The 44,292-nt window shown below is 23.4% G+C and carries 36 protein-coding genes and 1 other RNA gene; 11 read left to right on the forward strand and 26 right to left on the reverse strand.

What is annotated here, in order from left to right; translation table 4 throughout:
* The first annotated feature begins 132 nt into the window (after positions 1-132).
* The 4 genes from ACXX85_RS00960 (at position 133) to ACXX85_RS00975 (ending at position 5,342) form a co-directional block, all read left to right on the forward strand.
* A complete protein-coding gene (locus ACXX85_RS00960) occupies positions 133-396 on the forward strand; it encodes an HPr family phosphocarrier protein (RefSeq protein ID WP_436359152.1) in 264 nt (87 codons plus the stop codon).
* A 118-nt stretch (positions 397-514) separates the two neighbouring features.
* On the forward strand, positions 515-2,245 hold the full coding sequence (ptsP, locus tag ACXX85_RS00965) for a phosphoenolpyruvate--protein phosphotransferase (protein ID WP_458557714.1): 1,731 nt from the start codon (positions 515-517) through the stop codon (positions 2,243-2,245).
* Positions 2,232-4,052, forward strand: a complete 1,821-nt coding sequence (gene pepF / locus ACXX85_RS00970) for an oligoendopeptidase F (protein ID WP_458560393.1) — start codon at positions 2,232-2,234, stop codon at positions 4,050-4,052. The genes ptsP and pepF overlap by 14 nt, the downstream gene beginning before the upstream one ends.
* Before the next feature lie 90 nt (positions 4,053-4,142).
* A complete protein-coding gene (locus ACXX85_RS00975; protein WP_458560394.1) occupies positions 4,143-5,342 on the forward strand; it encodes a hypothetical protein in 1,200 nt (399 codons plus the stop codon).
* 31 nt (positions 5,343-5,373) lie between these two features.
* Here ACXX85_RS00975 and ACXX85_RS00980 read toward each other — a convergent pair whose 3' ends face one another.
* Positions 5,374-7,503, reverse strand: a complete 2,130-nt coding sequence (locus tag ACXX85_RS00980; protein ID WP_458560395.1) for a Tex-like N-terminal domain-containing protein — start codon at positions 7,501-7,503, stop codon at positions 5,374-5,376.
* 7 nt (positions 7,504-7,510) lie between these two features.
* Complete coding sequence (tyrS, locus tag ACXX85_RS00985) at positions 7,511-8,749, reverse strand: tyrosine--tRNA ligase (RefSeq protein WP_458560396.1); 1,239 nt, start codon at positions 8,747-8,749, stop codon at positions 7,511-7,513.
* Positions 8,750-8,819: 70 nt separating this feature from the next.
* Between tyrS and ACXX85_RS00990 the strand changes: the two genes are divergently transcribed.
* Positions 8,820-9,689 carry a DegV family protein gene (locus ACXX85_RS00990; RefSeq protein WP_458557667.1) on the forward strand — a complete coding sequence of 290 codons (870 nt, stop codon included), beginning with the start codon at positions 8,820-8,822 and terminating at the stop codon, positions 9,687-9,689.
* Between the two features lie 47 nt (positions 9,690-9,736).
* Here the strand turns inward: ACXX85_RS00990 and ACXX85_RS00995 are convergent, their stop codons facing one another.
* From ACXX85_RS00995 to ACXX85_RS01005, 3 genes are all read right to left on the reverse strand, one after another.
* A complete protein-coding gene (locus ACXX85_RS00995; protein ID WP_458557668.1) occupies positions 9,737-11,185 on the reverse strand; it encodes a DEAD/DEAH box helicase in 1,449 nt (482 codons plus the stop codon).
* Between the two features lie 11 nt (positions 11,186-11,196).
* Positions 11,197-11,901: a pseudouridine synthase gene (locus ACXX85_RS01000; RefSeq protein WP_436359142.1), complete on the reverse strand. Its 705-nt coding sequence runs from the start codon at positions 11,899-11,901 to the stop codon at positions 11,197-11,199.
* Between the two features lie 68 nt (positions 11,902-11,969).
* Positions 11,970-16,154: a hypothetical protein gene (locus tag ACXX85_RS01005; RefSeq protein WP_458560397.1), complete on the reverse strand. Its 4,185-nt coding sequence runs from the start codon at positions 16,152-16,154 to the stop codon at positions 11,970-11,972.
* A gap of 144 nt (positions 16,155-16,298) precedes the next feature.
* Between ACXX85_RS01005 and ACXX85_RS01010 the strand changes: the two genes are divergently transcribed.
* The 3 genes from ACXX85_RS01010 to ACXX85_RS01020 are packed head-to-tail and all read left to right on the forward strand — an operon-like array spanning position 16,299 to position 17,821.
* Positions 16,299-16,826 carry a tRNA (cytidine(34)-2'-O)-methyltransferase gene (locus tag ACXX85_RS01010; RefSeq protein WP_436359140.1) on the forward strand — a complete coding sequence of 176 codons (528 nt, stop codon included), beginning with the start codon at positions 16,299-16,301 and terminating at the stop codon, positions 16,824-16,826.
* Positions 16,816-17,562, forward strand: coding sequence for a TrmH family RNA methyltransferase (locus ACXX85_RS01015; RefSeq protein WP_436359139.1), 747 nt, complete (start codon positions 16,816-16,818; stop codon positions 17,560-17,562). Before ACXX85_RS01010 ends, ACXX85_RS01015 begins: the two co-directional genes overlap by 11 nt.
* Positions 17,555-17,821 (forward strand): DivIVA domain-containing protein, encoded by a 267-nt coding sequence (locus tag ACXX85_RS01020; RefSeq protein ID WP_436359137.1) that lies wholly within the window; start codon positions 17,555-17,557, stop codon positions 17,819-17,821. Before ACXX85_RS01015 ends, ACXX85_RS01020 begins: the two co-directional genes overlap by 8 nt.
* Before the next feature lie 30 nt (positions 17,822-17,851).
* Here ACXX85_RS01020 and ACXX85_RS01025 read toward each other — a convergent pair whose 3' ends face one another.
* From ACXX85_RS01025 to ACXX85_RS01060, 8 genes are all read right to left on the reverse strand, one after another.
* A complete protein-coding gene (locus ACXX85_RS01025; RefSeq protein WP_436359133.1) occupies positions 17,852-19,048 on the reverse strand; it encodes a phosphopentomutase in 1,197 nt (398 codons plus the stop codon).
* A gap of 97 nt (positions 19,049-19,145) precedes the next feature.
* Positions 19,146-20,072, reverse strand: a complete 927-nt coding sequence (locus ACXX85_RS01030; protein WP_436359132.1) for a PfkB family carbohydrate kinase — start codon at positions 20,070-20,072, stop codon at positions 19,146-19,148.
* A gap of 1 nt (position 20,073) precedes the next feature.
* The gene (locus ACXX85_RS01035; RefSeq protein WP_436359130.1) at positions 20,074-22,137 is read right to left on the reverse strand and encodes a PTS fructose transporter subunit IIABC; all 2,064 of its coding nucleotides are present in this window, start codon (positions 22,135-22,137) and stop codon (positions 20,074-20,076) included.
* Between the two features lie 86 nt (positions 22,138-22,223).
* The gene (locus ACXX85_RS01040) at positions 22,224-26,198 is read right to left on the reverse strand and encodes an Mbov_0399 family ICE element protein (protein ID WP_458560398.1); all 3,975 of its coding nucleotides are present in this window, start codon (positions 26,196-26,198) and stop codon (positions 22,224-22,226) included.
* Positions 26,188-28,815 carry an Mbov_0397 family ICE element conjugal transfer ATPase gene (locus tag ACXX85_RS01045; RefSeq protein WP_436359127.1) on the reverse strand — a complete coding sequence of 876 codons (2,628 nt, stop codon included), beginning with the start codon at positions 28,813-28,815 and terminating at the stop codon, positions 26,188-26,190. The genes ACXX85_RS01040 and ACXX85_RS01045 overlap by 11 nt, the downstream gene beginning before the upstream one ends.
* Entirely contained in the window at positions 28,802-29,998 is a 1,197-nt protein-coding gene (locus ACXX85_RS01050) for an Mbov_0396 family ICE element transmembrane protein (RefSeq protein ID WP_436359126.1), read from the reverse strand. The genes ACXX85_RS01045 and ACXX85_RS01050 overlap by 14 nt, the downstream gene beginning before the upstream one ends.
* A complete protein-coding gene (locus ACXX85_RS01055) occupies positions 29,998-30,297 on the reverse strand; it encodes an Mbov_0395 family pilin-like conjugal transfer protein (RefSeq protein ID WP_436359125.1) in 300 nt (99 codons plus the stop codon). The genes ACXX85_RS01050 and ACXX85_RS01055 overlap by 1 nt, the downstream gene beginning before the upstream one ends.
* Positions 30,291-31,052, reverse strand: a complete 762-nt coding sequence (locus ACXX85_RS01060; RefSeq protein WP_436359124.1) for a DNA-processing protein DprA — start codon at positions 31,050-31,052, stop codon at positions 30,291-30,293. Before ACXX85_RS01060 ends, ACXX85_RS01055 begins: the two co-directional genes overlap by 7 nt.
* 113 nt (positions 31,053-31,165) lie before the next feature.
* Here ACXX85_RS01060 and ACXX85_RS01065 point away from each other — a divergent pair, with 113 nt between their 5' ends.
* Positions 31,166-32,179 (forward strand): YhjD/YihY/BrkB family envelope integrity protein, encoded by a 1,014-nt coding sequence (locus tag ACXX85_RS01065; RefSeq protein WP_458560399.1) that lies wholly within the window; start codon positions 31,166-31,168, stop codon positions 32,177-32,179.
* Positions 32,180-32,205: 26 nt separating this feature from the next.
* On the opposite strand, the gene topA is transcribed toward ACXX85_RS01065, so the two are convergent.
* From topA to ACXX85_RS01115, 10 genes are all read right to left on the reverse strand, one after another.
* A complete protein-coding gene (gene topA / locus ACXX85_RS01070; RefSeq protein ID WP_436359122.1) occupies positions 32,206-34,038 on the reverse strand; it encodes a type I DNA topoisomerase in 1,833 nt (610 codons plus the stop codon).
* 23 nt (positions 34,039-34,061) lie between these two features.
* Complete coding sequence (hpt, locus tag ACXX85_RS01075; RefSeq protein WP_436359121.1) at positions 34,062-34,613, reverse strand: hypoxanthine phosphoribosyltransferase; 552 nt, start codon at positions 34,611-34,613, stop codon at positions 34,062-34,064.
* A gap of 75 nt (positions 34,614-34,688) precedes the next feature.
* Positions 34,689-35,597, reverse strand: a complete 909-nt coding sequence (tsf, locus tag ACXX85_RS01080; protein ID WP_458557557.1) for a translation elongation factor Ts — start codon at positions 35,595-35,597, stop codon at positions 34,689-34,691.
* A 3-nt stretch (positions 35,598-35,600) separates the two neighbouring features.
* On the reverse strand, positions 35,601-36,473 hold the full coding sequence (gene rpsB, locus ACXX85_RS01085; protein WP_436359119.1) for a 30S ribosomal protein S2: 873 nt from the start codon (positions 36,471-36,473) through the stop codon (positions 35,601-35,603).
* 177 nt (positions 36,474-36,650) lie between these two features.
* The gene (locus tag ACXX85_RS01090; RefSeq protein ID WP_436359118.1) at positions 36,651-37,088 is read right to left on the reverse strand and encodes an iron-sulfur cluster assembly scaffold protein; all 438 of its coding nucleotides are present in this window, start codon (positions 37,086-37,088) and stop codon (positions 36,651-36,653) included.
* 1 nt (position 37,089) lies between these two features.
* Positions 37,090-38,241, reverse strand: a complete 1,152-nt coding sequence (locus tag ACXX85_RS01095) for an aminotransferase class V-fold PLP-dependent enzyme (protein ID WP_436359117.1) — start codon at positions 38,239-38,241, stop codon at positions 37,090-37,092.
* Complete coding sequence (locus tag ACXX85_RS01100) at positions 38,234-38,968, reverse strand: TlyA family RNA methyltransferase (RefSeq protein WP_458560400.1); 735 nt, start codon at positions 38,966-38,968, stop codon at positions 38,234-38,236. Before ACXX85_RS01100 ends, ACXX85_RS01095 begins: the two co-directional genes overlap by 8 nt.
* Before the next feature lie 2 nt (positions 38,969-38,970).
* The gene (locus ACXX85_RS01105) at positions 38,971-39,411 is read right to left on the reverse strand and encodes a hypothetical protein (protein ID WP_458560401.1); all 441 of its coding nucleotides are present in this window, start codon (positions 39,409-39,411) and stop codon (positions 38,971-38,973) included.
* Entirely contained in the window at positions 39,380-39,808 is a 429-nt protein-coding gene (locus ACXX85_RS01110) for a transcription antitermination factor NusB (RefSeq protein WP_436359113.1), read from the reverse strand. The genes ACXX85_RS01105 and ACXX85_RS01110 overlap by 32 nt, the downstream gene beginning before the upstream one ends.
* Positions 39,809-39,811: 3 nt before the next feature.
* A complete protein-coding gene (locus tag ACXX85_RS01115) occupies positions 39,812-40,558 on the reverse strand; it encodes a YebC/PmpR family DNA-binding transcriptional regulator (RefSeq protein ID WP_436359111.1) in 747 nt (248 codons plus the stop codon).
* Between the two features lie 209 nt (positions 40,559-40,767).
* Here ACXX85_RS01115 and ACXX85_RS01120 point away from each other — a divergent pair, with 209 nt between their 5' ends.
* Together ACXX85_RS01120 and ACXX85_RS01125 are read left to right on the forward strand one after the other, a co-directional pair.
* Positions 40,768-40,983 carry an MAG6790 family protein gene (locus ACXX85_RS01120; protein WP_436359110.1) on the forward strand — a complete coding sequence of 72 codons (216 nt, stop codon included), beginning with the start codon at positions 40,768-40,770 and terminating at the stop codon, positions 40,981-40,983.
* A gap of 134 nt (positions 40,984-41,117) precedes the next feature.
* Positions 41,118-41,357, forward strand: a complete 240-nt coding sequence (locus ACXX85_RS01125; RefSeq protein WP_436359107.1) for a hypothetical protein — start codon at positions 41,118-41,120, stop codon at positions 41,355-41,357.
* A 4-nt stretch (positions 41,358-41,361) separates the two neighbouring features.
* Here ACXX85_RS01125 and ssrA read toward each other — a convergent pair.
* The 3 genes from ssrA to ACXX85_RS01140 all read right to left on the reverse strand — a co-directional run bounded on the left by ssrA (position 41,362) and on the right by ACXX85_RS01140 (position 44,151).
* Positions 41,362-41,743: a transfer-messenger RNA gene (gene ssrA, locus ACXX85_RS01130) on the reverse strand.
* A 60-nt stretch (positions 41,744-41,803) separates the two neighbouring features.
* Entirely contained in the window at positions 41,804-42,580 is a 777-nt protein-coding gene (locus tag ACXX85_RS01135; protein ID WP_458560402.1) for a hypothetical protein, read from the reverse strand.
* 332 nt (positions 42,581-42,912) lie between these two features.
* The gene (locus ACXX85_RS01140; protein WP_458560403.1) at positions 42,913-44,151 is read right to left on the reverse strand and encodes a hypothetical protein; all 1,239 of its coding nucleotides are present in this window, start codon (positions 44,149-44,151) and stop codon (positions 42,913-42,915) included.
* Positions 44,152-44,292: the final 141 nt, after the last annotated feature.

The following is a 44,292-nucleotide window of genomic DNA, read 5'->3' on the forward strand; positions in this document are numbered from 1 at the left end:
AAAGAGGACATTTTGATTAGTAAATACCCCGGGACATTTTGATTAATAATTTGCAAATTTTTAAATAATTTCATTTTGTTGTGTTAAAATTTAAATATAGACAAAAAATAAATAATATTTTAGAAAGGTATTATGGAAAAAATAACTGTTGTTATATCTGATCCAATTGGATTACACGCAAGACCAGCTTCAAAAATTGTTTCTGTTTCTTCAAAATTCAAATCAGATATTAAAATCATTACATCTGCAGCTTCTGCAAACGCTAAATCAATTATGAATATTATGTCTTTAGCTATTAAACAAGGACAAGAAATTTCAATTGAAGCAGAAGGTGAAGATGAAAAAGAAGCTATGGAAGCTTTAAAAACTACAATGGTCGAAAATAATTTAATCTAAAAATTGTTTTTGTAATTATAATTAACAAATTAGTTAAAAATAGACTAATTTGTTTTTTATTTTCATAAAAAAATTATATAATTTTATTACTACAAAAGATTAAAAACAAGGGGGAAATATGTCTAAAAAAATTACAGGGATAGGAGCTTCAAATGGTATTTCAATTGCAAAAATATTCAAAATTGAAGAGCAAAAAATTGAATTAACAAATTCAAAAATTGAAAATGTTGAAGCAGAATTAAATCTTTTTAATATAGCAATAAATAAAACTATAAAACAAATAGAATCAATTAAAGAAAAAGCATCTAAAACACTAAACGAAGAAGAAGTTGCTGTTTTTGATGCTCATATACAAGTAGCAAATGATCCAGCAATTATGGATGAAGTGCAAAACTTAATTAAAAATGAAAAATTGAATGCAGCTTTTGCGACAGAAAATGTAACTAAAAAATTTATTGAAATGTTTTCAAATTTCGATGATCCATATATGAAAGAAAGAGCAGCAGACATTAAAGATGTTGCTACAAGAATTATTAAAAATATTTTAGGTATTGAAATTGTTGATTTATCAGCAATCAACGAAGAAACTATTATTGTAGCAGAAGATTTAACACCATCAGATACTGCACAATTAAATAAGAAATTTGTAAAAGGATTTTTAACTAATATTGGTGGTAGAACCTCTCACTCTGCAATTATGGCTAGAAGTCTAGAAATTCCGGCAATTTTAGGTTTAGGAAATATTACAGAAATAGTAAAAAATAAAGATGTTGTAGCAATGAATGGTGAAAAAGGTGTTGTTATTATAAACCCATCATTAGAAGAAATAAAAGAATTCGAATTAGAATTTAAAAAATTTATGGAAAATAAAAAGGAATTAGAAAACTTTTTAACTAAAAAATCTTTATCAAAAGATGGTAGAGAAGTTACTCTAGCAACTAATATCGGTTCAGTTCAAGATACAGAAGGAGCATTGAAATATAACTCCGATGCTATTGGATTATTTAGGAGTGAATTTCTATATATGGATGCAGAAAATTGACCTTCTGAAGAAGAACAATTTAACTCTTACAAAGCAGTTTTAGAAAAAATGCAAGGAAAACAAGTGGTTGTAAGAACTCTTGATATTGGTGGGGATAAAACTTTAAAATACTTTAAATTCCCTGAAGAAATGAATCCATTTTTAGGTTACAGAGCGATTAGACTTTCTCTTGATAAACAAGAAACTTTTATAACACAATTAAGAGCTTTAATTAGAGCTTCTTATTACGGAAATTTAGCAATTATGTTCCCTATGATTGCAACAGTTGATGAATTTAAACAAGCAAAAGAAATCTACTTAAAAGTGTTGGAACAAGTTAAAGCAGAAGGTCATAAAGTATCTGACAAAATAGAAGTAGGAATGATGGTAGAAATACCAGCAGCAGCAGTTTTAAGTGAACAATTTTGTAAATATGCAGATTTTGTTTCAATAGGAACAAATGATTTAATGCAATACACCATGGCTGCTGATAGAATGAATGAAAAAGTTTCTTACTTATACCAACCATTAAATCCTTCAATTTTAAAATTAATTAAAATGACAATTGATGGAGCACACAAAGCCGGTAAATGAGCAGGAATGTGTGGAGAAATGGCTGGAGATTTAAATGCAATTCCTTTATTATTAGGAATGGGTCTTGATGAATTTTCAATGTCAGCAACAAGTTTATTAGAAGCAAAAAAATTAATTTCTAAAATAGATTATAAAAAAGCTCATGCTTTATCACATCAAGCAATTAAATGTGATACAGAAGAAGAAGTAAGATTATTACTTGAAACATTTAAAAAAGAAAATGAAATCATATAAAAAATATTCTGATATTCCAGAAAAATATCGTTTCGATTTAGAAAGTCTTCTTGAAAATAAAAAAATTGAAGTTATTATTCAAGAATATTGAATAAGTAAAAATGAAGAATTAAAATATAAAGATTCAAAATATGAAAATATTGAATCTTTTATTTATTTTAAAGAACTAGAAAATAAAAATGAGCTAAAATTAAACAAAATAATTAACTATTTATCTAATAAACTATCTATAAACTCTGTTGATCCAATCATAAGTAAAATTCAAGTAAAATTTGAAAATGATCTAGATGAATTTAATAAACAAAATGGTTCTGAAATAAACCGTTTATACAAAAATATTGACAAAATCAAAGAATGAATAAAGGATGAAAGACTAAAATCATTTAAATATGAGTTAACACAAATTTTAGATTTCCAAAAACACAAATTAAGCGATGAAATCGAAAATTTTCTTTTAGACATCAATAAAGCAAATCCTGATTTTTCTGAAATTTTTCAAGTTTTAAGTGATGTTGAAACTGATTTAGGTTATGGAACAACTTCTAAAAACAAAAAAATTAAAATTACTCACAGTAATTATTCTTTATTAATGAAAAACAAAGACAGAAATTTAAGAAAAACTGCTTTTAATAGTTATCTTAATTCTTATTTTAAAAATAAAAACACTTATGCAAAACTTTTAATCCAGCATTTTTCAAGAATTTCTACTTTTGCTCTTAAAAGAAAATACAATTCTTCCGTAGAATCCTTTATAAGTGAAGATTATATTGAAGAAAATATGCTCCAAACTCTCTTTAATAATGTTAAAAAATTAAAACCATTATTAAAGAAATTTCAAAAATATGATTCTTTATTTTTTAAAGCTAAATTCAACCAAAAGAAAGAATATTACGACTCATTTGTTGATTTAGTTGATAAAAAAGAAATATATTCAGTAGAAGAAGCACAAGAAATTTATAAAAAATCTTTAAGCATAATGGGACAAGAATATAACGATGTTTCTCAAAAAGCTTTTAATGAAAGATGAATTGATTATATGAATTGTAATGGAAAAACTTCTGGTGCATATTCAATTAGTAATGCTTATGGTTTAGATAAGATATTTATCTCAATGAATTGAGATTACACTTTAGAGTCTGTTTTAACTCTTGCTCATGAAATGGGACATTCAATGCACACATATTACTCCAATAAAAATCAAGATCAAAACAATGCAGAATATCCTATTTTATTAGCTGAAATTGCATCAATATTTAATGAATTAGTAGTTGGTGACTATTTAAAAGAAAATGCTAAAAATGATTTAGCCAAGTTACAAATATTAAGAAAAAATATTCAAGATTTTATTTCCACTGTTGTTAAACAAACCTTTTGATCAAATTATGAGTATCACGTTTATAATGCAATAGACAAAAATCAAGAAATTTCTACATTTGATGATTTAGCAAAAATTTATTCTAACACATATAAAGAATATTTTGCTTCTGGTTTTAAAAATGAAAAAAGTTTAATTTTTGCAACAATTGTTCCTCATTTTTATTTAGATTTCTATGTTTATAAATATGCAATTGGTTTTTTAGTTGCAAATTATTTCTTTAATGATTACAAAATTAATGGACCAAAATCATTAGAAAATTATATTCATAATTTCTTATCAGCAGGTGGAAAAGATAAACCATCTATAATTCTACAAGAAGCTGGAATCAATCTAAAAAATGATGATTTATACATTAATAGTTTTCAAATTTTAAGCAAAAATATTGAAGAATACATAAAATTAGGTAAAAAAATCTTTAAAGTATCATAAAAATTAAGGTTTTTTTGCATTTTTATTATATAATTAAACATATATTAATTTAACAAAAATTTAGTAATTATAAAGATTGTAAAGGATAAAATGAAAAAACATAAATTATTAAAGCCTATTTTAGCACTAAGCACAGTTTCTGCTTCAGTTATTACTTTGATTTCTTGTTCAGACAAAAAAGAAGAAAAAAACTTTTTATATGTAAGTCAAACTAATTTATTTTCTACTTCAGCAGAATTTAACTTTGAATCAAAAAATACAGATTTAAATTTTGATGATTCTAAATATAAGTATAAATTTGAATACAAAAAAGAAGCAGATGCAGAGTTCAGTACTTTAGCTAACGAAGATTTTAGAGTAGTAGAAGGTTATAAAAACAAAGCAATAGTTACATTAAAAAATTTAGAACCAGAAACCAATTATTTATTTAAATTTTCAAGAGCTACTAAAACTGGAGAAAATTCATATAGTGAATTTCAACAAGTAGAATTAAGCACAGAAAATGAAAATAAACTCTATGCATTTACAACAACCAAAACTCCAGATATTTCAAGTGGTGACTTTATTTTAACCCCAAATAAAACAGCTACATCTACACAAGTATCATTAACTTTCAGCAAACCTGAACAAATAAAAGATAAAAAAGTTTGAGTTGTATTAAGTGAAATTTCATTAGGTTCTACAGGTTATAAACAAACAAAAGAAATAGAAACTAAATCACAAGTTTATTTAGATACTTCAAAACCTTTAACTTTTGAATTTGATAAATTACAAGGTCAAAAAACTTATTTAATTTCAGATTTATTAGTTAGTGAACAAAACGAAAGTGATAAATCAAAAGCAACTAAATTATCTTTTGAATCAGAAAGTTTAATTAAGCAATTAACCACCACATCACGTTTAATTAGTGCACAAAGAGTTGCTTCAAGTGAAGTTGCAGAAAGTGATCAAGCTAAAAAACCATTTACAATCGCTTCTAATGTTACATCTATTGAAAATGGTTCAACTTATAAATTAACCATTAGAGAATATGATAGAACATCAGGTAAATTTAAATTAGTTAAAAAAGAAGGTAGTGAACAAGAAAATTATGTTGAATACACTTCAAGCGTTACAGCAAGTGAAAACAATTTAAATCGTTTCTTATTTGTATTTAACGATATCCCAGAAAAAGGAAAATCCTATATAATTGTTAAATTTGTTAAAGTAACAACAGATAATAAAGAAGAACCTTTAACAATTTTCAGAAATGCTAATAACACTATTATTGAAGACGTATTTATCAACTAAAATAAAAAATTCAAGTTTAATTACTTGAATTTTAATTTACTAAATTTACAGCAACATTGCCATTTTCCTGATTAATATCACTAATTTCCACTTCTACAACTTGATTGATATTAATTTTATTTTCTTGATATTTAGAAGAATGTAAGAAAACATCGTCTTTTAATCCTATCTCAATAAAAGCACCAAATTCAGTAATGTTTCTAATTATTCCTTTAAAAATCATACCTTTTTCTAATTCATCTTTATTAACTATATTATTTCTTAAAATAGGATCATCTAAGTCATCTCTAAAATCACGAAGTGGGTTAGAAAGATTTTCTAAAATTAATTTTATTTCAAAATATTCTAAATTTAATTTAATTTTAATATTATTAATTTCTTGTTCATTATTTAGATCTTTGAATTTATCATAATCAAAAATAGATAAACCATATAATTCCATAATTTTATATGCTTTTTTATACATATCAGGGTGAATTGAAGTTTTATCTAAAAATTCACTTGATTCATTAACTCTTAAAAAACCAGCAGCTTGTTCAAAAATCTTCTCATTAATTCCAGAAATTTTTAAAATTTCTTGTCTAGAGTTAATTTTTTTATTTTTTTCAATATAAGAAACAATATTTTTAGCTGTTTTGAGGTTTAATCCAGAAATATGCACAAGTAAATCAACAGAAGCAGTATTTATATCCACGCCAACACTATTAACGCATTGAGAAATTGCAAAATCAACTTTCTCATTTAAAAGTTTAACTGGTATATCGTGTTGATACTGTCCAACACCAATACTTTTTGCTTCAATTTTTATCAATTCAGATAAAGGATCGATATTTCTTCTTGCAATGCTTATTGCTGATCTTTGCTCTACAGATAAATCTGGAAATTCTTTTATTCCAGCTTTAGATGCAGAATAAACAGATGCCCCAGCTTCAGAAGTTATAATAAATTTTATTTCTAGAGAATGTTTTGTTATTAACTTTGAAATAAAGTTAATACTTTCTCAACTTGCAGTTCCATTTCCAACTGCTATCAAATCTACCTTAAAATCCTTTATTAATTGCAATATTTTATTTTCTGCTTCAACTAAATCTTGATTATTTTTTGGTTTAGTTGGATAAATAACATCAATTGATAAAACTTTGTTATTAGCATCTACTACAGCTAATTTGCAACCGCTTACAAAACCTGGGTCTCAACCTAAAATAATTTTATTTTTAATAGGTTTTTGTAATAAAAGTTTTGTTAAATTTTTAGCAAAAATATTTGCACTTGTTTCTTGTGATTTTAATAATAATTCGGAATACACTTGATTTTCAACACTCGGAATTAAAAGTCTTTTAAGTCCGCTTTTAACAGCTTCTTCAATATATTGTTTTCCTTCTCATTCCACTTTTTTAGTGTATTTATTAATTATGAATTCAGTTATAAAATCATTTTTGTATTCAAAAGAATTAGTAATAACTTTCTTTTCTGTAGCTCTATATATTGCCATTATTTGGTAACTTAAAAGATATTTAATTGGTTTATTAAAACTGTAATAAATTTGATATTTATTTTCTATATCATTTTCTCTATTTTTAAGTTTAGTTACTATTTTGGAATATTTATAAATTAAATCTACTCATTTTTGTCTTATTTCAACATCATTATTTACAATATCAGCAATTATGTCTTTAGCACCTTCAATTACATCTGTAACATTATTAACTTCTTTTTGTGGGTTTATATATTTTTCTGCTTCTTTAGTAAAATTAACTTTTCTATTTAAAGATAATAAAAAGGTTGCAAATCCCTTTAATCCTTTGCTTATAGCAATATTTGCTTTTGTTTTTTTACCTGTTGAGTATGGTTTATAAAGATTTTCTAACTCCACCATTTTTTCGCATTTTAATATACTTTCTTTTAATTGGTCGGTTAAAATTTCTTTTTCAGTTAAGGTTTTTATAATACTTTCTTTTCTTGCTTCAAGTTTTAAATTGTAGTTATATAAATCGTATATTTCTTTTATTTCAACTTCATCTAAACCGTTTGTATAATCTTTACGATATCTAGAAATAAAAGCAATGGTATTTTCCTGTTCAAGAAGTTCAAGAACTCTTTTTATATATTTAGAGTCAATATTTAGTTTTTTTTCTAATTGATTAATAATTTTTTCGTTCATTTTTTCCTTAGTTAAACTCAATTACAAAGTAATGTTTTTTTCCTTTTTTTATTAAAATAAATTTTCCATCAAAAAGGGAAAAATCTATATTTTCGTCTTCGCTCATAATCTTTTTATCATTAAATATTAAAGCTCCCTGTGCAATAAATTCTCTCATTTCCCTTTTAGAATTAAAAATTTTAGTCTCAATCAATAAATCAGAAATAGTCTTATCTTTAGTTTGTAAGAAAAAAGGAATTGAATTTCTTAATTGATTTATATGTTCAATTGTCAATTCTTTAAAATCACCTTTATTAAAGAGAATATTAGTTATTTTAACAGCATTATTTGCTTCAGTTTCGCTATGAATATTTTTTACAACTTCAAAAGCTAAAGTTTTTTGAGCTAATTTGAATGATTTATTTTCATTGTGCTTTTGAATTACTTCTTCAAGTTGTTCCAAACTTAAAAAAGTTAATCATTTTAAAAATTTTTCGACTTCTAAATCATCAGAAGCAAGTAAAAATTGATATAAACTATAAGCAGAAGTTAATTCAGGTTTTAACCATAATGATCCACCACCAGTAGATTTTCCAAATTTTTTATTGTTTTTATCAGTAAGTAAATTTGTAGTTATTCCAAAGGCATTGTTGTTATCTCCAAAAGCTTTTCTAATAACTTCTATCCCTGTTGTGATGTTTCCTCATTGATCAGATCCACCTAATTGTCCTTTAACATTGTAATTTTCATATAAATATTTAAAGTCTCATCCTTGAATTAATTGGTATGAAAATTCTGTAAAACTCAAACCGTTTTCTAATCTATCAGCAACTGAATCTTTTGAAATCATATAATTTATATTTAAATATTTACCAACTGTACTTAAAAAAGTTAGAATATTCATGTTTTGGTAAATTTCTAAATTATCAAAAACTTCTAAATTGAATTTTTTTAACTGATTAATTATTGATTCTTTATTTTTTTTAACTTCATCATCAGATAAAAGAACTCTATCTGATGATCTAAAGGAAGGATCTCCAATCATTCCTGTAGCTCCTCCTACCACCGCTAAGACTTTAACTCCTGCTTTTTGAAATCTTAAAAGGGTACAAATTTGAATATAGTTACCTAAATGTAAGGAAATTGCTGTTGGATCAAAACCAGCATAAATAAATTCATCGTCTTTCATATTAATGAATTTTTCTTCATTAGTAATATCTTTCAAAATACCACGTTTTTTCAAATCATCTACCAATTTTTTTTTCATTTTTCTCCTTTATTAATATTTTACAAAATAAAATAAACTAATATTTTAAAAATATTATATAATATTTTGTATGAAAATCGCAATTATAATAGATTCCGCTACAGGATTAAGTCAGAAAAAAGCAGAAGCAATGGATTTATATTTTTTACCGCTTTACATTCAAGTGGATGAAAAAGAATTCGCTGATGGAATAGATTTAGAATCTGGTGAAATTTTAAAATATGTAAATCTTAAATCAAAAGTTTCTACTTCAGCAACTCCATTAGGTCTTGCACATGAACTTGTAGACAAAATTAAAGATAAATACGATAAAATCATTATTTATCCAATTAGTAAAGGTTTATCATCTCAATACTCTAATTTTAAAACTTCATTTAAAAATGAAGAAAAAGTTTATGTTGTTGAATCCAATAAAGTAACTCTGCTATCTATAATTGATATCATTAATTTTAAAAACAATATAAAAAATGGTGTTGATTTCAACTTAGCTGTTGCTAAATTAGAAGAGGATTTTGTTGGAAAATTTTTATTAATTCCTAAATACAATGATGCCTTAGTTAGAGGTGGAAGATTATCTCCTTCTGCTGCTTCAATTGCTAAATTATTAAAAATAGTTCCTGTAATAAAATTAGAAAATGGGATGTTGCAAAAAGAAGGTAAAGGAAGAATTTTTAGAAAAACTTTATTCAATTATTATAAAGAAAATTGAGATAATTTACCTAAAACTAAAGATACTAAAACTGTTATTATTCATTCTGGAAATAGTGAAATAGAAGAAATTAAACAAGAATTTGAAAATTATTCAAATTCTAAAATTGAACTTTTTGATATTCCTAATGTTATCGCTATCCACACTGGTTTAGAAGCTGTTGCTTTTGGAATCATTAATATTAGCGATGAATCATTGGATTTAATTAAAAATATTTTTGCTAAAAAGTAATAAAAAATGAAGTTCGTTGCTTCATTTTTCTTTATTTTTCCTTTATTTTAATGTCTTCTTCTTTTTCTTTTTTCTCTGCTGTGAGAAATATTATTAATTTTTTTATCTAAGAATTTTTCTTTTCTTTTTCCATTTTTAGATTCTTTTCTATACTTTTCTTTAATAATAACACTTGGTTCAGGATTTAGTTTAATTTCTCTTTTGTTGTTTTTAGTGTTTGCAATAAATTCAGCTAAAATTATAGCTAATTCTTCTGTATTAAAAGTTTCTAATAATTTATCTTTGATGTTTGTGTATTTTGCATATTTATTTTTTTCTAATATTAGTTCACATTCTTCAAATATTCTTTTTTCTCAAACAGATTTTAATTTTTCATCACTCGGAACAAGGATTTCTTCAATTTCAGAGTTAGTTTCATTTGCAATTCTTTCAATGTGTAAAATCTCATTATGTTTTACAAAAGATAAAGAATATCCGGTTCTACCAGCTCTTCCGGTTCTACCAATTCTATGTGTATAATATTCAATTTCCTGAGGTAAATCAAAATTAACAACTCACTCAACGTGATCTACATCAATCCCTCTTGCCATAACATCTGTTGCAACTAAAATTGAAATATCTTGTTTTCTGAATTTATCCATTACAAAATTTCTTTCTCTTTGTTGCATATCACCTTGAATACCAGATGCTTTAAAACCATATTCTCTTAATGCATCACTAAGTTCATCAACTCTTTTTTTAGTTCTTCCAAATATAACAACTGATTTAGGTTTATATAATTCAAGAAATTTTATTAAGTTATTTAATTTACTTGATTCTTTCATTAAAACATATTCTTGCTTTATTGTAGAACTTGTAGTTAAACCTTGTGAAATAGAAATTACTTTTGCATCAGTTGTAATCATTTCACTTAAATTCTTAGTTTTTTTATCAAATGTTGCTGTAAAAAAGAAATTTTGTCTTTGCTTTGGAATAAAGTTTAAAATTTCTTTAATTTCTTCGTAAAATCCTACTTTTAATAATTCATCAGCCTCATCTAAAGTAAAGGATTTTAAGGCAGAAAAATCTATATTTAACTTAAATTTTTCTCCTTTTAACAAATCAATTAATCTTCCTGGAGTTGAAATAATGATTTGTGGTTTTTCTTTTATTGCTTGTTTTTGTTTATCATATGAAATCCCACCTAAAATTAATGCATTTTTGATTGCAAAATTTTTAGTAAGACTTTCAAATGTTGTATAAATTTGTGTAGCTAATTCTCTTGTTGGAGCTAAAATTAAATGTTGTATACTTTTATTTTTTTCGTCTGTATTTTGAATTATTGGTATAGCAAAAGCTGCAGTTTTACCTGTTCCTGTTTGTGCCTGACCAATAATATCATTTCCCATTAATGCTAATTCTATAACAGCATCCTGTATTGGTGTTGGTTGATCATAACCCATTTCTTCTATTGCTGTTTCTAATTTATTTATTAAATTAAATTTTTTAAATCCCATTTTTTCCCTTTTTATATTATTTTTACAAGTGATTTTAATCACCTAATTTCCTTTATATTTAGTTTTCTATATTCGCCTTTTTTTAATCCAATATGACTGAGTCCAGCAAATTCAATTCTATTTAATGATTGAACTTTTAAATTGAAAATTTCAAATAATTTTTTAACATGGTGATAAGTCCCCACACTTAAAGTTACTAAATAAGATTTAGTATCTACTTGTTTTACTTCTTGTTTTGAATTTATCCCATCAATAAAGACATTATTTCCATTTAAAAAATCTAATTGCTGTTTTGTTAACGGTTCATTCAATCTAACTCTATAAATTCTTAATATATTATATTTTGGATGTAATAATCTTTGAGTTAATTCACCATCATTAGTTAAAAGAATTGTTCCGGTGGTATTATAATCTAATCTTCCAACAGGGAAAATAAACTTATTTTCCTGTATTAAATCAGTAATAACGGTTCTTTTTTGTGGATCATTTAATGAACAAATTACTTTTTCTGGTTTATTCATTATATAATAAACATTTTCTTGTTTAAAAAGCGGTATGCCATCTACCAAAATTTTATCTTTAAAACTTGCTTTATCACCTAAATTTGCAATTTTTCCGTTAATTGTAACTTTTTGTGCTTGAATTAATTCTTCTGCTTTTCGACGTGAAGCAATCCCTGCTTGTGATATGAGTTTTTGAACTCTTTCTATTTTCATAAACAAAATTATATATTATTTTCGTTTTTTATTAAATAAAAAATCAATCCTTGCAAAGGACTGATAATTTATTTTGAAAATATATCTTTGAATTTGTCTGGATATAAATAAGACATTTTTTTAATAATTTCATCAAAAGCAATTGGATTATAAGATAATTCTCTATTTTTTAAAAATGAATATTTTTGTGTATCAAAAATTAAAAAGTTGCTTGCACTTCAATTACCACCTTGTGCATCTAAACCAACTACTTTTGCATCACTATCATAGACTCCACTACCTGAAGAACCACTATATCAGTCATAATCTTGAACTTCACCTCATATAGCTGGTCTTATTGCATTAACACCACCTTGTGATGAATTTGAAAATTTTATAGGATTATTTCCTATTAAATATTCTCTATATCTTAATCCCGGATAACTATCACTATTTCCTAAAGCTTGAACTTTTGGTAATGTAGCCATATAAAAATTCAAATTGTTAAAGGAACTTAAATATAAAGATAAATCTGAAATTTCTAAAGGTTTTAGGTTTTTAAAATTTAAAAAGTGACGTATAGCATTTTTTTCTTTTTCATTTAGCAAGCGATTTTTATATTGATAATGATCTAAATCTTGATTTTCAAAAGTAGTAAATATTGGTTTAAAATCAACAATTGCTATAATAGCATCTAAATTATCATAAGTATTTCTATGGACTACTTCTCCATTATTGTTTTTAAAATCACCGTAATAATTTGCTACAGAATTACTAAAATCTAAAAATAAATCAAAAGTTATTCCTTGTTGATCTTGAGGGATTTCAAAATCGAATATATTTCCATCTGGTTGTAATTCAGGATGCTCTTTATTTATGTAAATAGGGAAATATTTATTTGTTTCTGGATTAGTAGATGGTCTTGCAATATTTGTAGAAGCTATTAATTGCGGGTGTTGAACAGTTATTCTTTCATATCCTTGTAAATTTTTATCGAGTGTTCCTATTCCGGATTTTCTGTTTGTATTTCAAACGTGGAAATTAACAAAAGCATAAAATCTATAATCGTTAGAATTGTCATTTACTTTTGCAAAAATATTTCACGTTCCATCAGCATCGGAATTTAAACTAAACACACGATTTCTTCCTTCTTCAATAGGTTTTACTGTATTTTCGCTGTATAAACGGCGAGAACGGTCGTTAGCATTAGGTGCATCTATTAATATATTTTTTCTAGACTCAGCATTAATTACCTTGTCTTCAGTTTTTAAATCATAAGTATTTTTATATCCTGTTGATGTGCTTAAAATAGAATTATTATCTATTTTTTGTTGTTGATGAAAAGATATTTTCTCATCTTTTTCACTTTCATTTTGTATTCAATTAACAAAAAACTCACTTCGATTTATAAAGGCAGAGCGATTATTTGAGTGATTATGAACTGATAAAATATTATTAAATTTAATTTGATTATTTTTAGTGTCTAAACTTAATTTTAATTTATTATTTTCTAAAGATAGACTAAACTTAATATTACTTTTAATTTTAGAAAAGATCTCTTGTTGAAATTCAGGATTTTCAGATACATAATCAAAAAGAAAATCAACATTTTCTAAAGTTTTATTTTCTTTAATATTTTTTAAAGATACAGGCACTCTAACTCTTGAATGAATATCATTAAACTCATTTGAATCTTTAAATTCTCTTGGATTTAAATCTAGTTCAAAAACAAATCAAAAAAGGACATTTTCTGCAGGAAAATCATTTGGAATAATAATTGAATTTAAATCTTCAATAATATAGGCATTATTTTTATTTTCATTAATTTTAAAAATAGAATCTTTTAAATATTCCCTTGTTTTAAATCAATGTATTTTTTGATTTATATTATTTTTTTGTAACTTAAAATCTGTATTTTTATTTTTTATTTTTCTATTTGGATATCTTTTTTCTAAATTATAAAAATCAAAATTATAATCTAATAAAGTATTAAAGTTTTCTACTGAAAAATTAATATTGGTTTTCTTATCAGTATTTTTTTGACTTTCTAAAAGCAAATCATGCTTTGCAATTTTTAAACCGTTGTTTATTTGTGAATTATTCTCTACTAGGTTTTCATTGTTGATAAATAATTGATTTTTTAATTTTTCTGAATTATTTCAATTAAAATTATAAGAAAAACTAATGTTTTTATTAGATACATCTTTTCTTGGTAGAAAATTTATAAAACTATGATTATTGACAATATCAATATATTTAAGTTTATATTTTATTTTTTCTTGAAAACCTGCGATTGAAAACTTACTTAATTCACTAAAAGGAATGTAGATTTTTTTAATAGAAGGAACAGAATTAGAAGCATCAAAATTTTCATCTTCATTTATTACAATTTCTGGATCAAAAGGAAAAGTTGGTTTCTTTTTCTTTTCTTTATAAACTTTTTTCTCAACTTCAAAATAAAAAACAAATATTTTGTCGCTTAAAACTGCTAATTGATTTTGACTTCAATTAAAAGAAGATGTTGCATATATTTCTTTAGAATTTTCATTTTTATAAATATCAAAATTTTCTATAGTTAAATCATTAAATAAAGTATTTTCCTTTATAAATTTATATTTAGATTGTAAATTGAAAGAAGATTTTTTATTGTTATTTATGATTAATTCAGTTACTATGAACTCATTTTGATAGTTACTTAATAGATTAGGATTAAAGCTCAATTTATTTCCGTTTATGTTTAAATCAATATATTTACTTCATTGATTATATTGATCAAAACTTTTTACTAAAACTTTAGCACTAGAAATGTTTTCAGAAGTGTTATTGATAATATTTAAATTTATTAAATTAGAAGAAACTTCAATTGAAGAAATGTCTATATTGGAAACTTCATTAGTTGTAATTGAAGTTTCTTTCTGTATTGGTTTAGTTACTGTGTTATTTAAATAAGAAAAGTATGAAGTGTAATAACTATTTTTGTTTAATAAACTATCTTTACTTATTTCTGAAAAATTAGTTGAATTATGCACATTAATTTCTGTATTTTGAATTAAATTAGCATTTTGAAGTGTAAAAATATTACCATAATTTTCTATTGATTTATTAACATATTCTACATCAATTCCTTGTTCTGGTTCCTTTGGATTATTATTTGAAGTTTCTGTATCATTATTTTTTAATTTGACAACAAATTCCTTTGAAAAATTTGAATTATTATTAAATTTAATTCATTGATTATTAACTTCAACTTCAAAAAAATTAAATTCATAGGTTCCAGCTTCTATATTATTAATTATAAAATAATAATGATTATTTGATGAATTTAAACTAATTTCAGAAGAATAAATTTTATTATTATTTTCTTTATTTATAAAGGAAATTCTTGAATTTTTGTTTACAAAAGAATCTTTAACTTGATTTAATGTTATCTCAAAATTATTTGAAGTATTTTCTGTATTATTTTCTAAAATAATTTCTTTTTTAGCTATAGTTAACTCATTTACTTGATCAATTAAAAAGAATGTTTTAAAAGAAAAATTATTGCTGTTATCATTATTGGTAAATATAACATTGTCTTTATCATCTGTATTAAAAGTAATCTTTTTTATTCAATAATTTGTATTTTCTAATAAGTTATTTGCATTTACTTTTATTTTAATTTTGTTATTTTCTAAAAATTCATAACTTGCTTTATATGTTTGATTATTATTTAAAGTTACTTTAAAATTTTCATCTGTTTTAATACTATTTAAATTTTTACTATCGAAAATTAAACTGAATTCAGCAAAATTATAGTCCCTTCTTACAATTGAAAAAATTGAATTTTTAAAATCAAATTCAGGTTTTTCTTTAATTTTAATTTCATCTGATGGTTTTGTTTGGTGTAAGGTTTTAAAAGAAATTGTTTTATTCTTTAAAATATTTAAGTCATTTAAAAAAATTTCTGAAATTTGATATTCAGTATTGCTTTCTAATTTATTGAAAATAAAAGAAAATTGAAGTTTACTAGAATTTATTGGAAATTGTTTTAAATATCCGTTTTTAAATTTAAAACTTAAATTGTAGTTTTTATTTTGATCTAAATTTTCTATTTTTAAAGTCAAATTAATGCTATTTTCCTTTATATTTGAAATTTTATAATCTTTTAGTTCTTCTTTATTAATAGGTTTGTTTATTGTATCTGTATTACTTTCATTAGTTTGATTACATGAAACTATTAATATAGAAGTACTTGATAAAATGATTGGACTTATTGCTCAAATTTTCTTTTTCATAATTCTCCTCAAATATTTATATATTTTAATTATACATTTTCTTAATTAAAATGATTTAAAAATTAAAATAGTTATAAAAATTTTTTTATAAAATACAATTTAGTATAATTAATAATAAATAAATTATTAATTAAAGAGGTAAAAATGCTCAATATTATCCTATACCAACCTGAAATAAGTCCAAACACAGGAAATATAATAAGAACTTGTTTTGCTCTTGGAGCAAAATTACATATAATCAGACCCATAGCTTTTATTTTAGAACCAAAATGATTAAAAAGACCAGCAGCAGGTAAAAGACTAAGTGATATTAGACATGAAATTCATAATAATTATGAAGAATTTAATCAAAAATATAAAAATCAAAAAATTTATTACATAACAAGATATGGACAAAAAACATATAGTGATGTCAATTTTAAAGAAATTGATCAAAATGGTCAAGATATTTTTTTAATGTTCGGAACTGAATCTACAGGAATTCCTAAAAAAATATTACAAAAAGATTTACAATCTTGTTTAAGAATACCTATGGTTGCTGAAAACAGATCAATAAATCTAGCTAATTCTGTAATTCTTGTTGCATATGAAGTGATGAGACAATTAGACTTTAAAAACCTTTCTTTATTTGAAGTTCAAAAGGGAAAAGATTTTATTTCTAATGATAATTAATTCGCTAAAAAATCAAAAAATTATTGATTTAAACAAATTAAAAATAAAGAAATATAGAGATAAAAGTAACTTATATTTAATAGAAAATCCTAAAATAATAGAAGAAGCACTAAAACAAAATCTCATTGAAGAAATAGTAACTTCACAACAAGAAGTATATGAAAAATTTTCTACAAAATTAAAAATAAAATCTTTTTTAGTTACAGAAGAAATAATAAAAAAACTTTCTTTTACCGATACACCACAAAACATTATTGCTGTTTGCAAAAAAAATACTAATAATTATGATTTTTCTTCTAAAATTGTTATTTTAGATAATATACAAGATCCAGGTAATTTAGGGACCATTTTAAGAAATTGTCAAGCTTTTGGTTTTAAAGATATTATAGTAAAAGGTGTAGATATTTATAATGAAAAGGTTGTAAGATCATCCCAAGGAGCATTTTTCTATTTAAACATTATTCAAACAAATGATTTAGTTTTTTATTTAAATCAACTCAAAAATAAGTATTGAATTTATGGAACGGTGTTAAAAAAAGAAAGTGTAGAATTATCTAATATAAAGAAAAATAAAGAAAAAATAGCAATAATTTTTGGAAACGAAGGAAATGGAATAAGTTCTGAAATTCAAAATTTTATAAATGAAAATATTTATATAAAAATTGATTTTGAATCATTAAATGTAGCAATAGCAAATGGTATAATTTTAAATCACTTTAAGGAAAACAATGATTAAAAGAATTAAAGAAAAAATTTTAAATCAACAATTTGACATAGTTTTAAATGGATACAATCCAGAACAAGTTGATTGATTTTTAGATCAAATTAACGAAGAATTTGATAGTTTCATCGAAAATCAAAACAATCTTGAAACAGAAATTAATAATTTAAAAAATGAAAAAAATGAACTTCAAGAACAAATTGAAATACTTCAATTAGAAATTAATAATTTAAAAAATATTTCTGGAATTAGCGATAAAAAACCAAAAGAATAAAAGGAACTGCAATAGTTCCTTTTATTTTATTTATATAAGTTTGTCAAAAATATCTTCACCAGTTTCAACTAATTCTAAATCAAAATTTCTAGCTATAATATTTCCAGAAGTTCCCAAACCACTTAAAATTCCAAGATTTCTTTCTGAACCTTTAAATGATTTAGAAAAGATTGTTAGTGGTAATGCTTCTCTTGTGTGATTACTTCCTGGGAATGAAGGGTCATTACCGTGATCTGATGTAATTATTAATAAATCATCTTCATTCATTGCATTAATTAATTTTGTTAATTTTATATCAAATGAATTAATATTATGAGCATATCCTTCAAGATTTCTTCTGTGTCCATAGTGTGAATCAAATTCAACTAAATTAACAAAGATAAACTCATTTTCAGTATTTTTAGAAGCAATTTCAATTGCTACATCCATATTTTCGTTATCACTTGCTGGTGGAAATACTTCATCAATTCCTTGACCAACAAAAATATCATTAATTTTACCAACAGCAATTGTTTTTATACCTTTAGCTTGCAATTGATTTAAAATTGTTTGTTTTGGTGGCTTATTAGCATAATCATGACGATTAAAAGTTCTTGTAAATTCTCCATTTTCTCCAACATATGGTCTTGCTATTACTCTAGCAACATTTCATTCAGGATTAGAAGAACAGATTTCTCTTGCTGCTTTTGCATATCTATATAAATTTTCAAGTCCTGTATATTTTTCATGACCACAAATTTGTAATGTTGAATCAGGAGAAGTATAAACAATGATGTGACCTTTTTCAATTTCTTCATTTCCTAATTCAGCTAAAATTACTGTTCCACTAGCTTCCCTGTTTCCGATGATTTTTCTACCATCAAAAGCTTTTTCTAATTTGCTAATTAGTTCTTGTGGAAATCCTTTTTCCACAAATTGTGGATTAGGAACTTTAGTTTCAATTCCCATCATTTCTCAATGACCAGCCAAAGTGTCTTTAGCATTAGATTTTTCTACTATTCTTGCCATATATGCTAAATGATTTTTATTTTTTTTGCCATAATTATGAAGTTTAGTAATTTCTCCAATACCTAATTTTTTTCAAGTAGGAATTTCTAATAAATTACTTTCACTTACATGGAATAGAGTATCAGCACCTTGATCACCAAACTCTTTTTGTCTTCCATCATCACCAATTCCCAATGAATCAGTGACGATCATAAAAATTCTTTTAAATTTTTTTTGCATTTTTTTCCTTTTATAAAAATTTTAAATTAACTTTACCTTTAAATTATATTACTATTTTGTTTTTTAAAATGAAAAAACACCATAATTTAAATGGTGTTTAATAAGATAATTTCTCAATTTTTACGTTATTTAAAAATTTTTCTGTTAATTTTTTATTTCCTAATCATTGAGAAGCAACAGTCCCCATTGCTGCTGCATTAGCTATACGAAAAGAATTTTCAGCATTCTCTAAGTTTAAAAAATAGTTTGAAACAAACATAGAAATAACTGTGTCTCCCGCTCCTGTGGCGGAAACAACATTTATTTTCTCAATTACTGATGCTTTATAAATTTCTTTTTCTTTAGTTAATAAATATGAACCATTTTTATCCAATGAAACCATAACATTTTGACATCCATTGTTTTGAATTTTTTTCATTATTTCTATTAATTCTTTTTCTGAAGAAATTTTTGTATTGAAATTTCTTTCTAACTCGTCCTTATTAGGTTTAATTAAAAAAGGATTGTATTTAATATATGTTTGCATTTTTTCTGTATCAATGTCTAAAACAAAATTAATTCCTTTTTGATAAATAATTTCAATAATTTCTTCTGTTATAAATTCATTGCTATGTCCCATGATTAAAAGAAGATCATTTTTGGTTATTTTATTTAATTCTTTTTTGAGTTTTCCAACTAAATCATAAGACAAATTAGTTTTAGGTCCATTTAGTTCAAAATCTGTATTTTTTCCGTAAAATTTTATATTTAGTCTTGTTTTTTTAGGGTGATCTATATTTATTAATTTAATATTTTCAGTATTAAAAATTTCTTTAAATTCTTTATAAGTATCTGCATCAAAAAAACTTATTGCTGTATTATCGATATCGTGTCTTTTCAAAATAATTGAAGCATTTATTCCTTTTCCGCCTGGGAAAATGTGTGAATCAATATATCTATTTACTTCTTTTAAATTAAAAGTTGCGTTTTCAATAACCAAATCTTTTGATGGAGAAAGTGTTAAAGTATAAATATTTTTACTCATATTATTTAGCTTGTTTTTTATTTGCAAATTTGTGCATTAAAATTATTGTTAATGCTGATGCAAAAGATCCAAGTAAAATAGCTAAAATTCAAAATACAATACCTAAACCAATTTGCAATCCAAAACTATTAAATAGATGTGTTCTTGCTAAAAAGACAACAAACATTCCACCATGTGGTGCAACAATATTAACACCAAGAAGTGCAGAAACTATACCAGCAACTGCTCCACCCACAATGTTAGCAGGTACTAATATTTTTGGTCTTTGTGAAGTATAAGGAATTGCTCCTTCTGAAATGAATGATAAACCAAAAATTATGTTAGAAATTCTTCCAGCTTCAATTTCTTCTTTAGTTCATAATTTTTTACTAATAAACATTGATAATGAAATTCCTAAAGGAGGAACCATACCAGCCGCCATTACTGCAGCCATAGAAACTGAAGATTGACCATTTACAATTGTTAATGTACCAAAAATGTATGCAGCTTTATTAATTGGTCCACCTAAGTCAATTGCCATCATTGAACCAAGAATTAGTCCTAGTAATCATGCTAAATAAGGTTTATTTTGCATTAATTGTAAAAATAATACTAAACCTAAATTTACATAAATTAATACTATGTTAACAACTCAAAATGCTAAAGCTATAACAATTGTTCCAAATAAAGGAATAAATAAAATATTTTTAATTCCTTGTAAATGTTTTGGAAGTTTTCCAAAAACATATTTAGAAAATACAATTATCATTGCACCTACAAAAAATGCTCCAAGTATTCCACCAACAAAACCTGACCCAGTTCCTAAAAATTTATCAGCATTATTTACTCCTGAGTTAGTAATTGATGGTAACAAGAATGAATATGTATCTGATAATCCTCCACTTGCTATTGTCCCGATCACAAAACCAGGTAATAACCCTTGTCTTCCTACTAAAGCAAAAGAAATATAAGCTGTAAGCACAGGAACCGCTAATCCAAGTGATACTTTACCTATTTTGAAAAATAGATTAGCAACACCGTTATTAAATCCAAATGATGCTAAAAATCCGTTAGATTGAATATCAACACCTAATGCTTTACCTACTATTAAATCGATAATGAATCCAATAGCTAAAATAATTCCACCAAAAACTATAAAAGGTAACATATATGAAATACCAGTTAATAGGGAACGATGCATTTTTTTAGCAAAACCACTAAAACTTAATTCCCCTTCTACGTTTTCAGTTTTATTTCCAGAAGAAACAGATTTAATTTTGGTTCCTTTATTATCTAAAATTTTTTGAATTTGTTCTTCTGGTTTATGTATTGCCTTTTGAGTTGAAATTTCAATAACATTAGAACAGTTGGCAAATTTTTCTTTTTCTATTTCTCTATCAACAGCTAAAATTACACCTTTTGCTTTTTCGATTTCAGCACTTGATAAAGGATTTTTTATTCCATCTGCACCTTGTGTTTCTACCTTTATTGAAAGATTCATTTTTTTAGCCTGTTCAATTAATTTTTGCTCGGCTAAATAAGTATGAGCAATTCCTGTTGGACAAGCGGTTACAGCAACTATATCATATGTTTGATTTAAATTGTTATTATTTGTATTTTTATCATTTTCTTGCTCATATTTTTCAATTAATAACATAAAATCATCTACTGTTTGAATTCTTTCTAAAGATTCAATAAAATCAGGTTTGGTTAAAAATTTTGCTAATTTTGACATTATATCTAAATGAGAATTTTCTCTTTGTTGATTAGAAAAAGCCATAGCAAAAATGTATTTAACAGGTTTTCCATCTATGGAATTTCAATCTAAATTATTAACTCTTGCAAATAATAAAGTTGATTCCTTAATACAATCATCACTCATATGTGGAACTGCAATATAGTCACCTATACCAGTTGAATCTTGTTCTTCTCTTTTTAAAAATAAATTAAAAACAGTTTCTTGATTATCACTGTATTTTTTAGAATAAAGTTCTTTAGAAAAGAAATTTAAAACTTCTTTTTTAGAACTAAATTCTTTATTTAAATAAATAGTATCTTTATTTTTAAATAAATCTTTTATTTTCATAATTTTCCTTTCTTTGTATAATTTGAATTTAATTATACCAAATAAAGAAACATATTATGATATAAAAAAATAATGGTTATATCAAATTATTTTCTATATTTAAAGAATTTTTTATAAAATTTAATACCTATTAACGTGGATGAAGTGGTTAAAAAAGCAAAAATAGGTATTAATCAAAGAAAGTTAAATTTTTTTGATTTATTATTTTTCTGTTCTTTGTTAAAAGTTTCTTTTATGTTTTTAAACTTTTCTTTTGACAAAAAATTTATGACATAAAATCTTGTTTTACCAACCAATTTGTTTTCTTTATTATTTAAATTGGGAATTATTTCAAAATTCAAAATATTACTACCGCTTTTTGATACCAATTTCTCTATTTTTTCTTTATTTTCTATATCTAAAATAAAATAATCACTTTCATAATTAAACAAAAATTCATTAAAATAATCTTTAATATAATTAATTATTTTATTTTTTAACTCAAAATAATTTCCTAATTCAGTCTTTAATTCAGGAATTTTATAATTACTCAAATCAATTAATTTTTGATTTTCTATATTTTCTATTTTTACTTTGAGTGTCGAAAAATTAACTATATTGTCATATTTTCCTTTTATTTTGAAAAAAATGAATTTGTTTCTATGAGCAATTAAAGATAAAATTTTTTCATCAAAATATTCAATTTCTAATTCATTAGGAAAAGAAATATTATTATTAATAAAATAAGTATTTATGTAAGAAATTATTTTATTTTTAATCTCTATTTCATCAATAGATTTTAGTATCAAATCTTCCATTTTTATAGTGCTTAAATCCAAAATTTCCTTTATTTTTCTTGTTTTATTTTCAAAATTGAATATAGTTATTATTTTATTTTCATCACTATGATTAGATTTTATTTTTAAATATATAAAATCTTCTTTATTTCTATTTGCTAAATTAATTATTTCTTCTACTTTTTCAGTTTCGTTTTCAATGAAATAATCTTCATTATAATTAAAATTATTTGAGATATTTTCTGCTAAAAAATTTTTAATTTTTTCTAAAATTTTTTCACTATTTGTTTCATTTCCTAAATTAATACTATTGGATGAAAAATTATTAAACATCTTTTTAACTAATTTAAAATTAGTGTTACTTTTTATTTTATAAACGATACTGGAGTTTTCTTTTTTTATAAAATATTGCTCTTGAAAATGGTGAATAACTTCAAAATTAAAAATTAATTTGTCATCCAGTTTTTCAATAAAATAACTCACTTTGTCTTTATTTTCAAAATTGAACCATTCAGAATTAGCATTTAACTCCTGTTCTAAAGAAAAATTTTTAGATATATATTCTTTATCTATAGAAGGTATAATTTCAGTTTTATCAGCACTATTTAAATGCTCAATTTCTTGTAAATAATCAGTTCTTCAAGAAACAGGAATGTAAAAATATTTATTATTTATAACAAAATCAGAATTGGAAACTTCTTCTTTTATATCAAAACTTATTTTAATAATATTTTTATTAGTTTTTAATTGTTCAATTTTTCATATGGTTTTATCTTTGTTTTCAAAATCCAAAATGTTTTCATTAAAAAAATTTTTGTTGCTTTCAAAGTCTTTTTCATTTATTGACTTAGCTTGAAGTTTAATTCCTTCCTCGTTAATTAAAGGATTTATTTCAATGGTATTTTCTAAAATTGTATTTTGAAAATAACCATTTATGGAACTGCTCACATATTCTTGTCAGTACTTTATTATTTTTTCATAATTTATATTTTTTATAGTTTCTTCATTAAATTTATATTTATTTTTTAAATAAATAGATAAATGTTTTCCATATAATGTATCAAAAAAGTTTGAAATCTTGGAATTTACAAAAATTGAAGTGAAATTGTTATTACTTTTTTTATTGCCAATTAGTGCTATTTTATAATTTGTTAATCCTTTTGGCAATTTTGATGTAAACAATCAAATTCCAGAACTTGAAAAATAATTATTTTCATTTTCGCTTATTTTTATCGGTGTTCCATTATGGTTATTTTCATTATCATCAATCAAATTAAATTCATTATTTTGATTGTAAATTTTAAATCTTTTATTTGATGATGTTGAATCATTTACCTTTAAATTTACCCCTTTTTCTATTACAACAGCTTCAGCAATAAAACCTATTTTTTCAAAATTTTTATTTCTTATTTTTCCTAAACTGTCAATAGGATCTTGAAGAAAAATTGTTTCATAAGGCAATAAATTTGAATTATTGGAATAATCAACTCAAACTAACTGTTTTTTAGTTCCGGTTTCTTTATCTATTAATGGGTCATAAAATGGGTTTTTCTTTTTTGAACCATCGTTATTTAAAATAAAATTATTGTTTGAATCCTTTAAAAAAGGTTCTATTAAATCTCTTTGATTTTTATTATTTGCTGGATCTCAAGCAAATCACCTTAATTTTAAATCTAAATTGTTATTTTCTATTTCAATAATAGCGGTTCATCTGAAGATTTCATTTTTATTTTCTTTATTTATATCACTTTTATCATATTTCACCAAATCTATTTTATAGACCGCATTTGTAGATTCTTTGTAGTTAAAATTTAAGTCATAGAAGAAATCTCTGTTTATTACATCTATCTTTCTATCGTTAATGTAAAGAATTTCATTTTCTTGTGGTAAGGTTTTAAAATTTATTTTAACTGGAGTATTATAAACTCAATGACCACCATAAGTTTCAGTTATATTTTTATCATTTGCTTTTCTAGTTCTTGAATCATTTATCAACTCTAATGAATTATAATTAGTTATATCTAAATATTTACCAGGAACTATAACTAGTCTATCTTTCATAAGTTGACTTCTAAAAATTTCAGTTTCTTTATATTTTATTGTTGTATTTTCAGTTAAATTCAATATATTTTCTGAATTTGTGATTTTATTTCTATATCTTAAAGAAAAATTGATAGTTTCTATATTTGATTTTCTAACTGTTCTATATTGAAGATTGATATCGTTTGCAAACTTTACATCATTATAACTACTTTTAAATTTTCTAATTTTTTCTTCTAAATACTCAATATTTGTTTTTAATGAACTACTTCTTTTTTCTGTATAAAGACCATTAGATGCACCTGTATCTGTATTAATTTCTAAGTAATTATTAGTTAAAAAATTAGAAAAAAATCTATTTTTTATAATATTTAAACTTTTTAAAGTTTCATAATGGTCTACATTCAATAAATCATAATTAATGTGAAAATTAAAAGATAATTTAACTTTAAAATTTGTTAATCTAACATGAATATTATCTATATTATTGCCATTAAATTGTCCATTGGTTAAATAAAATTGTAATTCTACTTTTAAATTATCCATAAAAAAACTTTTTATTTCTTTATTATTTGTTGAAAAACGTTCTTTATATTCGTCAACTTTTTCATTTAACTTGCCAAAAACATACTTACTGATATTCAAACCATTAGAACCACTTGTAGAAAATTGTAAATCAGGAAAATTTTCATTTTGCTTATCTAATCCAAAGTAAAAATATAACTGTTTATGTTGATTATTTAAAATATTATATCTAATATAAGAATTGTGAATTGCAAAAGAACCATCATCATGATTTAAACCATTTGGAGCTAATTTAGATCCTATAAATTCCGTTCTTTGAAAATTAAAATTTTGATATGTTCACCCTTCTAAACCAGAAGCTATATTTATATTAGCTCCATATCATTTGGGATTTAAGTAATTTACTCAACTTCATAATCCAAAACCACCTTTTTTATTTGTGTATTCATGTTGAGCATATTTTCTATTTCAATTATAACTATCATAAAAAACAGTAAATGGTTTTTTATTTGAATTTATTTCATTGAAAGATCTTATTCATTCACTATAAGTTAATAAATCTCTTAAATTAGGTGAAAACTCAAATTCAGTTACAAATCTTTCATTAAAATTATGATTAGTTTTTGAATTATCCCTAATGTTTTGTTCATTCAATTCCATTGATGACATCATAAAAGGTATAAACGGAACAGTTGTTAATAAAAAATTATTAATTTTCATTATTCTCCATATTAATTAGCATATTTTTCTCTATTTCGTTATAATAAACTCTAAAATATACTTTCTTTTTCAAAGAAGATACAAGTAAAGATTCTCCTTTTCTTGCATTTAATAAGAAGTTAGTATCAAATTCATTTATTAAATTAAAATTTTCATTTTTTGAAAAAGGATTAAATAAAGAATTAATTATTTTTATATCGTCACCAGGTAAATTGAATAAGAATTTATATTGAATATTTTTTAATATTCCATTAGTTTTATTTCTCATATTTTCATTTAATGAAAAGTCAGATGGATTTTGTGTAGATAAAATAAGTGAACCTTTAAATTTTCTTATGGTTTTAGCAGTATCAAAAATAAAGTCTAATGTTTGCAAGTTTTTGTGGTCTAAAAATTTATGAACTTCATCAAAAATAACTAAACTTTTTCTTTTATTTTTATAAAAATTATCGTTTATTTTTGTTTGAATTAAATTTAAAATCATAAAGAAAAAAGCATTGGAATTTTCTTTTGTAGAATTTTCTGTAAATGTCTTTACATCTATAATAATAAAATCTGAATTTAAATCCAAATTAGTTTTACCATTATAATTAGATGAATAAATTCCACTATTTTCAAAATTAATTTTTAATCATTCTAGCAATTTTATCCTTTCTTTTTCATATATTTCTTTATAATTTTTATCAAAATTTATTTCCTTAACTTTAATTATTAAATCACTAATTATAGGGAAATTCACTATATCATCTTTTAAATTTAAATTATTATAAATTTCTTTTAACGCTTTTATAAGTATGTATTCTTTTTCTTCTGTTAAATTTGGATATAATATTTTAATTCAATTTATAAAAAATACTATTTGATTTGTTATAGATCTTTCTATATTTTTATAATCTATAACAAACATTTGTAAAGGATTTATAGTTGTTTTTCCTGTACCTAAATCAAGTCAACTAATGGGAAACATATTTTTAAAATTTTGATATTCTCTTTGTGGATCAATTATTATAACTGAACTATTATTTTTGAGATAATTATCTAAAATAATCTTTTTTATTGTAGTAGTTTTACCACTACCAGAAGTACCGAAAAAAATACAATTTGAATTTGTATGATTAAAATTTCTTTTTCAAATATCTCAAATTATAGATTGCTTTTTATTTTTTCCAAGTAGAAACGAATTTTTATCAATATTTTTTTCAAATGTAAACGGTCAAGCATAAGCAATATTTCTTGAAACCATTTCTATATTTTCTTTTAATTGATCATTATTTAAAAAAGAAAAGGTTTTATATGCATCTATTTGTCTAAAATTTAATTTATTCATTATTGATTTCTCCTTTTTTATTGAATTATTTAAAACTAAATTTACATCATTTTTTAATTCACTTAAATTTTTATTAATATTTAAAAAAAGCATTGATGTCTTAAATAACTTATAATTTTCCACATTTAAAAGATAAGATAATTCATCAAGTGCTTCAATATTTTTTAACTCTTTTTTGCTTCTATATTGAGATTTTTTATTAAATGCCATACTGGTAAGCACTTTATTATTAGCAGCGTTTATTATTTTTTCATAATCTTCGGAAGCTATAGGTGATAAATGTCAAATAATTCAAGAATTATTAGAATTGAAAAATGTTTCAGCTCATCCTACATTTAAATTTAATGCTAAATCATTAATGGTGCTAATTTTACCTTGAAAAGAGTTAACAGAAAAATGATTTTTCTTAAAAACTAATTTTTTAGGTTTTAACAAATCAATTAATTTTTCTTTACTATTAATTTCATAAAAATCATTTAAAAGATTTTCAAAAGGATTAAAAAAAGAAAATAAAAATTTTATAACATTTTCTTTATTTAGTGTATTATTAGATATTTCTTGTTTATCAAAAAAGTCTTTAATATATTTTAATTCTTCATTTATACTTTCTTTTTTTGAAGAAAATATAATAAGAAAATATTCATCTTCAAATTCAAAATTCTGAAGGTTTTTTATATCTTCTTTACAATTATCAATATATGAATTTACTTCTTGATTTACAAATTTAAAATCTTTTTCTTCATCAATATTTATAGAAAAATTTATATTTTTTCTTGCTTTTAAAAAAGAAATTTTTTCTTCTCTTGTGTTAAAAAAACTAACAAACTGATCTAAAAAATATTTCTTTTCTTCAGTGTTTCTTGTTCAAATATTCAAACCATCAAATTTTATGACTGATATAAACTTATATTTATTTTCTATTAAATTTTTAAGTTTAATTTGACCATCATCATTTATATCATCTAAATTTACAAAAAAATTTGTGTTTGTTTTTTTAGAACTTTTACTAAAATTCTTATTTTCTGTCCAAAACATTATAATTCTTCATAGAATAACTCAAATTCTTGCATTATGTGATGGAATATAAATTAATAAAGAAGCAAAAAGCAATGATAAAACAAAAATAATAGAAATTGAAATTATTTTTTTATATTTTAAAATATCTGGAACAGAATATCAACCTATAAAAAAAGAAATTATAATTTCAGAAAAAAGAAATATTAAATCAGATAAATAAAAATTTCTTGCTATCAATATTTTATTTTTTTTGATACTTTTAGGTTGAAGCATTTTTTCCTTTCAAATTAGTGGTTATATCGTTATATGTTTTATTCAAATGTATATCATCTAATTGTAGAGATATTTTTTTTGAATTTAGTTCTTCAATGGAAATAAATTTAGTTAACTCTGTTTTATTATTTTTAAGATTTGCATTTTGACTTTTAATTATTTCTTTATTTTTTATAAAATTTTTGATTTCTTTTAAAACACTATTAGTTTCCTTTATATTTTCTTTTATTTTATATTCTTGATTTGTTAAAATTGAAATATATTTTAAAAACTTATTACAAGAAATAGCACCTCCTATTAACAAAATAGTTAAAATAAACATTTTGCTAAAATAATTTAAACTATTAACTTCAGTTATTCATGAATTTATAGAAATAGCATAAAAAGAAAAAATATTCAGAATCACTAAATAAACAAAAATAGAAATAAGTTTTGAAAAGAAACTTCTTTTTCAATATAAAAATTTCTTACCTTCATCCATTAAAATTGTTGAAAAGATAAACGGAGAAATTAAAAATAAAAAGAAATATTGAAATGTTTTATTAGCTAAATTTATACCACTTTTTATAAAAATAATTATTAACGAAATACCTACTATTGCAGGAAAAAATAGCAATTGTGAAGATGAAACAGAAAGATTTTTATAAGTTTCAAAATCAATAACTGAATAAGAATTATTATTTGTCAATTTTGTTCAAATGCTTTCCTGTATATCTTCTGGTTTTAGTGCTAAAAATATATTGTTAGCTATATTAGTTTTACTATTAAAACTTATAATCAAAATATTAAATATACTATTAAATATATTAATAACAATAAAACTTAAAAGTGGAATAAGAAAAACTAATAAAATTGAAGGTATTATATTCTTAAAAAGATTAAGAATTTTCACATTTTTATCGTTTTTCTTTGAGAATGACAATTTAATAATAACAGATATAAAAATTCCTATAAATACAATGCTGTTAATTATCAAAAAAGCACTAAAAACAATAGGTATTTTAATCTCACTATACTTTAATTGCTCTGCAGCTTTGCCAAAAAATAAAAGATTAATTAAAGGCGTGCTTAAAAAATTAAAAACTTGTGTAATTACAGATAAAAATTTAAAAGGTATTGTTATGAAAACAAACCAAAAAAATGAAAAAATAGAATAAAAAATTCTATCAACTATATCTAGCATTATGATATTCCAGAAGCTGCTTTTTTACTTATATCAACTGCAAAATTTACACCAATAGCGAAAATTATGATTATAACTACAAAAATAACTAAAATTATAAAAAAATGTACAATATTAGCTTTTCTTTTTTCACCAATAGAATAAACGATTTTTATACCAGTATAAATCGCTGCAATCATCAATAAAAAACCTACAAGTCCTGCAAATGCAGATAAAACAATATAACCAATTGAACTTGTTTTTTCAGCAATTTCGTTAATTATTACTTCACCACTATCGCTAGCAAATAACTTTAACATTCTTTCTCCTTAAATTCATAGACATCCTTTACAGAAGTTATTAAATTAGCCCCTTGTTTTATTAAACTAGAGTTTCCATCTTCTTCGCTAAAGTCACCAGGAAAACAGTAAACTTCTTTTCCGACATTAAGAAAATTGCTAACCAAATTCATTATTCCACTTTTAGTTTTTGAAGAATAAATTATAAGTGCATCACTCAATGCTGCAACCAGTCTATTTCTGTTTCTCAATTTATTTTTTGAAATATTGACATTATTTGGATATTCAGAAATAATTAAAGTCTTTTCATCCAAATCCACTTTGTTGGCAAAATAAGGATTATTTAACCCATTTGCTGAAATATAAATAGTTTCACCTTGTTTTAGTTTATAAAAATCATTGATTTTCATGTCTAAGTTTTTATAATAACAAGTTACTAATGTATGTCTTTTTATAACCTCTGGTAATGATTGATTAAGAAATTCATCTATTTTTTCATTATGAAAATCACCTGTTAAAGTCATTTTTCATTCTCTTTTTAAAAGTTCTATATTTCCTTCATAAAATATAACAAAAGGTGGATTTGTTAATATTTTAAAAGATTCAGGATATTCTTCATCCATTATAGTAATTGCTTTTATTTCTTTACTTTTGACCAAATCATCTATTTTTTCCAGTTCTTCTTCTGGTACTTTTTCTAATGTTTTTAAAGCATTATAAATTTCCATAAAATTTCCTGAGTATTTTATTGCAAAATAAATTAATATATTATTCATTTTTCCCTCCATTTAAATTTTCTTTTTTTTAATAAAAAATAATAAAAAAAACTAATTTAGGAAAAAAGAGCAATTTTTCATAAATTTATAAGACTAAATAGTATAATTTAGCAATGAAAAACAATAATTGATTTAAAGACAAATTAATAAAAAAGAAAAATAAATTTTTGATAAAAAGACTTTTAAATTTCTTTATTTTAATAATATTAAAAATATCTATAAGACCTAAAACTTGAAAAACTAGAAAAGATGAAGTTAAAACTCTAGTGTCTAGAAGTATTAATAAGTTAGCTTCTGTGGAATTTGCTTTTTTACCACCTGGATTTGCTTTTTATCTTTTTGTTTCCTTTATACCTATTCTTATTATTAGTTTTTCAATTATTTCTTCTATTAATTTTGGTTGATTTTCAAATAATTTAGAAAATCTCAAAGATTTTTTATTAGAACAAATTTTAAATCGTTATATTCCAGGAATTAATAATTCAATTCCAAAAACACTTAATATTTTTTCAAGCACAACTTGAGAAACAACTACTTTTATTTTATTATTAATTTCATCGCTTTGAATTGCGTCATCAGGTTATGCAAAATTTATATCTAGTCAATCTGTTATTTATAATCACAAAAATACGGGAAATATCTTTTTAAATCGTTTAAAAGGAATATTAATTGTAATAATAATTTCAACAATTTTATCTTTATTTTTAAGTGTTTCTTCTTTAATTTTTATTTCATTAAAAAGTAAAATTGAAGAAATTTGATTATATGATTTGTCTTTTTATTTAATTTCAATTATATTTTTATTTAAGTTTTTTTATATTACATGATTAATTACTTTAAAAATAAGCCCTGTATTTAAAATTAGCTTTAAACAAATTTTGCCAGGAACTTTTATTAGTGCATTATCTTCAACTTTATTTTCAATTATTTTTGGTTTTCTAGCATCAGCAAAATTTATTAATTATGATAAGTTTGGAACATTAGCTACTTTTTTATATCTTTCTACATTTTGTTTATATATTTCATACTTGTTATATTTTGGAGTTATAATAAACGAAGCATTTTATAAGAGTTTATTTAGTCAAATTACTAAACATAAATATAAATTTCAAAAAACAAAAATATAAAACACAGAAAAATTCTGTGTTTTTGTTTATTTTTTACGTCTAAAAACCTTTTTAGCGTCTGGATCAGGTTTCATAAATTTACATTCAGGAAATGAAGAACATCCAATAAATCTTTGACCGTTTTTCTTATTATAACGATAAATTAAAGGTGCTTCATTCTCAGGACAATTTTCCCCTGTATATTCCAGTGGAATTTGCACTTTTTTATTATTTTGTTCTGAATCAGCCATTTTTTCTTGAAAATCATTTCAGAAAGTATTCATAAAAGATTTGTAATCTTCTTTACCTTCTGCAATTTCATTTAATTCTTCTTCAATAGAAGAAGTGTATTTTTCTTGAATAATTTTAGGAACTGAATCTTTTAAAACTTCTAAAGCAGCATAACCAAAATCCGTAGGTATTAATGCATTATTTTTAGATTCAACATAAAATCTATCTTTTAAAACAGAAACTGTTGATGAAAAGGTGGATGGTCTTCCTACTTTAATTTCATCCATAGCTTCAATTAAAGAACCTTCATTATATCTGCTTGGTGGGTTTGTTTGATTTTCAGAAGGAATGTATTCGTTAACTTTTACAATTTCACCTTTCTTAAAATCAGGGATAAAATCATCTTTATCACGACCTATTAAAGAAAAATATCCATCAAAAACTACTTTGGAAGAACTTAATTTAAATCAGTGTCCGTTATTTTCGAATTCATAACGAACGATTTCTCTAATAGGTGTTTCCATAACAGCTTGTAAAGAAATGTTATAAATTAAATTATAAATTTTATATTGTGAATCATTTAAATTAAATTTAACTTTAGCCATATCAGGTGTTAATGTTCAATCTGTAGGTCTAATGGCTTCGTGGGCATCTTGATCTCCAGAAATCCCTTTTACAGTATTAGAAACATAGTTTTTTCCGTATTTTTTCTCTACATAACTTTTAGCGTTATTTATAAATGTTTGACTTAATCTAGTTGAATCTGTTCTTGGATAAGAAATTAATCCACCACTTTCATCAATACCTTCATAAAGTTCTTGTAAAACTTTTGTTACTAACTTAGAAGACATACCTGCTTTTTTAAACAAAGTAGATTGTTTTAAAGGTGTAATTTTAGCATCTGCTTTTCTTGTTATTTTTATATTTTTAACAACTAAATCACCTTTTAATTCTGACATTATTTTATTAATGTTAAAATTACTAATTCATTCAGAATTTTCAAATTCTTTCTTGTCCTTATAAAAGAAACTAAACTCTAAATTATTATCTGATGTTGCTTTTATTGTGTGGTATTTAGTTGGAATAAATTTTTTGATTTCTTCTTCACGATCTACAACTAATTTAAGTGCAATGGATTGAACTCTTCCTGCTGAAGGGTTTGTTCTTGCATTTTGAATTTTTCTTGTTAATAAGTTGGATAATCTAAAACCAATTATTCTATCGAGCATTCTTCTTGATTTTTGTGAATTAATTAAATTTTGATCAATCATTAAAGGTTTATTAATAGCGTTTTTTATAGCTTCTTCTGTGATTTCATTATATTTAATTCTTTGATATTTATTTTCAATATTCAATGCTTCAACTAAATTATATCCAATCGCTTCTCCTTCACGATCCGGGTCAGTTGCGATTAAAACTTCATCAGATTCTTTTGCAGCTTTTTTCAATTCTTTAATAATAGTTTTTTTCTTTATATCTTCTTTATAAATGGGTTCTCAATTTTCAAAATCGATCCCTAAACCGTAAATACCGCTTGTTTTCATTTCAAAAATATGCCCATTACAAGCCATAACTTGATAATCGGTTCCTAAATATTTTTGAATTGTTTTAATTTTATTTGGTGACTCAACAATTACTATTTTTTTCATATTATTTAATTATATAAGAATATTTACATATCATCAAAACTTTTTTCATCAAAAACTCCAATATATGGTAAATTTCTCATTTTTTCCTTTACATCCAACCCAAAACCAACTAAAAATTCATTAGGAACTTCAATACCAAATTTATCTGGATTATAATTTGTTTGTCTTCCGCTTGGTTTATTCAATAAAGTTAAAACTCTTAAACTTTTTGGTTTTTTAGCTTTTAATAATTCCACAACTTTTTCAATTGTTATCCCTGAATCAATGATATCTTCTGTAATTAGAACATCTTTCCCAACAATATCATGAGCTAAATCCATAATTATTTTTACAGATCCAGTTGATTGTTGCCCACCTGCATATGAAGATAAAGTCATAAAATCAATAATATGATCAACTTTTATATCTTTAATTAATTGAGCAAGAAAAGGTAATGAACCTTTTAGTAAACCTATAATAACTAAATCCTTGGACTCTTTATATGTTTCATTAACTCAGTTAGCTAATTCCTTTATTGTTTTTTCAAGATGTTCTCTTGTGTATAACACTTTTTTTATTCTTTTGTCAATTTCCATTTTATTTATAAAATCCTTTTTTTAAATTTATTAATAAAAAATTAGGAAATATTTTTGTCCTAATTTTTTAAAATATTATTTTTTTGTTGCTTCAGCTACTTGTGCAGCTACTTCAGCAGCAAAATCAGTTTCTTGTTTTTCAATACCTTCCCCAACTTCAAAACGAACTATTTCTAGTAAAGAAGATTTTTTAGAATCTAAATATGATTTAACTTTAAAACTGCTGTCCATTACAAATTCTTGTAATTCTAAAACAATTTTAGCAAGTTCTTTTTCAACTTTACCATTAATCATCATTTGTTTAATGTTCTCTGGTTTTTTAGAATTTTTTGGATCATTTTCAATTTCTAAAGTAAATTCTTTAGTTAATTTATCAACTTCAGAACTTGGAACTTGTGAAACAAGAGCATACTCTGGATTCATAGCAGCAACGTGCATTGAAACATTTTTAGCAGCTTCTTCATTTTCTCCGTTAATTAAAACTAATGATGCAACTCTTCCGTTTGTATGAATGTATGAACCAATTCTTTGTGATTCAGATGCAGATAATTTTTTAGCTCTTCTAAAAGCAATTTTTTCACCAATTGTTGCAGTTGCATCAACACATAACTCTTCAATTGTTTTTCCGTTTTCATCTTTTAAATGAGTTGCTTCTTCATTAGAAGAAAAATCCCCTTTTAAAAGCACTTGACCTATTTTATTAACTAAATCAATAAATTGCTTATTTTGTGCAACAAAGTCTGTTTCTGAATTTACTTCAAAAACTACAGCAGCTTTTCCATTTGTTGCTACTGATACTAAACCTTCTGCAGCAATTCTTCCTGCTTTTTTAGCTGCTTTAGCTTTTCCGTTTTCTTGTAATCATAAAATTGCTTTTTCAACACTTCAACTTGAAGCTTCTAAAGCTTTTTTACAATCCACCATAGGAGCATCTGTTCTTTCTCTTAACTCTTTTATAAGAGCCATTGTATTAACTTTTTCCATTATTTACTCCTTTTCAACTTTTTCTACTTTATTTGCATTTTCTTTGAAGTTATTTCTTCTTTGAAATTCTCTTTTTTCTTTTTCTGGATCTTCAGGTAAAATAACTTTTTCATCTTCTTGATATGCAAATAATTGTTTTCCATTTTTAGCAGCAACAATAGCATCTGCTAAAATTGTTAAAATTAATGTAATTGATTTTACAGAATCGTCGTTTGCAGGAATTCCAAAATCTACTCATTCTGGATCTGCGTCTGTATCTAAAATACCAATAACTTTAATTCCTTTTCTTTTTGCTTCTTTAATAGCAATTAAATCATTTTTAGGATCAGCAATAATCATTACATCTGGAAGTCTTTTCATCTCCCTAATCCCTTGAAGATTTTTGTGTAATTTTTGAAGTTCTTTAGTTTTTAAAACTCCTTCTTTTTTAGTGTAACCTTCAAAGTTAGTTTCTGCTAATTTTTCTAAGTCTTCCATTTGTCTAACTCTTGAAAAAATAGTTCTATTATTTGTAATAGTTCCACCTAATCATCTTTCAGAAACATAAATTGAATTTGTTCTTAAAGCTTGCTCTTCAACTGCTTTTTTAGCTTGTCTTTTTGTTCCAACAAAAATAAATGAAGCTCCTTTTTGTGCTGCTTTATAAACTAATTTGTAAGCAAATTCTAAAGCTCTTTGAGTTTTTAAGATATCAATAATATGTGTTCCTAATTTTTTTGTATGAATGTATGGTTTCATTTTAGGATTTCATTGTGAAGCTTTGTGACCAAAATAAGTTCCAGCTTCTAATAATTTTTGTTTTGAAACAATTTCTCTTTCATTTGATTGAGAATGTGTTTCTTTTGCATTGTGATGCATTTCTTTTTTTTCTGACATTTTTTCCTCTTTTTATTTGTTATTCTTCCTATAATTTCGAACATTTGGCACTTTTCTCAAGCACACCCAAATGAATTCATTATAGTGCTTTTTTATTTTTTAAATTTTATATATTAAATTTTACCAAATTTTTTCAATATAAAAAGAAAGAAGTTAAATTAAGTTTCTTTCTTTTGTTTATTTTCCTTTATTTACTCATGATTCAATATTATCTAGCACTACTTTATAAATCATTGAAGCACATTCTAGCCTATTTAAGTGAGTTTTAACATCATTAAACGCCACTAAATTTCCTATTTTTTCTAAATTATCAACATTTTTCTTTTGATTTATTAAACTTTTATAAATTTCGATGATTTCTTTAATTTCTATAATTGTTTTGTTTTTTATAATGTCAAGAAAAATATCTGCTGAAGATAAAAAAACTGCACAGCCTATACCTTTAAATTTAGCATCTATTACTGTATTTTCTTGTAAATTAAGTGCTAATCAAATTTCATCAACACAATTAGAACTATGTAAATAATTATTATTTCAGTTTGGTAATTCTGCAACTTTATTTTTTGCATTAGAGTAATGATCCATTATTAATTTTCTTTTTTGATTTGCGTCCATTTTATATAAAACTTAAAAAGTCTCCTCCTTCTTTTAGTGCTTGTACTAATTTATCTACATCTGTTTTATCATTATAAAAAGCTACAGAAATTCTTACATAATTATTTTCATTTTCTACTTCAGAAAGAAGTTTTGAACAAAAATTTCCGCTTCTAACATATATATCTTTATGACCTAAATAAGAAGCTATATCTTGTGGTGCATATTGTTTTATGTTAAATAAAGTTATAAAATCACCCCTTTTAGATGATATATTTATACCTTCAATTGTTGATAATTGGTCATATAAATAATTAGCTACTTCTAAATTTAAATTATGAATTTTTTCAATTGAAACTTCGTTAATTAAATCAATTGCTTTATCTAATTGTCAAATTGCCGCTAAATTCATAGTTCCTGGTTCAAAAGCACTAATTCCGCTTTTTCGAGTTCAATTATTAGATTTATCTATTTTTTCAACTGCTCCACCACCAAAAATAACAGGGTTAATTTTATTTAAAATTTTACTTTTTATTGCTAAAACTCCTAAACCTGTAGGTCCATACATTTTATTTGCACTAAAAACTACTATATCTGAATTTTTAAAAGAAACTTTGTCATGAGCAATTGCTTGAGCAGCATCATTGAACACTATTGCTTTTACTTCTTTTGCTTTTTTATAAATTTCAGTAGAATTAAAATTTTGGTTTATGTTATTTGTAACTTGAGAATAGCAAATAATTTTAGTATTTTTATTAATATCTTCTAAAAGGTTTTTTGAATATTTTACTTTTAAATTTAACTCTTTAGCTATTTCGATTCAAGGAACTATATTAGAAGAATGATTATAAAATGATAAAAGGATTTCATCATTTGCTTTTAAAAGTTGTTTAGACATTAATGCAAATACATTAATCGATTCAGTTGTTCCTGATGTAAAAATAATTTCATCTTTTTTAGCATCTATAAGTTTGGCAATTTTTTTTCTAACAGTTTCCACTTTTTTTAAAACCTGGATTCCTATTTTTGAATCTGATGTTCTAGTACTTATTGAGTAATTTGAATAAAAATCTACACCCGCTTCTATTACTGATAAAGGTTTTTGAGCTAAAGCTGCATTATCAAAATATGTTATTTTTGATAACATAGGAAATAATTTTTTGTAGTTATTCATATTGACTCCTTTTAAATAAAGTTATATATTCTATATTTTTAGATTTATTGCCTAAAATTGGCGATTTGAAAATTTTTATAAGTTCAAAACCATTATCTTTTCCGTATTCAACAACTCTATTTATTAAAAATTGATGATACTTTTCGTCAACATAACCACCTTTTTCCACATATTTACTACTTGCTTCAAATTGTGGTTTTATCAATAACATAATATCTGTATTTAATGTCACGATTTCTTTTATTACCTTAAACACTTCTTTTAAACTTATAAAAGAAACATCACAAACTATGATATCCATTTTTTCTTTAAAAAGTTCAAATGAAATTGACTTTAAATTTGTCTTTTCTAAAGGAATTACCTTTGTATTCGTTCTTAATGAGTAGTCAAGTTGGTTTGTTCCAGAATCCAATGAATAAACTTTTTTTGCACCATGTTTTAAACTAACTTCTGTAAATCCACCAGTTGAAGAACCAATATCTAAAACTGTTTTATCTTGAAAATTTAAATTAAAAAGTTTAATAGCTTCTAGCAATTTATAAGCCCCTCTAGAAACTCATTCTTTTTTTTCTTCAAAAACTTCTACTTTATCTTTTTCAAAAGAAATTTTAGTACTTGGAATAAAAATAATTTCACCATTAACTTTGACTTTACCCATCCTAATAAGAGTTTCAGCATTTTTAAGATTTTTTTGCTCTAAAATTTGTAAAAGAGTTAATTTAGACATTTTTATTTTGCTACCTCTAAAATTTTAGTTATATAATAGTTAAAATTACAAGTTGATTCCATCAATTCATTTGCAAAAAAATTAAATTTTTTTCTACTTTCTTTTTCAAACTCAAAAATATTATTGTGATCTATTTTTACACGAAAATAAAGGAAATTAGACAAATAAGTAGAAATTTTTTTATTATCTATTTTACATAAAATTTCATCTGTATTAAGTATTTGTTCTGATATCCATATAAAAGATTCTGAATTAAACTTTTTAATCAATGAAATTTCTTGTTCATAAATCTCTTTTATATCAATTTTTAAATTAAATATTAAAGCTAACTTTGTAATTAAAAAATACATTTTTTTATTACTAAAAATGTATTTATATTCTTTTTCATAATTATTTTTTTTAATTAAAGAATTAATTTTTTTCAATTTTAAATTGTTTTTCATATTCTTTACTTACTTTATCTAAAATAGCATTCACAAATTTATAATCTGTATCTTCTTCTAAAGTAAAATCCTTTGTTATTTCTACGAATTCATTAATTACTATTCTTTTATCCAAATACATTAATTCAAAAGCACCCATCAATAAAATTGCTCTAATTAAAGGTTTTACATTATTTCATAATACATTTTCTTTAAAAAATGAACTAATAATTTTTTTATGGAAAAAATACTGTTTTTCTATTAATTCTAATGTTTGTATTTGTTGCTTATTTAAATCTTTACTCTCAAAAATTCGATTACTTTCAATTACAAGATCTTGTAACTCATAAGAATAAATTACAGAAATTAACTCAATTCTATATTGCTTTCTTGATTTTTTACTAGATATTGATTTCATTTTTTACTCTTCTTCAGAAAGAACAGATAAATCCATATTATGAAATACTTCTTGGATGTCATCATCGTCTTCAAATTTTTCAATATGTTCTAATAATTTTTTTGTTTTTTCTTCATCTAATTGAACCTCTTGATTTGGGATATAAGTTACTTCTGCAGTTTTATATTCAAAATTGTATTGTTTATCCAATGCTGTTTTTAAACTTAAAAATTTTGATGGTTCACAATAAATTTCATAATATTCATTTTCTGATTTAAAGTCTTCTGCTCCATTTTCTAAAGAAAATAACATCAATTCTTCTTCATTTGCAAGATTTTTTTCAATTTCTAAAACACCTTTTTGATCAAAAACATAAGGGATAGAACCTTGTTTTCCAACTTGCCCTCCTGCTTTTTTAAATAGTGCTTGAATATTTGCTGTAATACGGTTCATATTATCTGTTAAACAAATAACCAAAAATGTTACACCACCTGCTAAAGTTCCTGAATAAATAACTTCTTTAAAATCAATGCCTTCTTTTGAAGCACCTGTTGCTTTTGCAATTGCCTTTTCAATATTAGCTTTAGGCATTGATTTTGCTCTTGCTTTAGAAACTACTAATCTTAAAGCTGGATTTGTATCTATATCTCCACCACCTTTAGCTGCAGCAACCATTATTTCTTTCGAAAATTTAGCAAAAATTTTTCCTCTTATTGCATCTTGAGCACCTTTTCTATGTTTAATATTAGCTCATTTTGAATGTCCAGCCATTTTATCTCCTTATTTTATTGAATTAAATATGTATGTAATAATTTATTTTAAATTATAATAAATTTTTTGATTTTTATTATGGTTTTTTATATAAAAATTAAAAAAACTTATTTTTTTATATTTGTATAGTTATTTTTAATTATATTTTTAAAAATTACTGTAAAAAGTTTTATAATTTTATTGTATAGATATTAAAGAAAGAGGTAAATATGTATCAATATAAAGCCATTTTAAAATCTACAAAAGAAGTAATTGCTCAAGGACATTCTCTGGAAGATATAGAAAAAGATATTGTTCATTTTATAAGAGAGCAAAAAAAAGGAATTCATACTAATAGTAATGTTCCTATTGAAATTTATCATATTCAAAGAAATAAAACAGATGGAATTGATTTATCTAAAGAAAAATTAGTAAAAACTATATAAAATTCATAAATATAAATAGGATTTAGTCCTATTTTTTATACTTTAAATTAAAAAACTTCAAAAAAATGGATTTTTTTCTTTTTAAAGTTCATTTTTTAATTTTTTTATTTTTTAAGTGTTATAATGATTTTGTTATGAATGAATTAGAAATTAAAAAAACTTTTAATGAAATTTTCAGTTGAAAATCTCATTATGATGAAGAAAACAGCCTATCTTGCGGTTATAAAAAACAATACTATCATTTTTTAAGTTATGATTCAAAAACAAATACAATTTATTATAGAGTTAGTGATAGTAATAATCCTGAAGACAACAATGCTTTTTATTATGATACAAGCATTAAATATGAAAAAATGCTTGAAATAAAAAAATAAAAAATGGTGGAGATGCCGGGAGTTGAACCCGGGTCCACACATAAGCTTTATTAAAAGTTTACAGTTTATTTAGTTTTTATAATAAATTAGTCTAAAACTAACAAAAAGAATCTAATTTATTTAACTATAAATTTCTTTAGATTTTAGTTAAATCTATCTAAATATCCTTTTAAAAAACTTAAAAAATAAAATCAAAGGAAAATCTTATTTTTTAACTAATTTTTAATTAAGCAAAAATTAGATTTGAATTTGCAGAAGCTAACATGTTAAATGTTACTTCTGATTTTTTATTTTCTTTTCCATTTAGAAAAGCCTAGAAGTAATTATAGTCTACTACACTACTGAGTTTTAATATTACTTATATATGTCGAAGCCAGTACACCCCCATACATAATTATTCTATCACATAAATAAAAAATATCTTAGGGAAAATACAAGATATTTAATTATTTTATTTTTGAAGCTCATTTTAAAAATTTTTTTACATTTGGAAAATCTTTTTTAAAATGTATATCATAAATAATTTCATCAATAAATGGTAAATAAAAATTGTCATTTCTTGATTTATATTGAATTTCGATTTGACTAAAAATTTCTTTAAAGTCATTTACAGTTTTTGGTTTGGAAAAATGTTTGATGAAATCTCTATAAAAATTTTCTGTTTTTAAATCCATTTTAAAAAATATTAAATAATTTGGATTTTGTTTTTTCTGAGGTAATTTTTCATATTCATCAACAAAAATGAATTCTTTTCTAAAAATTTTCTTTTTAGTAAGAATTATTTCATTGAAGATAACAATTTTTCTTGTATATTGTATCAAACTATAAATAAAAATAAATATCAAAATTTCTAAAATCAAAGTTAATGAAAAAATAATTATAAATGATATTCATATAACTTTTCAAGTAAATGAAAAGTAAAAACTATCTTCAACTTCTAAAACCTTTAAAATTGCAGAAAATATAATCAAAAACAAAAAATATCAAATAGGAAGCAATCCAATATATGATCGTGTATTATAACGATTAAATTTAAAGTAAATATTTTTTTCTATTTTTTCTTTATTTGTAACTAAAGTTTTAAGAGAAAAATAATTATCTTGTATTAATGTTCTAATTTTAGCACAATATTTTCTTATTAAAATAGGATATACAAATAACAATATTAAAAAAGTAACAACAAAAAAGATTACAGCTAAAGGGATTAAAACATATAATTTCATATTAACCTAAATTATCAATTTTAATTTTATTTTTTCTATTACTAGTTATAAATATTGCTATTAAATTACTAAAATTAGAGAATAATTTTAAATTTTTTTTCATTTTTCTCCTTTTATTTTGTATATACAAGATAAAAAATACCCTAAAAAGGGTATTCTAGATTTGTTTTTTTAATAATGTGCATTTACTATATTGTAATAACTTTTTAGTTATTACATAATAATTATAATACAATTTTTACATTTTTCAAGAAAAAAAGTAAAAAAGTGCATAAAAACTCTTATTTTAAAACAAAAAAATGAATTAATTCATAAAATTTAAATTATAAATATTATGAATTTTTCATTGGTTGTGGTGAATCTTGGTGTTGGTCACCATTCATCATCATTGAATTATCTGATGTGGTTTTATTTTTTTCCATACTGTTAGAATCAGAGTGCATCATATCTTTTGAAGTATTAGGATTTTGTTTTGGTGTTTTATCACTAGAATCATTCATCATCATATTTGATTTATCCATTGAATGCATTGTTTCAGTGGAATTTGATTTTCTTGTAGAAGTTCCTTTTATCGCTTCAAATGTGTCTTTGCTTTCAACTATAAATTCTGGTTTAAATACTATTTTTTCAGTTCCATCTTTAGCAAAGAAAATAAATGTATAGAATTTTCCTTCTGTAAGTTTATTATCACCTGTTCATGAAAATTCTAAAGCGTTTTCATTAACTACATCTGCATTAGCTTTTGCCATAGCCATAGTTTTTTTAACTATTGGTTTTCCATTAGCATCTCTTACTAAAGTATTATCATGTAATGAAGTTACTTCTGTTGCAAATGCTAATCATTCTCCTTTAACACCTTGTACTGGTGTATTATGTAATTTAAAAGTAAATATACCATTTGCATCTAATACGTTTTCACTTCTAGCAGCCGGGAATTGTAATTGTCTTTCTTTTATAGTGCTTGTTGTAAGTTTAGTTACTCCATATTCTGGTGCAGTAAAATCAATTGACAAGTTAGTAATTGTTTTAATTGAAGTTGCAGGGAAAATATCTTTATTTTCTTTAATAAAATCATTTTTGAAAGTAATTTTTTCTGTTCCATCATTTTTTCAAAAAATGAATGTATAAAATTTTCCTTCTGTAAGTTTATTATCACCCGTTCATGAAAATACTAATGGAAAATCTTTGGAAGCATCTACTTCTTTTGCCATAGCCATAGCTTTTTTTACTACTGGTTTTCCATTTGCGCCTTTTACAAGAGTGTTATCAGTTAATGATTTTACTTCTGTTGCAAAAGCTGTTCACTCTCCTGAAACACCTTGTACTGGTGTATTATGTAAGTGGAATGAGAAAACTCCGTTTTCATCCATTCTATTTTCACCTCTTGCAGCAGGGAATTCTAATACTCTTTCTTTTACTTGGTTTGCTTTAGTAATTCCATAAGTTGTATAATCTAATGATTGATTAGTTTCTTTAGTAGTTTTAGCAGGATTAGAACATGAAACAACTGCAAAAACGGTTGTTAATGTTGGTAAACCTAATAATAAAACTGATTTAAATCTTTTTTTCATAAATTCTCCTTTATATCCCGTCTTTCCCAGTTGACGGGATTTTTTTATTTTTTTTCGCATATTTAATACTATGTATTAAAAAAAAAATTTTTTTCTTTGAAAATCTTTCTATTATGGTATAATTACAATATGAAAAATCAT

The organism is Mycoplasma sp. Z386, from assembly GCF_054343375.1.